This window comes from Actinoplanes teichomyceticus ATCC 31121 (genome assembly GCF_003711105.1).
In the GTDB taxonomy this organism is placed as follows: domain Bacteria; phylum Actinomycetota; class Actinomycetes; order Mycobacteriales; family Micromonosporaceae; genus Actinoplanes; species Actinoplanes teichomyceticus.
On sequence record NZ_CP023865.1, the window covers coordinates 5,650,890 to 5,708,560 of the forward strand.

The following is a 57,671-nucleotide window of genomic DNA, read 5'->3' on the forward strand; positions in this document are numbered from 1 at the left end:
CGACGTGATCACACCGTCGTCCAACACCCCCGCCACATGCACCACACCACACAGATCCGGAATCGAGGCCACCAGATCAGCCACCTGCCCCCGATCCGCCAGATCACAGGCCACCACCCGCACCTGCGCCCCCAGACCGGCCAACTCCGGCACCGACCCCCCACGCCGGCTCGCCACCACCAACCGGCGCACCCCATGCCCGGTCACCAACCGCCGCGCCACCAACCGGCCCAACGTCCCGGTCCCACCCGTGACCAGCACCGTGCCCGCACCCGCCACCTCACGCGGCAACACGAACACGTTCTTGCCCACATGCCGGCCCGCACTCATGAACCGGAACGCCGCCGGCGCCTGCCGCACATCCCACCCGGTCACCGGCAACAACCGCAGCGCACCACGCTCGAACAGACCCACCAACTCGGCCAGCATCGCCGCGATCCGATCGTTGTCCACCTGCGCCAGAACAAACGCCGTGTACCGCACCCCGACCGGCTCACGCACATCGGTACGACCCAACTCCACGAACCGGCCACCCGGCGCCAGCAACCGCAACGACGCATCCACGAACTCACCCGCCAGCGAGTTCAACACCACATCCACCGGACCGAACCGCTCCGCGAACTCCAACGACCGCGAACTGGCCAACCGCTCCGGCTCCACATCCAGCACACCCCACTTCGACGGACTCGCCGTCGCGAACACCCGCGCACCCCACAACCGCGCCAACTGCGTCGCCGCCATCCCCACACCACCCGCCGCGGCATGGATCAACACCGACTCACCCGCCACCAACCCCGCCACATCACGCAAGGCGTAATAGGCGGTGAGAAAGACCAACGGAACCGATGCCGCCTCGGCGAACGACCAGCCACAGGGGATCCGGACGACCGTACGGTGGTCGGCGACCGCCATCCGGCCGATCGCGCCGGAGAACACCCCCATCACCCGGTCGCCGACCGCCACCGTGTCGACGCCGGGCCCGACCTCGACCACCACGCCGGCGCCCTCACCGCCCGGCACGGCGTCCGGATCGGGGTACAGGCCGAGACCGATCATCACGTCCCGGAAGTTCAGCCCGGCGGCACGCACCTCGATGCGCACCTCACTCGGTCCCAGATCGGTGTGCGGCACCTCGACCAGGCGCAGACCCTCCAGCGTACGGTCGTGGCCCGCCACCAGCCGCCACGTCCCGGGCGGAACGGTGAGCTCGCCGACCGAGCCGCGCACCAGCCGGCGCACGTAGCCGACCCCGGCCCGCACCGCCACCTGCGGCTCCCCCAACGCCACCAACCCGGCGACCAACGCCTCCGACTCCGGCAACCCATCCGAATCCACCAACACGAACTGACCCGGACTCTCCGCCTGCGCCGACCGCACCAGACCACACACCGCCGCACCCACCGGATCAGCCGCCTCCCCGGCCACCACCGCCACCGCACCACACGTACGAACCACCAACACCGGACCCGACCACCCCCGCACCACCTGCAGAACCCGGCCGGTCACCTCCCGCACATCACCACCACCGACCTCCAACACCTCCCACCCGGCCGACGGCACCACCGGCGACGGCACCGCGACCCGCTCCCACACCACCCGGAAGACGCCGTCCGGGACGGCGCCGGCCGGTGGCGCCGCGGCCGCCGTGACGGGCCGGGTGGTCAGCGAGGTGACCGAGGCGACGGGCCGGCCGTCGGCGTCGGCCAGCTGGAGCCGGTAGGTGTCCGGGGCCTGCGGGGTCACGTGGACGCGCAGCCGGTCGGCGCCGGCCGCGTGCAGGCGGACGTCGTTCCACGCGAACGGCACGACCAGCGGCCGGTCGTCGCCGCCGGCGAAGATCGTGGTGTGCAGGGCGGCGTCGAACAGGGCCGGGTGCAGTCCGAACTCGGCGGCCGGGCCGGCCTCGGCCGGGAGCGTCACCTCGGCGAAAAGCTCGGCGCCCCGGGTCCACGCCGCCCGCAGGCCGCGGAAGGCGGGGCCGTAGCCGTATCCGGCGGCGTCCAGGTCCCCGTAGGCGAGCGCGGTCGCGTCCGGGATCGGCTCCGCGCCGGGCGGCGGCCAGGCGGTCAGGTCGAACGCCGCGGTGTCGTGGGTGGTGGCCAACGCGCCGCACGCGTGCCGGGTCCAGCCGGTCGCGCCGTCGGGCCGCGCGTACACCCGCAGCGGGCGCTGTCCGCTCCCGTCCGGTTCGGCCAGGTGCACCCGCACGTCGACGCCGCCCCGCTCGGGCAGGGTCAGCGGGGTCTCCAGGACGAGCTCGGCGAGCACCCCGCAGCCGGCCTCGTCGCCGGCCCGGACGGCGCATTCGACGTACGCGCTGGCGGGCACCGTGATCTGCGCGCCGATGCGGTGGTCGGACAGCCAGGGGTGGGTGTGCGCGGTCCACCGGGCGGTGAACAGCAGCCCGCCACCGTCGGGCAGGTCGGTCATCGCGGTGAGCATCGGGTGGTCGATCCGGGTCAGCCCGAGGTCGGCCGGGTCGCCGGTGCGGTGGCTGCCGGCGAGCCAGTACTCCTGCCGCTGGAATGGGTATGTCGGCAGGTCGAGTGGCCAGCCGTCGCCGTGGCCGAGCAACGCCGCCCAGTCCACGTGATGCCCGCGCACATACAACCCGGCCAGAGCACGCAGCACCGCCACCACATCATCGGTGTCACGCCGCAACGACGGCACGAAACCCGCCCCGCCCATCCCCGACAACACCGCGTCCGGACCGAGCTCCAGGAACGTGTCGATCCCCTCGTCACGCAACGCCCGCACCCCGTCGGCGAACAACACCGTCGCCCGCACATGCCGCACCCAATACTCCGGATCCGACACATCCGCGATCGCACCGGTCACATTCGACAACACCGGAATCCGCGCCGGCCGGAACGTCAACCCCCGCACCACCGCCCGGAACTGCTCCAGCATCGGCTCCATCAACACCGAATGAAACGCATGCGACACACTCAACCGGCGACTACCCACCGGCAAGCTGCCCACCACCTCATCCACCGCAGCCACCGGACCCGAAATCACCACCGCATCCGGCCCATTCACCGCAGCAACCGACACCCCCGGCGGCAACAACGGCCGCACCACATCCACACCCGCGAACACCGCCGCCATCGCCCCACCCGACGGCAACTCCTGCATCAACCGGCCCCGCGCCGCCACCAACACCGCCGCATCCGCCAGCGACAACACCCCCGCCGCGAACGCCGCCGCCACCTCACCCACCGAATGCCCACCCACCACCTCAGGCACGACACCCCACGACCGGAACAACCGCCACAACGACGACTCCACCGCGAACAACGCCACCTGCGTCACCCCGGTCCCCGCCAAAACCCCCTCATCCGCACCGAACACCACCGACGCCACATCACCCGGCAACAACCCACACACCTCATCGAACGCCTCCCTGAACACCGGAAAACGCTCATACAACCCAGCCGCCATCCCCACCCGCTGCGACCCCTGACCGGTGAACAACACCGCCAACCGAGCCCCGTCCACCGCCGACCCGGTGACCGCACCGGACGCGGGCCAGTCCCGCAGCGCCGCCAGCGCCTCCTGGCGATCGGCGGCGACGACCACCGCGCGGTCCGGCAGCGCGCCCCGGGTCCCGGTCAGCGCGCGCGCCACGTCCAGCAGCTCGCCGTCGAGCAGGTGGTCGGCCAGTTGCGCGGCCTGCGCGGCCAGACCCGCCTGGCCGCGCGCCGACAGCACCAGCGGGACGGGCCCCCCGGCGAGCAGGCCGGGGCTGCCGGCCGGGGCCTGCTGCGCCGGCGCCTGCTCCACGATCACGTGCGCGTTGGTCCCGGAGACGCCGAAGCCGGAGACCCCGGCGCGGCGCGGGTGCCCGGACTCCGGCCACGGCCGCGACTCGGTCAGCAGCCGCACCGCACCGGCCGACCAGTCCACCTGCGACGTCGGCGCGTCCACATGCAACGTCGGCGGCAGCACACCGTGCCGCATCGCCATCACCATCTTGATCACGCCACCCACCCCGGCAGCCGCCTGGGTGTGCCCGATGTTCGACTTCAGCGACCCCAGCCACAGCGGCTCGGCACGCTCCTGCCCATACGTGGCCAGCAACGCCTGCGCCTCGATCGGATCACCCAACCGGGTCCCGGTCCCGTGCGCCTCCACCGCGTCCACGTCCCGCGGCGCCAGCCCCGCGTTCGCCAGCGCGGCCCGGATCACCCGCTGCTGCGCCGGCCCGTTCGGCGCGGTCAACCCGTTCGACGCCCCGTCCTGGTTCACCGCCGAACCACGCACCACACCCAGCACCCGATGCCCGTTGCGCAGCGCGTCCGACAACCGCTCCAGCAACAGCACCCCGGCACCCTCGGCCCAGCCCGTCCCGTCCGCCGCCTCCGCGAACGACTTGCACCGCCCGTCCAGCGCCAGCCCGCGCTGCCGGGAGAACCAGACGAACGCATCCGACGCGGCCATCACGGTGACCCCGCCGGCCAGCGCCAGCGACGACTCACCCGAGCGCAGCGACTGCGCGGCCAGGTGCAGCGAGACCAGCGACGACGAGCAGGCCGTGTCCAGGGTGACCGCCGGCCCCTCCAGCCCGAGGAAGTACGCCACCCGGCCGGAGAGCACGCTGCTCGCCCCGCCGGTGAGGATGAAGCCCTCCAGCCCGTCGGGGAGTTCGTCGAGGCCGGTGCCGTAATCGTGGAAGGCGATGCCGGTGAAGACGCCGACCGGTGCGCCGCGCAGCGTCTCCGGGTCGATGCCGGCCCGCTCCAGCGCCTCCCAGGAGATCTCCAGCATCAACCGCTGCTGCGGATCCATGGCCAGCGCCTCACGCGGCGAGATCCCGAAGAACCCCGCGTCGAACTCCCCGGCATCGTGCAGGAAGCCGCCGTTGCGCACGTAGCTGGTGCCGGGATGGTCGGGGTCCGGGTGGAACAGGTTCTCCAGGTCCCAGCCCCGGTTCACCGGGAACTCGGAGATCCCGTCACCGCGGCCGGCGACCAGCTCCCACAGCTGTTCCGGCGACCGCACCCCGCCCGGGTACCGGCACGCCATCCCGACGATCGCGATCGGCTCGGAGTAGGCCGCGACGACCCGGTCGTACCTCTGCTGCAACCGGGTGTTCTCCTTCACCGCGGCGCGCAGGGCGTCGATCAGCTGTTCGTTCTGGGCGTCCATGGCGTTTCCCCTCATCTGTCTGGTCACGACCCGGTGCCGCCCATGGCGCGCCGCACGAGATCCGCCACGTCCATCTCGTCGATCAGGCCGAGTTCCCGTTCGTCGGCGTCCTGGCCGGCGGCGATGATCCGGCGGAGCCCTTCCGGGCCGGCTTCCTCGGCGGTGTCGCCGGTCTCCGGCTCGACCAGCTGGTCGCGCAGGAAGGCGGCGAGCGTGGCCGGCGTCGGGTAGTCGAAGATCATCGTGGCCGGGAGCGTCGCTCCGGTGGCGGTGGACAGCGCGTTGCGCAGGGCGACCGCGGCCAGCGAATCGAACCCCATCTCCTGGAACTGCTGGCGCGGCCGCACCTCGCCGATGCCGGTGTGCCCGAGCACGTCGGCCGACCGCTCCTGGACCAGCCGGGTCAGGATGCGCAGCCGCTCCTCGTCGCCGGCCCCGGCCAGGAGGCCGGTGAGACGCGAGCCGGCCAGGGCCTCCTCCTCGGCGCGCGCCGCGGCCACCTCGGCGGCCCGGCGCGCGGCGGGCAGGTCGGCGAGCAGCGGGCTGGGCCGCGACGAGGTGAACGCCGGCAGGAACGCCGTCCAGTCCACGTCGGCGACCGCGACGGCCGCGTCGTCGTGCCGGATCGCGGCCTCCAGCTCGCGCATCGCCCGGTCCGGGGCGAGCGCGAGCAGGCCGCGGCGGCGCAGCTGGTCCCGGGCATCCGGGTCGGCGGCGATGCCGATGCCCTCGATCACGCCCCAGGCCAGCGAGGTGCCCGGCAGCCCGCGGGCGCGGCGGCGGTGGACCAGCGCGTCGAGACGGGCGCTGACCGCGCCCGCCGCGCCCTGCCCGCCGCCGCCCCAGACCCCGGCGACCGAGGTGAACGTGACGAACAGGTCGAGCGGCCGGTCGTCCAGCAACTCGTCGAGGTGCTCCGCGGGCGCCGCCGCGCGGGACATCAGCGCGGCCAGGTCGGCGCCACCGGTGGCGGCGAGCGGGACCGCGCCGCCCAGGTCGGCGGTGTGCACGATCCCGCTGAGGGCGGGCCGGGTCGCGGCGGCGGCCAGCAGATCGGCGATGCCGTCGCGGCGGCTGAGGTCCGTCCCGACCACGGTGGCTGCGGCGCCCCGCTCGGCGAGCTCGGAGATCAGCTCGGCCACGCCCGCGGCGTCCTGCCGGTCCGGCGCGGTGGTGAGCAGCAGGTGCTCGGCGCCCCGCTCGGCCAGCCAGAGCGCGGTGTGCCGGCCGAGGCCCTCGGTGCCGTTGGTGACCAGCACGGTGCCGCGGGTCCGCCAGTTCCCGTCCGGGGTCTCGTCGCGCCGCGGGCCGGGGCGCAGGCGGCGGGCCAGCGGGCCGGCCGCCCGTACCGCGACCTGGTCCTCGGCACAGTGCCCGGTGAGCACGCTGATCAGCAGGTCGGCGGCCCGGGTGTCGCATCGTCGCGGCAGGTCGACCAGGCCGCCCCAGCGGTCCGGGTGCTCCAGCGCGGCGGCCAGGCCCAGCCCCCAGACCGGCGCCTGCTCCGGGGCGTGCGGCGGGTCGGCCGGGCCGGTGCCGACGGCGCCGCTGGTCGCGCACCAGACCGGCACGCCCGCGTCGAGCCGGCCGAGGCCGTGCAGCAGGTCGAGGGTGGCGCCGGTCGGGTCGGGTTCGCCGAGCGCCAGCAGGGACAGCACACCGGCGGGCCGGGAGCCGTCCGGGCCGGCGGTCGCCGCGAGGCCGGCGGAGCGGACCGGGATCAGGCGCATACCGCGGGCCCGCAGCGCGGCCACCACCTCGGTCTGCGCTTGCGTCGGCGTATCGGAGAGGACGACGGCCCAGGGGCGCGACCGGTCGCCGGGCCGCGGCCGCGGCATGGGGACCCAGGAGACCTGGAAGCGGGGTTGCTCGGCGCCGGTGTCGTCGGAGGTCTCCGCGAGCCAGTAGCGCCGGCGCTGGAACGGGTATGTCGGCAGGTCGAGTGGCCAGCCGTCGCCGTGGCCGAGCAACGCCGCCCAGTCCACGTGATGCCCGCGCACATACAACCCGGCCAGAGCACGCAGCACCGCCACCACATCATCGGTGTCACGCCGCAACGACGGCACGAAACCCGCCCCGCCCATCCCCGACAACACCGCGTCCGGACCGAGCTCCAGGAACGTGTCGATCCCCTCGTCACGCAACGCCCGCACCCCGTCGGCGAACAACACCGTCGCCCGCACATGCCGCACCCAATACTCCGGATCCGACACATCCGCGATCGCACCGGTCACATTCGACAACACCGGAATCCGCGCCGGCCGGAACGTCAACCCCCGCACCACCGCCCGGAACTGCTCCAGCATCGGCTCCATCAACACCGAATGAAACGCATGCGACACACTCAACCGGCGACTACCCACCGGCAAGCTGCCCACCACCTCATCCACCGCAGCCACCGGACCCGAAATCACCACCGCATCCGGCCCATTCACCGCAGCAACCGACACCCCCGGCGGCAACAACGGCCGCACCACATCCACACCCGCAAACACCGCCGCCATCGCCCCACCCGACGGCAACTCCTGCATCAACCGGCCCCGCGCCGCCACCAACACCGCCGCATCCGCCAGCGACAACACCCCCGCCGCGAACGCCGCCGCCACCTCACCCACCGAATGCCCACCCACCACCTCAGGCACGACACCCCACGACCGGAACAACCGCCACAACGACGACTCCACCGCGAACAACGCCACCTGCGTCACCCCGGTCCCCGCCAAAACCCCCTCATCCGCACCGAACACCACCGACGCCACATCACCCGGCAACAACCCACACACCTCATCGAACGCCTCCCTGAACACCGGAAAACGCTCATACAACCCAGCCGCCATCCCCACCCGCTGCGACCCCTGACCGGTGAACAACACCGCCAGACGGGGGTGTTCGGTGGCGGTGCCGGTGACCGCACCGGCGGCCGGGAACGCTGCCAGCGCGGCCACCGCCGCCTCACGATCGGCGGCGACGACCACCGCGCGGTCCGGCAGCGCGCCCCGGGTCCCGGTCAGCGCGCGGGCCACCTCGGGCAGGTCGGCGTCCTCGTGGGCGAGCAGGGTGGCCAGCTGTTCGGCCTGCACGGCGAGGGCGGCCTCGCCGCGGGCGGAGAGCACCAGCGGCACCGGCCGCACCGGCGGCGCCGCGGCGCCGCCGGTCGGGGCGACCTGGTCGGGCGCCTGCTCCACGATCACGTGCGCGTTGGTCCCGGAGACGCCGAACGCCGAGATCCCGGCCCGCCGCGGCCGGTCCGACTCCGGCCAGGGCCGGGCACCGGTCAGCAGCCGGACCGCGCCGGACGGCCAGTCCACCCGTGACGTCGGCGCGTCCACATGCAACGACCGCGGCAGCACGCCGTGCCGCATCGCCATCACCATCTTGATCACTCCGGCGACGCCCGCGGCGGCCTGGGTGTGCCCGATGTTCGACTTCAGCGACCCCAGCCACAGCGGCTCGGCACGCTCCTGCCCATACGTGGCCAGCAACGCCTGCGCCTCGATCGGATCACCCAACCGGGTCCCGGTCCCGTGCGCCTCCACCGCGTCCACGTCCCGCGGCGCCAGCCGGGCGTTCGCCAGCGCGGCCCGGATCACCCGCTGCTGCGCCGGCCCGTTCGGCGCGGTCAACCCGTTCGACGCCCCGTCCTGGTTCACCGCCGACCCACGCACCACACCCAGCACCCGATGCCCGTTGCGAACCGCGTCCGACAACCGCTCCAGCAACAGCACCCCGGCGCCCTCGGCCCAGCCCGTCCCGTCCGCCGCCTCCGCGAACGACTTGCACCGCCCGTCCGGGGACAGGCCGCGCTGGCGGGAGAAGGCCACGAACGCGTCCGGCGCGGCCATCACGGTCACGCCGCCGGCCAGCGCCAGCGACGACTCGCCGGAGCGCAGCGACTGCGCGGCCAGGTGCAGCGAGACCAGCGACGACGAGCAGGCCGTGTCGACCGTGACGGCCGGGCCCCGCAGTCCGAGGAAGTACGCGACGCGGCCGGAGACGACGCTGCCGATGCCGCCGGTCATCAGATAGCCCTCGGTGCCGTCCGGGACGGTCTTCAGCCGGGTCGAGTAATCGTGGTTGACCAGGCCGGTGAAGACGCCGACCGGCTGCTCGCGCAGCGTCGCCGGGTCGATGCCGGCCCGCTCCAGCGCCTCCCAGGAGATCTCCAGCATCAACCGCTGCTGCGGATCCATGGCCAGCGCCTCACGCGGCGAGATCCCGAAGAACCCCGCGTCGAACTCGTCCGCGTCGTGCAGGAACCCGCCGGAACGCACGTAACTGGTGCCCGGGTGGTCCGGGTCCGGATGAAACAGCCCCTCCAGGTCCCAGCCCCGGTTCACCGGGAAGTCCGAGATCCCGTCGGCCTCCGCGGCGACCAGTTCCCACAGGTCCTCCGGCGACCGGACGCCGCCCGGGAACCGGCAGGCCATGCCGACGATCGCGATCGGGTCGCCGGCGGCGGCCCGGGTGGCCGGCACGGGCGCCGGCGCCGGCGCAACGGTGCTGCCCGGGGTGAGCTGCGTGGCCAGGAAGTCGGCCACGGCGGCCGCGGTCGGGTGGTCGAAGACCAGGGTGGCCGGCAGTTCGATGCCGACGGCGGACTGCAGCTCGGCTCGCAGGCGCAGCCCGGCGAGCGAGTCGAAGCCGAGGCTGCGGAAGTCGCGGCCCGGCTCGACCGGCCGGTCATGGCCGAGGACGGCCGCGCTGCGGGCGCGGACCAGGTCCAGCAGGGCTCGCCGGGAGGCGACCGTGGCGGCGGCCGGCGCGACGTCCGGCGCGGGGACGTCCGCCGTGAAGGGGGTGGCCTCGTCCAGCCAGAAACGGCGGTGCTGGAAGGCGTACGTGGGAAGCTCCGTCGCCAGGCCCGGGCGGCCGCCCTCGTACAGCGGCGTCCAGTCCACCGGCACACCCCGCACGTCCAGGTGGGCCAGCGCGGTCAGCACGGCGACGTCCTCGGCCTCGTCCCGGTCCATCGAGGTCAGGAACGCCGATCCGGGCGGCCGGCCGGTGGAGGCGGCCTCGGCGAGCGAGGTCAGCGCCGCGCCCGGGCCCAGTTCGAGGAAGGTGGTCACCTGTTCGGCGTGCAGCGCCCGGACGCCGTCCAGGAAGCGCACCGTGCCGCGCACCTGGTCGACCCAGTAGTCCGGCGAGCAGAGCTGGTCGGCGCCGGCCGGCCCGCCGGTGCGGTTGGAGATCACCGGGAGCCGTGGCGGGCGCAGCTTCAGGCCGGCCACGACGCCGCGGAACTCGTCGAGCATCGCGTCCATGTGCGCCGAGTGGAACGCGTGGCTGACCCGCAGGCGCCGGGTGCGGTGCCCGCCGTCGGCGAGCCGTCCGGCGAGGGCCAGGACCGCGTCGGCGTCGCCGGAGAGCACGACCGCGCGGGGACCGTTGACCGCCGCGATCTCGACGCCGGCGCTCAGCAGCGGCCGTACGTCCTCCTCGGCGACGTCCACGGCCACCATCGCGCCGTCGCCGCGCATCGCCTGCATCAGCCGGCCGCGCGCGGCGACCATGGTGGCGGCGTCGGCCAGGGACAGGACGCCGGCCACGTGCGCGGCGGTGATCTCGCCGAGCGAGTGGCCGGCGAGCACGTCGGGGCGTACGCCCCAGGACTCGAAGAGCCGGTAGAGGGCCGTCTCGATGGTCAGCAGGGCGGGCTGGGCGTGGACGGTGGCGTCCAGGGAGCCGGCCGCGTCGCCGAAGAGCAGGTCACGCAACGGCAGGTCGAAGGCCGCGCAGAAGTCGTCCACGGTGGAGCGGAACACCGGGTACCGCTCGTACAGCCGGCGACCCATGCCGGGGCGCTGGCTGCCCTGGCCGGGGAAGAGCACCGCCAGCCGGCCGGGCCGGCGGCTGCCGAGCACGACGTCGCCGGGCAGGAGATCGCCGGCGGCCACCGCGTCCAGGCCGGCGAGCAGCCGGTCGCGGTCCGCGCCGACCACGACGGCGCGCTGGTCGAACCTGGTACGCGCCTGCAGGGCCCGGCCGATGTCCAGGTCGTGCAGGTCCGGCCGGTGGCGGACGAAGGCGGCCAGGCGGGCGGCCTGGGCGCGGAGCGCGTCGCGGGTGGTGGCCGACACCGGCCACGCGGTGACGCGCGGCGGCCCGGCCGGGGCGGCGGCCACCGGCGCGGGTGGCGCCTGCTCCAGGATGACGTGGGCGTTGGTGCCGCTCACCCCGAAGCCGGACACTCCGGCGCGGCGCGGGTGGCCGGACTCCGGCCACGGGCGCGCCTCGGTCAGCAGCCGGACCGCGCCGGACGGCCAGTCCACCCGCGAGGTCGGCTCGTCGATGTGCAGGCTGGGCGGCAGGATGCCGTGCCGCATCGCCATCACCATCTTGATCACTCCGGCGACGCCCGCGGCGGCCTGGGTGTGCCCGATGTTCGACTTGACCGAGCCGAGCCACAGCGGCTCGGGACGCTCCTGGCCGTAGGTGGCCAGCAACGCCTGCGCCTCGATCGGATCACCCAACCGGGTCCCGGTCCCGTGCGCCTCCACCGCGTCCACGTCCCGCGGCGCCAGCCGGGCGTTCGCCAGCGCGGCCCGGATCACCCGCTGCTGCGCCGGCCCGTTCGGCGCGGTCAACCCGTTCGACGCCCCGTCCTGGTTCACCGCCGACCCACGCACCACACCCAGCACCCGATGCCCGTTGCGAACCGCGTCCGACAACCGCTCCAGCAACAGCACCCCGGCGCCCTCGGCCCAGCCCGTCCCGTCCGCCGCCTCGGCGAACGCCTTGCACCGCCCGTCCGGGGACAGGCCGCGCTGCCGGGCGAAGTCGACGAAGGCGTCCGTGCCGGTCATCACCGTCACCCCGCCGGCCAGCGCCATCGTGCACTCGCCGGAGCGCAGCGACTGGGCGGCCAGGTGCAGCGCCACCAGCGACGACGAGCAGGCGGTGTCCAGCGTGATCGACGGTCCGTGCAGGCCGAGGAAGTACGACACCCGCCCGGACACCACGGCGTTCGAGGCGCCGGTGATCCGATGCCCCTCGACGAGCTCCGGCATCCGGTGCAGGCGCAGCGCGTAGTCCTGGGTGTTGACCCCGACGAAGACGCCGATCTGCTGGCCGCGCAGCCCGGCCGGGTCGATGCCGGCCCGCTCGAAGGTCTCCCAGGACGTCTCCAGCATCAGCCGCTGCTGCGGATCCATGGCCAGCGCCTCGCGCGGCGAGATGCCGAAGAACTCGGCGTCGAAACCGGCCGGGTCGTCCAGGAAGGCGCCGCGCCGGGCGTAGGTGGTGCCGGGGTGGTCGGGGTCCGGGTGGTGCAGGGCGTTCAGGTCCCAGCCGCGGTCGGCGGGGAAGTCGGTGATCGCGTCGACACCGCCGGCCACCAGGTCCCACAGCTGTTCCGGGCTGCCGACGCCGCCCGGGAAACGGCAGGCCATGGCGACCACCGCGATCGGCTCGTCGGCGGCGGCCCGGCCGGGTTCCGGCACGGCCGTCCCGGCCCGGGTGTCCAGCAGCTCGCCGGCCAGGTGCCGGGCCACGTCCCGGACGCTGGGGTGGTCGTAGAGCAGCGTCGGCGCGAGCCGCAACCCGGTCGCGTCGGCCAGCCGGTTGCGCAGCTCCACCGAGGTCAGCGAGTCGAAGCCCTGCTCGCGGAACGGGCGGGCGGTGTCCAGCCGGTCGGCCGCCGAGTGCCCGAGGACCTGCCCGGCGTGCCGGGACACCAGTTCCAGCAGGAGCTCCTCGCGCCCGGCCGGGTCCAGCCCGGCCAGTCGCCGGGTGAGGTCGTCCGCGGCCGGCGCGGCCCCGGCCGCGGCGCGGCGCCGCGCCGGGACCAGCCCGCGCAGGGGCGCCGGGAGCTCCGCGGTCGCGGCCAGCGCGCGCAGGGCGGTCAGGTCCCAGGCGGCCGGTACCACGGCCGCCTCGCCGGACCGCAGCGCGCTGTCGAGCAGCGCCAGCCCGGCGCTCTCGGTCAGCTCGGCCATCCCGGTGTGGCGGTGACGCTGCACGTCGGCCACGCCCAGGTGCGCGGTCATCCCGTCGGCCGTGGCCCAGCCGCCCCAGGCCAGCGACGTGCCGGGCAGGCCGGCCGCGCGGCGGCGGCGGGCGACCGCGTCCAGCACGGCGTTCGCCGCCGCGTAGTTGCCCTGGCCCGGGTTGCCGAGGATGCCGGCGGCCGAGGAGAACAGCACGAACGCCGCCCGGTCCAGGTCGCGGGTCAGCTCGTCCAGCACCAGGGCCGCGTCCGCCTTCGGGCGCGACACCCGGTCCAGGCGCTCGGCGGTGAGCGAGGTGAGCACCCCGTCGTCGAGGACGCCGGCCAGGTGCACGACCGCGGTGAGCGGGGCGTCCGGTGGCACCGAGGCCAGCACGCCGGCGACCGCGGCACGGTCGGCGGCGTCGGCGGCCACGAAGCGGACCCGGGCGCCGTACCCGGCCAGCTCGGCGGCGAGCGCGTCCGCGTCCGGCGCGGCCGGGCCGCGGCGGCTGATCACGATCAGCGACCGGAAGCCGTGTTCGCGCACCAGGTGCCGGGCGACGATCCGGCCCAGGCTGCCGGTGCCGCCGGTGAGCAGGGCGGTGCCGGCCGGGTCCCAGGCGGGCGCCGGCCCGTCCGGCACGTCGACGCGGACCAGGCGGGGAACCCGGGCCTGACCGGCGTGGAGGGCCAGTTGCGGTTCGCCGGTGGCCAGGGCCGCCGCCAGAAGCTCCGGTTCCGGTACGCCGTCGGCGTCGAGCAGGACGATCCGGCCGGGGTGCTCGGCCTGCGCCGACCGCAGCAGCCCCCAGACCGCCGCGGCGGACGGATCGGCCGGCTCGACGGCGCCCCGGGTCACGACCACCAGCCGGGAGTCCCCCGGCTCGGCGAGCCAGGCCTGGACCCGCTCCAGGACCTCCGCGGTGACCGTCCGGTGGTCGCCGGCCGGCGCTTCGAGCACCCGGACGTCGCCGTGGGCGGCCGGGGGCGGCAGCGGCACCGGCTGCCACCGCACGGTGTACAGCGGCCCGCCGGTGCCGGTCGGGGCCGGTGGCGGCGTGAGGTGGATCGCGTCGACCGAGGCGACCGGCGCGCCGGCCGGGTCGGTCAGGTAGAGCGCCACCGTGTCCGGGCCGTGCGGCGCCAGCTGGGCGCGCACCGTGGTGGCGCCCACCGCGTACAGGCGGATGCCGGTCCAGCGGGCCGGGAATCCGTCCAGGGCGGACTGGAGCAGGGTGGGGTGCAGGCCGAGTCCGTCGGCCTCGGCGACCGCGACCTCGACCGTCTCGGGACCGGCCGGCGGGAACGGGACCGGCTCGGCGTCACCGGTCAGCACCGCCCGGGCATGGCGGGTCCAGCCGCCACCGGTACGGGCGTCGATGTGCACCCGGCGGCGGCCGGTGGCGTCCGGCTCACCCACGTGGACGCGCACGTCGGCGGGGAGCGCCAGGGGGGCCTCCACGGTCAGCTCGGCGACCGTGTCGCAGCCCACCTCGTCGCCGGCCCGCAGCGCGCACTCCACGAACGCGGCGGCGCTGTGCTCGGCGAGCCACGGGTGGGTCTGCTCCGACCAGCGGGCGCTGAACAGCAGCCCACCGCCGTCCGGCAGCTCGACGGGCGTCCCGATCAGCGGGTGGGCGCCGGGGGTGCCGGACCGGCCCGCGGCGAGCCAGTACCGCTGATGCTGGAACGGGTATGTCGGCAGGTCGAGTGGCCAGCCGTCGCCGTGGCCGAGCAACGCCGCCCAGTCCACGTGATGCCCGCGCACATACAACCCGGCCAGAGCACGCAGCACCGCCACCACATCATCGGTGTCACGCCGCAACGACGGCACGAAACCCGCCCCGCCCATCCCCGACAACACCGCGTCCGGACCGAGCTCCAGGAACGTGTCGATCCCCTCGTCACGCAACGCCCGCACCCCGTCGGCGAACAACACCGTCGCCCGCACATGCCGCACCCAATACTCCGGATCCGACACATCCGCGATCGCACCGGTCACATTCGACAACACCGGAATCCGCGCCGGCCGGAACGTCAACCCCCGCACCACCGCCCGGAACTGCTCCAGCATCGGCTCCATCAACACCGAATGAAACGCATGCGACACACTCAACCGGCGACTACCCACCGGCAAGCTGCCCACCACCTCATCCACCGCAGCCACCGGACCCGAAATCACCACCGCATCCGGCCCATTCACCGCAGCAACCGACACCCCCGGCGGCAACAACGGCCGCACCACATCCACACCCGCGAACACCGCCGCCATCGCCCCACCCGACGGCAACTCCTGCATCAACCGGCCCCGCGCCGCCACCAACACCGCCGCATCCGCCAGCGACAACACCCCCGCCGCGAACGCCGCCGCCACCTCACCCACCGAATGCCCACCCACCACCTCAGGCACGACACCCCACGACCGGAACAACCGCCACAACGACGACTCCACCGCGAACAACGCCACCTGCGTCACCCCGGTCCCCGCCAAAACCCCCTCATCCGCACCGAACACCACCGACGCCACATCACCCGGCAACAACCCACACACCTCATCGAACGCCTCCCTGAACACCGGAAAACGCTCATACAACCCAGCCGCCATCCCCACCCGCTGCGACCCCTGACCGGTGAACAACACCGCCAACCGAGCCCCGTCCACCGCCGACCCGGTGATCGTGTCGGCGCCCAGGAGCACCGCCCGTTCGGGCAGGGCGCCGCGGGTACGGACCAGCGCGCGCGCCGCGTCGACCGGGTCGAGATCCGCGACCAGAGCGGCCTGCGCGGTCAGGGCGGCCCGGCTGCGCGCGCTGAGCACCAGCGGAACGGGCAGCCCGGTCAGCGCGCCGGGCATTGCGGCCGGCGGCTCCTGCGGCGGCGCCTGTTCGAGGATGACGTGGGCGTTCGTACCGCTCATCCCGAAGCCGGAGACCCCGGCGCGGCGCGGCCGATCCGCCGCCGGCCACGGCCGCGACTCGGTCAGCAGCCGCACCGCACCGGCCGACCAGTCCACCTGCGACGTCGGCGCGTCCACATGCAACGTCGGCGGCAGCACACCGTGCCGCATCGCCATCACCATCTTGATCACGCCACCCACCCCGGCAGCCGCCTGGGTGTGCCCGATGTTCGACTTCAACGACCCCAGCCACAACGGCTCGGCACGCCCCTGCCCATACGTGGCCAGCAACGCCTGCGCCTCGATCGGATCACCCAACCGGGTCCCGGTCCCGTGCGCCTCCACCGTGTCCACCTGGTCGGCCGGCACGCCGGCGTCGGCCAGCGCGGCCCGGATGACACGTTGCTGGGACGGTCCGCTCGGCGCGGTCAACCCGTTCGACGCCCCGTCCTGGTTCACCGCCGACCCACGCACCACACCCAGCACCCGATGCCCGTTGCGAACCGCGTCCGACAACCGCTCCAGCAACAGCACCCCGGCACCCTCGGCCCAGCCCGTCCCGTCCGCCGCCTCCGCGAACGACTTGCACCGCCCGTCCAGCGCCAGCCCGCGCTGCCGGGAGAACCCGACGAACGCATCCGGGGTGGCCATCACGGTCACGCCGCCGGCCAGCGCCAGCGACGACTCACCCGAGCGCAGCGACTGCGCGGCCAGGTGCAGCGCCACCAGCGACGACGAGCAGGCCGTGTCGACCGTGACGGCCGCGCCCTCGAGGCCGAGGAAGTAGGAGACCCGGCCGGAGAGCACGCTGCCGGCCCCGCCGGTGAGCATGTAGCCCTCGTCGGTCTCCCGCCCGTACGCGTAGTCCTGGTGCATGGCGCCGGTGAAGACGCCGACCGGCTGCTCGCGCAGCGTCGCCGGGTCGATGCCGGCCCGCTCCAACGCCTCCCAGGAGATCTCCAGCATCAGCCGCTGCTGCGGATCCATGGCCAGCGCCTCACGCGGCGAGATCCCGAAGAACTCGGCGTCGAACCCGGCCGCGTCGTCGAGGAATCCCCCGGCTCGGGCGTGACTGGCTCCGGGCCCGTCCGCGCCGTCGAAGAGCCTGGCCAGGTCCCAGCCACGGTCGGCGGGGAACGGCCCGACGGCGTCGGTCTGCTCGGCCACCAGCCGCCACAGGTCCTCGGGCGACCGGACGCCGCCGGGGAAGCGGCAGGCCATGCCGACGATGGCGATCGGCTCACGGGTCGCCGGAGCGAGGGGCTGGGGCGCGGCCGCGGCCGGGGGCGTGCCGGGCGCCGCCGGACCGGTCAGCGCGCCGGAGAGCGCCCGGGCGAGCGCCCGCGGCGTCGGGTGGTCGAAGGCGGCGCTGGCCGGCAGGCGCGTCCCGGTCGCCGCGGCGAGCCGGTCACGCAGCTGGACGGCGAGCGCGGAGGTCATGCCGAGGTCGGAGAACGCCGTGGCGGGCGGGACGCTGCCGACGCCGGGCAGGGCGAGCAGGTCGGCGACCTGTTCCCGGACCAGCGTGAGGAGCCGGCGCGGGCCGGTCCCGGTGACCCGGGCGGCCGGGGCGCCGGCCCGCGGGCGCGCCGCGAACACGTGCGCCAGGTCGCTGCCGAGCGCCACGTCGAGCACTTCCGGGTCGTCCGAGCCGACCGACACCGCGGGTACGCCCTCGGCTCGCAGCCGGCGGGCCAGCGCGTCGACGGCGGCCGCCGCGGCGGCCGTCTCCGGGTCCGCGTCACCGGTCGTGCCGGCGGCCGAGGACAGCAGCACGAGCGCGCCCAGCCCGGGGCGGGCGAACTGCCGCACGCTGTCGAGGTCCGGCTCGACGACCACCACGACACGCGCCGCGACGTCCGGGCCGAGCCGGTCCACCAGGCGGGCGTCGGCGCCGGCCGCGACGAGCTCGTCGCGCAGGCCGGTGGCGCGGTCGTCGCCGGCGAGCAGGACGTCGCGCGCCCCGTGCGCCCGGACCAGGCGCCGTGCGGCGGCGGCGCCCCGCGGGTGGTCCGCGCCCACCACGACGACCGGGCCGTCGACCGGGGCCGGCCGGCGTACCGCGGGCTCGACCGGCACGCGGCCGGGCAGCAGGACCGCCGCACCGCGTACCGCGAACTCGGCCACGCCCAGCCGCAGCCCGCGCTGCAGCGCGTCGGGGTCGTCGTGGCCCGCGGGATCCAGGTCGGCGAGCACGATGCGGTCCGGGTGCCGGGTCCGCAGCGACCGCACGAATCCCCACACCGCGGCCTGCGCCGGGTCCTCCTCGGCGCCGCGGGTGGTGACCAGCAGCCGGCCGCCGTCGGCGGTGGCCAGCCAGTCGGTGACCGCGGCCGGCTCCGGCGCGGCGAGCACGGTGATCCCGGACGGGTCCGCGTCGGCGTCCTCGTCGGTCGGCGTCCACTCCAGCCGGTACACGCCCGCGGCGTCGCTGTTGCCGCGGGCCAGCAACCGCGCCGGGACGCCCTCCAGCAGCCGCCGGGCGACCTTGCCGGACGCCGTACGCGGGACGGCCTCGATCTGGTAGACCGCCTCCGGGACCTTGTGGTGGGACAGCTGCCGCCGGCAGGCGGCGAGCGCGGCGGCCGGGTCGAAGCCGGCGTCCGGCACGACGTAGGCGACCGGGACCTCGCCCAGCACCGGGTGCGGCGCGGCGGCGACGGCGACGTCGCGCACGCCCGGCACGGTCCGCAGCACGGCCTCCACCTCCAGCGGGTGGATCTTCTCGCCGCCGCGGTTGATCAGCTCCCGGATCCGCCCGGTGACGGTGAGGTAGCCGGCCGGGTCGCGGCGGGCCAGGTCGCCGGTGTGGTACCAGCCGTCGCGCAGCACCTCGGCGGTGGCCTCCGGCTGGTTGTGGTAGCCGGCCATCACGTTCGGGCCGCGGACCCAGACCTCGCCCTCGTCGCCGTCGGCCACGTCGCGCCCGGTCCGCACGTCGACGAGCCGGACGGCCAGGCCCACCACGGGCAGCCCGCAGGAGCCCTCGACCCGGGCGCCGGTCGGCCAGTTGATCGCGATCGAGCCGCAGGTCTCGGTGCTGCCGTAGGCGTCGACCAGGGGCACCCCGAAGGCGTCCTCGACGGCCTGGCGCAGCTGCGCCGTGGTGATCGCGCCGCCGACCAGCCCGACCCGCAGCCCGTCCGCGGTGAAGTCCCGGGCGGCCGCCTCGCGGACCAGCTCGTGGTAGACGGCGGGCACGCCGGCGACGACCGTGGGCCGCTCCGCCGGCCAGAGGTCGAGCAGGTCGGCGCCGGACAGGCCGTCGGCGATCCGGGCGGTGGCGCCCACCGACGGGACGGACAGCACGCAGGCGATGTGCGAGAGGCTGTGGAACAGCGGCAGCGGCCACAGCACCCGGTCCGCCTCGGACAGCCCGAGCACCGGCACGTAGCTGGCCGACACCGACCACAGGCAGTTGCGCGGGGTGGAGAGCACACCCTTGGGGCTGCCGGTGGTGCCGGAGGTGTAGAGCATCCAGGCGACGTCGTCGAGGCCCAGGTTGTCGTACGCCGCGACGCCCGGCTCGCCGGTGGCCATCGCCTCGTAGCCGTGCGAACCGGCCGGCCCGTCGTCGCCGACCACCACGAGGGTGAGCCCCGGTACGCCGGCGCCGGCGAGCCGGTCCAGGTGCTGCGCCTCGGCGATGACCGCGGTGGCGCCGGAGTCGCGCAGCAGGTAGCTCAGTTCCGCCTCGGTGGAGCGGGGGTTGAGCGGCACCGCGACCGCGCCGGCCCGGGCGGCGGCGTAGTAGCTCTCCACCGTCTCCACCCGGTTGCCCAGCAGCAGCGCGACCCGGTCGCCCGGGCGTACGCCGAGCCGGGCGAGATGACCGGCCAGCCGGCGGGTCCGCGCCTCCAGATCGGCGTAGCCGACCGCGCGGCGGCCGTCCCGGAAGGCCGTCTTCGGGCCGAACCGCTCCGCCTGCCGGATCAGCATCCGGTGCGGGGGCTGCACCAGCTCGGTACGCAGCATCAGACCTCAGCTCTCGGACTCGGCGCGCGGCATCGCGGCCAGCACGGCGGCGACCGCGGACTCGGGTACGTCGGTGACCGTCTCGGCCCCGCGCGGCCCGTCGAGGACGAACGTGAGCCCGGTCGTGGCCTTCTTGTCCCGGCGCATCAGGGCGAGCAGGGCCGCCGGGTCCACACCGGACGGCAGCCGGCCGGACAGGCCGTAGTGGGCGACCACCTCGGCGTGCTCGGCGACCCGCTCCGGCGTGATCCGGCCCAGGTGCCCGGCGAGGCGTCCGGCGAAGACCGTGCCGATCGCCACCGCCTCGCCGTGCCGCAGCGTGAAGCCGGTGCCGACCTCCAGCGCGTGCCCCAGGGTGTGGCCGTAGTTGAGCAGGTGCCGCCGGCCGGAGCTCTCCCGCTCGTCGGCGGAGACCAGCTCCGCCTTGCGCCGCACACTGGCGGCGATCTGCTCGGTGTGCGAGCGCCCGCGCAGGTCACCGGCGCCGATGAAGTGGCAGCGGGCGATCTCGCCGTAGCCGCTGCGCAGCTCGGCGGCGCTCAACGTGGCCAGGTAGTCGGTGTCGCAGAGCACCGCCCGGGGCTGCCAGTAGGCGCCGACGAGGTTCTTGCCCTCCGGCAGGTTCGCCCCGGTCTTGCCGCCGACGCTCGCGTCGACCTGGGCCAGCAGCGTGGTCGGCAGGTGGATCACCGGTACGCCCCGGTGGTACAGCGCGGCGGCCAGCCCGGCCGTGTCGGTGGTCGATCCGCCGCCCACCGCGACCACCACGTCGGTGCGGGACAGCCCGAACTGCGCGAACCGGCGGCAGTAGCGCTCCACCACGCTCAGGGTCTTGCCGGCCTCGCCGTCCTCGGCCGACAGCACCAGGTGCGGCACGCCGGGATCGGGCGTCCACCCGGCCGGACGTGCCGAGACGACGACGGCCCGGCGGGCGCCGGTGCGGGCCACCTGCTCGGCCAGCCGGTGCCGTACGCCCGGGCCGATCAGCACGTCGTACGAGCGGTCGCCGAGCTCGACCCGTACCCGCTGCATCGCCGTGGTGGTCATGCCCGCGCCGCCCGGCACCAGTCGCGCAGCTCGGCCGGGCTGGCCACCACCACGTCCGGGCCCGCGGCCACCAGTTGCGCGGGGTCGCCCTCGCCCCAGACGGCGGCGATCGCGGTGACGCCGGCCGCGCGGGCGCTGGCCAGGTCGGTGACCGCGTCGCCGACCATCACGGCCTCCTGGCGGGTCACGCCGAGCAGGTCCACCGCGCGCAGCACGATGTCCGGCGCCGGTTTGGCGTTCGCCACCTCGTCGGAGCCGATGACGTGGTCGAACAGGTGGCGTACGCCGAGGCCGGCGAGCAGCGAGCGGGCGCGCGGACCGCTCTTGCCGGTGGCCACGGCGAACCGGATCCCGCTGTCGTGCAGGTCCCGCAGCATCGCGGTGACGCCGTCGAACAGCCGGACCCGGTGGGCGAGCCGGTAGCTCTCCCGGACGAACGGGCCCTCCATCTCCAGGGGCAGGCCCATCATCGACATGATGTCCGGGAAGTACCGGCCGAGGTGCTGGGTGTACTCCTCGAACGGCGGCTCCCCGGCACCGACGACCTCCCGGTAGGCGGTAGCGAACGCCTCACGCATCACGCCGAAGCTGTCCACCAGGACGCCGTCGAGGTCGAAGACGACCGCCCGCAGCCGGGTGCGGGCCGGCGCGCCGGGGTGCCGGATCGTGTCGTCGTCGCGGGTCAGTTCGGCCACGCCGGCTGCCTTTCCGTGTCGCGTTCGCGGGTGGCCGACGCGTAGGCCCGTTCGATCACCTCGAGGGTGGCCCGGGCCGCCGCGACCGCCCGGCCGCGCTGTGCCGGGTCCGCGGCGAGGGCGGGGAGGGCGTCGACCTGCCGGTCGTACTCGATGCCGACCGGCTCCGGATCCAGGGGTACGGCCTCGGTCCGCCCGAGCCGGGTGACGGTGAGGGTGGACCCGCCGTCGCGGTGCGGGCTGAACCCGAACGTGCAGCGCAGCACCGCGGTGCCGGCGGCGCCGTGCAGCTCCACCAGCGTGCTGTCGTGCTCGGCGTGCGACGCCCAGCTGGCGTGCACGGACGCCGAGGTGCCGTCCGCGGCGGCCAGGAAGACCCGGGCGGTGTCCTCCACGTCGCCGCCCGGCCCGGCGGCCGCCTCGTCGGCGCGCCAGAGCGCGCGGGCCGTGCCCCGGCTGACGAAGTCGTGGCCGACCGTGGCGATGACCTGGTCGAACCGGATGGGCCGGCCGAGCAGTCCGAGCCCGGTGTCGAGCAGATGCCAGCCGAGGTCCATCAGGGCGCCGCCGCCGGCGGTGTCGCGGTGCGTGAACCAGGCGGTGGCCGGCACGCCGCGGGCGCGTACCCAGGCCAGCCGGGTGTGCCGGATCCGGCCGAGCGACGGCGCCACGGCGGCCAGGCCGCGGATGTCGCCGCGGTAGCGGGCGGCGCTGCCGGCCAGCAGCACCGCGCCGGACGCCTCCGCCGCGGCCAGCTCGTCCACCTCGGCGGTGCTCAGGCAGACCGGCTTCTCCACGAAGACCGGTAGGCCACGCCGCAGCAGGGCGGACGCGACCGTGGCGTGGGCGTGGTTGGGCACCGCCACGACGGCGAGATCGGCGAGCCGCGGGGACAGCTCGGCGACCGAGTCGAGCAGCAGCGGCCGGGCGCCGTCGAGTTCGGCGGCGGCCGCGGCGCGGGCGGCGGGGTCGGGCTCGACCACCGCGGTGACCGTCGTCCCGGGGTGCGCGACCAGCCGGGGCAGCCAGATCCGGCGAGCCGCCCAGCCCAGGCCGACGACGGCGACGCGCAGAGCCATCACGCGGCCAGGACCTCGGCGACCACGTCCGCGACCGCCTGCATCTGCTCCTCGGTGCCGAGCAGGGTGCGGTGGTGCAACCAGATGCAGTCGCGGCTGAGCTCCTCGCTGACCGGGCACCGGGCGGCGAGGGCCTCGGCCGGCTCGTCCGGCGCGGCCATCTCCCAGAACGCCTTGGTGCGGTAGATCGCGCGGAACGCGGCGAAGGCGGGCACGCCGCCCGCGATCAGCCGGTCCACCACGGCGTTGCGGTCCTGCTCGCTGATCCCGGGGATCCGGAACATCGCCATGTAGTGCGGATTGCGGGTGCACCGGTCGTCGCTGCCCTGCGGCACCACGCCCGGGATCCGCGCGAGCAGACCGGACAGCAGCGGCCACCGCTTCTCCCGGACGTCGATCTGGCTGTCCAGGCGGGCCAGCTGGGCGCGCAGCACACCGGCGGTGAACTCGTTCATCCGGAAGTTCGAGCCGGACGTCTGGTGCAGGTACGAACGGTCGGTGCGCGGGCGCCCGCAGCTGTGCCGCAGGTACGCCAGCTCGTACTGGGCGGTGTCGGGGAAGGTCAGCGCGCCACCCTCGCCGGCGGTCATCAGCTTGCCGTTCTGGAAGCTGAACGCGGCGATCGAGCCGAGCTCGCCGACCCGCCGGCCGCGCCACTCGGCGCCGTGCGCGTGGGCGGCGTCCTGCAGCAGCGGCACGCCGGACTCCGTCGAGAGCCGGACCAGGGCGTCCATGTCGGCCAGCTGACCGGCCATGTGCACCGGCATGATCACCCGGGTCCGGTCGGTGATCGCGGCCTCGGTGGCGGCCACGTCGATGCAGTACGTCGCCGGGTCCACGTCGACCGGTACGGCCACGGCGCCGAGCCGCTGAGCGGCCTGCGACGAGGAGATGAAGGTGAACGCCGGCACGATCACCTCGGCGCCCGGCCCGACGCCCAGGATCTGCAGCGCCAGCTCCAGCGCGTGCGTCCCGCTGGTCACCGCCAGGGCGTGCGGGCTGCCGTGGTAGGCGGCGAATTCGCGTTCGAACCCTTCGACCTCCTGGCCGGTGACGCGCCACCATTGACCCTGTTCGAGAGCGCGGAGAAGACCATTCCTCTCCGCGTCGTCGAATTGCGGCCACGCTGGTAGATCAAGATTTTTCGGCAAACCGCCAGACATTGATTACCCACCTCGATAAGCCATCGATTTCCGGCGGCTTCCCAGCCTCTTCGGGTGCTGCCGACACCGACATCGTTTGCGGTGGCGGACCCGGTTCGCAACCCCCTCAGCGCACCCCCTACACGCCCCTAACGGGGCCCTTGCCGCGCATACCCGCAGGTCAATGCGATGGGCCGAGGAATTCACGGGTGGCGGCGTGAGGCGTATCAATGGCTCGTTGCACTGACCGGCGAGCCGTGGTTAGCATCGACCATCTCCGACCGACACGGAATATCCGAGGTCAATCGTGCGCGAACTCCTCCTGCTCAACGGTCCCAATCTGGGAATACTCGGCCGGCGCCAGCCGGAAATCTACGGCCATCGGACGACGGCGGATATCGAGGCTCTCGTGGCCGCCGAGGTGAAAGACGCCGGATGGACGGTCGTGGCCCGCCAGCACGACGGCGAGGGCGACATGGTCCGCACCATCCAGGACAGTTACGACACGGTCGGCGCCATCGTGAACCCGGGCGCCCTGATGATCGCCGGGTGGAGCCTGCGGGACGCCCTGGCCAACTTCCCGCGCCCGTGGATCGAGGTGCACCTGTCGAACCTGTGGGCGCGGGAACAGTTCCGCCACGAGTCGATCCTGGGCGCCCTGGCCAGCGGAGTCATCTTCGGGTTGGGCGCGGAGGGCTACCGGCTGGCCGCCCGGGCCCTGGTCGCCACGGTGACCGCCGGCGAGACCGCATGAGCCCCGTCCTGATCGTGGGGTACGGGCCGGTCGGCCAGGTGCTCGCACTGCTGCTGGCGCGCCAGGGGCATCCGGTCACCGTGGTGGAGCGGTGGGCCGCGCCGTACCCGATGCCGCGGGCCACGGTCCTCGACGGCGAGACGGCACGCACGCTGGCCGTCCTCGGCCTGGGCGACGCGCTCGGCGTGATCGGCTCACCGGTGGACGCGTACGACTGGCGCAACGCCCGCGGCGAGTCCCTGCTGCGGATGAACTTCGCCGCCCCGGGCGCGTACGGCTGGCCGGACGCGACCGCGTTCCACCAGCCCGCGCTGGAGCAGGCGCTCGCCGCGCGCGCCGCCGAGCCGGGCATCCGCGAGCTGATCACCGTGCACCGCGGCCACACGGCGGTGCGGCTGGCCGAGACGCCCGGCGCGGTCACCCTGACCGCCCGGACCGCGGACGGCGCCGAGCGTACGCTGCACGGCTCGTGGCTGATCGGCTGCGACGGCGCCAACAGCTTCGTCCGCGAGGCGATCGGCGCGTCCGTCACCGACCTCGGCTTCTCCCACGACTGGCTGCTCTGCGACGTCGTACCGAAGCGGGATGCCGCGGTCAGCGCGGCCAACACCCAGATCTGCAACCCGAGGCGGCCGACCACCACGGTCGGCAGCGGCCCCGGGCGGCGCCGCTTCGAGTTCATGCGACTGCCCGGCGAGCCGGTGGCCGACCTCGACCGCGAGGACACCGCCTGGCGGCTGCTCGAACCGTTCGACGTGACGCCGGAGAACGCCACCCTGGCCCGGCACACCGTCTACACGTTCCGGGCCGCCGTGGCCGACACCTTCCAGCGCGGGCGGGTCCTGCTGGCCGGGGACGCGGCGCACACCATGCCGCCGTTCGCCGGCGCCGGGCTGTGCTCGGGGATCCGGGACGTGCTGAACCTCTCCTGGAAGCTGGACCGGGTGCTGCGCGGCGTCTCGGACCAGCGGCTGCTGGAGACGTACCAGCCGGAGCGCCGCGCGCACGCGCTGGACACCATCGAGTTCTCGGTACGGCTGGGCCGGATCGTCTGCGTCACCGACGAGGCGGAGGCCGCCGCCCGCGACGCCGCCCTGGCCGCGGAGACGATGCCGGACCGCCCGGTGTCCCGGCCGCTGCGGGCCGGCCTGCTGCACCTGACCGTCGGCACGGTCGCCGCCGCGCCCACCGGATCGCTGATGCCGCAGGGCCGGGTCCGCGCCGACGGGGTGACCGGGCTGTTCGACGAGGTGGTCGGGGTCGGGTTCACGCTGCTGACCACCGAGGACCCGGACACCGCGCTCGGCGACGGGGTGCGCGCCGCGCTGGCGCGCATCGGCGTGCGCACCGTGCGGGTGGTGGCCGCCGGCGCCGCCGCGACCAGCGCGGAGATCGCCGACCTCGACGGGGTCTACCTGCCGTTCTTCGCCGCGAGCCGGGCCCGGTTCCTGCTCGTGCGGCCGGACTTCCACATCTTCGGGGCCGGCCGCAACGCGCGCGAGCTCGGCCTGATCGTCGAGCAGCTGCGCTCGGCCCTGGAGGTGCGCCATTCACCTGGCGATTGACATCGGCGGCACCAAGGTGGCGCTGCGCCTGGAGTCGGTGGGCGACCGGGTGTTCACCTGGCCCCGCGCCGGCACCCTGGCCGACGATCTGTCCGCGCTGGCCGGGCAGGTCCGGCAGCTGCGCGCGGCCGGGCCGCTGACCGGGGTGGGCGTGGCGATGCCGGCCACCCTGGACGCCCGCGGCCGGGTGACCGCCTGGCCGACCCGGCCGTCCTGGACCGGGCTGGACCTGGCCGGCGTCCTCACCGACCTGTTCGGCGCCACACCGGTGCGCCTGGCCGACGACGGCGACCTCGCCGCCCTGGCCGAGGCGGACGAGCTCGGCTGCGCCGACCTGGTCTACGCCGGGGTGGGCACCGGGATCGGCGGCGGCATCGTCCTGGCCGGGCGCCCGGTTCCCGGGCCCGGCCGCGGCTCCTGCGAGCTGGGCCACGTGGTGGTGGATCTGCACGGCGCCCGGTGCGACTGCGGCCGCCGCGGATGCGTGCAGGCCGAGGCGTCCGGGCCGGCGACCCTGCGCCGGGCCGCCGCCGCGGCCGGCGCCCCGGTCACCTTCGACCAGCTGCGGTCCGGCTTCCGCGACGGTACGCCGTGGGCCGTCACCGCGGTCGGTCAGGGCTGCGCCGCCCTGGCCGCCGCGCTGGCCGGCGCGGCCGAACTGGTCCGCCCCGAGGTGATCGTGATCGGCGGGGGTTTCGCCGCGGCGCTGCCCGGATATGTCGACGAGGTGGCCCGCCGGCTGGCCCGGCTGGCCCGGCCCGGGCACCCGCCCGCACCGGTACGGCCGGCCCGGCTCGGCGACCGGTCCTCGCTGCACGGCGCGATGCTGGCCGCCCGGGGCGCGCTGGACGGGTGAGCCCGGCCGGCGGTCACTCGGCGCCGGACAGCTGCATCGCGACGTCGAGCTCACGCTGTTTCGCCGGGGAGAGCACCCCGATCCGCTCGATCAGATATTCCGCGCCGACGGACGTTGTCCAGGTGCAGAAGATCTTCCCGTCCCGGGGCAGCGCGACGCGGACGACACCGTCCTCGGCGAGCCCCTCCCGCGCTCCGAAGCGGACCTCGATGCCGATCGCCCGGGCGTGCGGCCCGGCCGCCTCGATGATGCGCTCCCGCTCCGCCGCGTCGACCGCCTGCGCGCCGGAGAGCAGCAGGAACCCCTGCCGCTCGGCGGGGGTCGCCGGGGCGACGATCTGCGCCGCCCGGAACTCCGGTCCCGCGCCACCGGACAGCAGGACGACGGGGCGCTTGTCGTCGATCTGGGCCCACCACAGCTCGCCGCGTTCCATGCGCCGACCCTACCCGGCACGCTCACCGGGTCGGGGACGCCACCACGGGGCTCGCCGGCGCCACCCGGCCGGCCGCGTCGCCGCAGCCTTGCGGGGCGTACGCGCCGTCGCCGGCCACCCCGGCGACCAGCGAGAACGGGAACGGGCCGGCCGGACACGCGTCCGGAGGAAATCGCGGCGATCGGCTTGACGGCGGGGAGCGTTCGTTGTAACGGTAGAAGTAAGTTGAGTCAAGGGCACTCAACCACCGGGAGCTTCCCGGGACCGTTCAGGCTTTGGTGAGGGAGCACCGAAGGAGGGGACGACCATGCTTCTGCGTACCGACCCGTTCCGCGACATCGACCGCGTCTTCGAGCAGATGACCGGCACCACCAGCCGGCCGGCGGCGGTGCACGTCGACGCCGAGCGCGACGGTGAGACCTTCTACGTGTACTTCGACCTGCCCGGGGTCGACCCGGACTCGATCGACCTGACCGTCGAACGCAACATCCTGCAGGTGCGGGCCGAACGCCGGCGCCGGACCAGGGAGGGCGCCGAGGCGGTGATCAGCGAGCGGCCGATGGGCGTGTTCAGCCGGCAGCTGCTGCTCGGCGACACCCTGGACACCGAGAACCTCGAGGCCACCTACGACAACGGCGTGCTGACCCTGCGCATCCCGGTCTCCGCGAAGGCCAAGCCGCGCAAGATCGCCATCGGCTCGGGGGACAGCGGACCCCGGCAGATCCAGAGCTGACCGCGCCGCGGGTGACCGCACTCCCGGTCACCCGCGCTGGCCCGGCGTCCCGCCCGGGCGCCGGGCCGCGTCACGCCCGGTGGGGTCAGCTTCGCGGCCGATCGGCCGATCAGATCCGGTGGGGACCGGCTGACGGCGGGAGGCGATCGCGGTGGCCGAACGGGGTTCCGGTGCGCGTACGGTGATCGGTCTGACCACGGCCGTCGCGCTGACCGGCATCGCGTTGTCGGCCGGGGCCGCCACGGCACTGACCCGGCAGCAGGACCGGGCCGCCGAACAGCAGCTGGACCGGCAGGCGCGGCAGGCCCGGGAGGCGGTCGCCGCCGAGTGCGGCCGCTACGTCGATGCGCTGCGCACCACGGCCGCGGCCGCCGGGGCGTTCAACGAGCTGACCGCGGACAAGTTCACCGGCATCACCGCGCCACTGGCCTTGACCGGGCTGGCCGGGGTCACCTCGGTGGCGTTCATCGTGCCCACCCCGGCGTCCGGGATCCCGGCGGTGCAGGCGTCCTGGCGCGCCCGCGGCGCCACCGGCCTGGTCCTGCGCCCGGTGGGGACCGCCGCGGAGCACCTCTTCTCGGTGTTCACCACCGCACTGGACGGCTCGCCCGCCCCACGCGCCGGGATCGACCTCTCGCAGGCGCGCGCGCCGACCGCGGCGCTGAACGAGGCGCGGCGCAGCGGCCAGCCGACGGCGTCGGACGCGTACCAGCTGCTGGCCGACGCGCACCTGCCGGCGAACCGCCGGCAGATGTCGTTCGTCCTGGCCGCACCGGTGTACGGCCGGGCCGCCAGCCCCGGCGGCCGGACGTTCCGCGGGTGGGTGCTGATGGGGCTGCGCGGCCAGAGCTTCGCCGCGGCCACTCTGCAGCGGGCCTCCCAGCAGCTGATGGACATTCACCTGCTCGCCTTCAACAGCAACCAGGAGCAGGTCTCGGTGGCGACCCTCACCGCGCCGGTCGAGGGCGAGCGGGACCTGCGCCGGGACCTGAGCGTCCCGGTCGCCGAACGCCGGTGGCAGCTGCACATCACCGCACGCGCCGAGCGCCTGCCCGGCGCCGACAGCCACCTGCCGGCCACGGTGGGCGTCGGCGGGACCGCCCTGAGCCTGCTGATGGCCGCCCTGGTCGCCGTGCTGGCCACCGGCCGGCGGCGCGCCCAGGCGCAGATCGTGGCCGCGACCGCCGGGCTGGCTGCCGCCGAGACCACCGCCCGCAAGCAGGCCGATCTGCTGGACGCGGTGCTCAACAGCATCAGCGACGGCGTCAGCGTGGTCGACGAGCGCGGCGAGTTCATCCTGTACAACCCGGCCGCCAAGGCGATCCTCGGCCTCGACTCCGACCGCGGCGGCGTGGCCAACTGGCAGAAGCGCTACGGCATGTTCCGGCCCGACGGGACCAGCCCGTTCCCGGTCGCCGAGATGCCGCTGGTCCGGGCGCTGGCCGGCGAGTCCATCACCGCGGTGGAGATGGTGATCCGTAACGCCGGGCAGCCCGACGGTGTCACGATCAGCGTGTCGGCGAGGCCGCTCGACAGCGGCGGGGCCATCGGCGCCGTCGCGGTCTTCCATGACATCACCCACCACAAGGCCGCCCAGGCGCAGCTCGCGGCGAACGCCGAGGCGCTGCGCCAGGAGCTCGCCTGGCGCCAGGCCACCGAGATGGAGCTGCGCCAGACCCGCGACGACCTGGCCAGCCAGCAGGCCTACCTGACGCAGGTGCTGGACGCGCTGGAACCCACGGTGATCACCTGCGACACCGACGGGGTGATCGTGCACGCCAACCACGCCGCCCGCCTCGCCGGCGCCACCACCGACCGGCCGACGACCGTCGCCGAGCGGGCCGCCGCCCTCGACTTCCGGCACCCCGACGGCGCCCCGGTCACCCTGGCGGAGCTGCCCCTGCTGCGGTCGCTGCGCGGCGAGCAGGTCGACCGGATGGAGGTGGTGGCCCACGGCCCGGACGGCTCCGCCCACGTGACGCTGATCCACAGCCGGCCGCTGCGACACGCCGACGGACACATCACCGGCGCGGTGGCCTCCATCTACGACATCACCGAGCTGCGCGAGCGGGAGAACGAGCTGCGGGCGTTCGCCGGCGTCGTCGCGCACGACCTCAAGTCGCCGCTGAGCGCGATCGCCGGGTACGCCGAGCTCCTCGACGACGAGCTGGGCGACGAGCCGGGCCCGGCACACCTGCGGCCCATGCTGGGCCGGATCCGCGCGAGCGTGGAGCGGATGCGCACCCTCATCGAGGACCTGCTGGCCTACGCCACCGCCCGCGACGCCGCGCTGGACCCGCAGCCGGTCGACCTCAACGCGGTGGTCGCCGCCGTCCTCACCGAACGCACCGCGCACCTGCGCAGCACCAGCGGCGACACCGGCGCCCCGTTCCCCGACATCTACACCGGCCCGCTGCCCGTCGTGCAGGCCGATCCCGGGATGGTCCGGCAGCTGTTCGACAACCTCATCGGCAACGCCCTCAAGTACACCGCGCCCGGGCAGCCCGCCCGGATCGACATCTCCGCGACCCGGCGCGACGACCGGCTGTGGACCGTCCAGATCGCCGACCGCGGGATCGGCATCCCGGCCGAGGACCAGCCGCACATCTTCACGTCGTTCCACCGCGCCGCCGCGCACAAGGGCTACCAGGGCACCGGGCTGGGCCTGGCGATCTGCGAACGGATCGTCACCCGCCACGGCGGTACCATCACCGCCAGCGACAACCCCGGCGGCGGCACCCGGATCCGGTTCACCCTTCCCGGCGAGCACCCGGCGCCCGAGGCCACCCCGCCCGCCGCACCGGAGCATCCGCAGTCGCACCCGACCCGGCCCGCCGGTCGCCTCCGGGGCGAGTGACCGGCGGCCCGGATCAGGCCCAGTGACCGGCGGGCCGGGTCGCGCCGAGTGACCGGCGGGCCGGGTCGCGCCGAGCGATCGGCCGGGCCGGGTCCGGCCGTGTGAGCGGCCGTGGCGGAGTCCGGAGCACCGGCCCGGCCGCGGTGCCGGTATCAGTTCCCGCCCATAAAGGGCGTCCCGCCCGACCGGGATGCATAGGTTACGAGCGTCCGCACCCGAACGGAGGCCCACGTGCCGGCTCGTACCCCCGCCGCCGTCCTGTCCCTGCTGCTCGCCGTGGGCGCGGCAGCCGCCCCGGCCGCCGCGGCGCCGGCGCCGCCGGCCTGGGAGCATCCCGGGTACGACGCCGGGGACAGCTATCACAACCCGCACGAGTCCGCGATCACCGCGACCAGCATCGGGCGGCTGGTCCGGAAATGGTCGGTGCGACTGCGGCCGGCGACCGCGGAGACCTGCTCGAAGCCGTCGGCCCCGGTGCTGCGGGACGGCACCGCCTTCGTCACCGACCACCGCGGGGTCGCCGCCTATGCGGCCGGGACCGGCAAGGCGGTCTGGGACTTCGACTGGGACGAGCCGTCGGAGAACTTCGCTCCCCGGCTCGCCCTCTCCGATCACCTGCTCGTCGGGGTCAGCACCGACTGCCAGTCGACGAGCAACCCGCACGGCCGGGTGACCGTGTGGGCGGACGGCAAGCTGCGGTGGACCCTGCCCTTGGACGGTGTCGACCAGGCGGTCGTGGACCGCGGCGTCGTGGTGATCGCGCAGCACGACGCGGCGTCCGGCTTCGCCGACATCTCCGCCTACCGCGTCTTCGACGGGCGACGCCTGTGGTACCGGGAGCGGGCCGGGACCGCCGGGGTCTCGGCCGGCGGAACACTGCTGGTGTTCCAGCTCGGCCCGGACGACACGCCATCCGGCGAGAGCTCGGCCGTCGACGTGGAGACCGGCCGCACCCTCTGGACCCGGAAGCAGACCTGGTACGTCCAGGCCGCCGGCCCGGCCGCCGACCGCTTCTACGCCGTCGACGGCACCGGCGCGCTGGCCGCCGTCGCGCGCGCCGACGGCCGGGTCGTCTGGCGTACGCCCATCGAGGCCGGCGCCGACGTCCGGTCCGGCTGGCGCGACGATCTGCTCGCGGCCGACCGGGACCGCGTCTACCGGGCCCACGACCGTACGGTCGAGGCGCTCGACGCCGCGACCGGCAGGCGGCTCTGGAGCACCCGGCTCCCGGCCGGCGCCCGGCAGCCGGTCGTGGCCGGCGGGCTGGTGTACACCGGTGGCGCCGTGCTGAAGGCGGCCGACGGCGAACCGGTGGGGCGTTCGTTGGCCGGTGCGGTGGTGGTCACCGGCGGCCGGCTCTACCAGGTCGACCGCGACGTGCTCACCGCGTACGCGCCGGCGTAGCGGCGCGTACGCGGAGCCGGTGACCGGTCACGCCCGGGCGCAGGTCATGCCGTTGAGGGTGAAGGCGGTCGGCGGCTGGTTGGCGCCGGTGTAGGTGCCGTTGAAGCCCGCGCTCGCCGAGCCGCCGGGCGCGACCGCGCCGTTCCACGCCTGGCTGGTCGCGGTGACCTGCGCGCCGGTCTGGGTCCAGGTCGCCGACCAGCCCTGCCCGATCTTCTGGCCGCCGGGGAACGTGAAGGTCAGGTTCCACGACGTCCAGGGCGCGGTGCCGGTGTTGGCGACGGTGACCGTCCCGGTGAAGCCGCCGCCCCAGTCGCTGGTCGTGTAGCTCACCCGGCAGCCGGCGGTGGGCGTCGACGGCGACGGCGACACCGACGGCGACACCGAGGCCGACGGGGACGGGTCGGGCGACGTGCTGGGCGAGGTGGACGGCGACGGCGAGGCGGCGTCCGGCTCGCGGCCCCAGATCAGCCTGCCGGCCTCGTACAGCGGGACGTTGCGGTTGACCGCGGTCCCGGCCAGGTACGACGGGTCGTTCGACGCATCCCACGTGCCGCCGTCGGCCACGCCCACCTTGAACTGCACCTCCATCCGGTGTGCCGACTGACCGGCCGGCGCGATCCGGTGCCCGGCGCAGTTCACCTCGACATACCACAGATCGCCGGAGACCTGCCGGGCCGCCGACGGCGCCGGGCAGCCCTGCGTGTAGCCGGGCGTCACCTGGATCGCCGCGGTGCCCTCGCGGCGGAAGTAGTACCGGTAGGACGCGCTGGTCAGCGCCCGCGCCGGGTACGCCGACCTGTTGTAGATCATCACCTTGAGAGCGGTGTCCCGAGGCCCGTCCTGCATCACCGTGGTCTCCACGGTGATCTCGTCCAGGTCCGGCTTCTCCGGCTGCGGGAAACCGGCCAGCGGGCTGCCGCCGTACTCCCGGTGGAGCCGGGCGACCGCCGAGGTGAAGCCGGCGTTGTAGTCGGTGGCCACCTCGTTGCGCACGTAGTCGCTGCGCTGGTCGGTGTAGGCGTCGTCGGGCGCGGACGGGCCGCCGACCAGCGCGCCGTACAGCACGTGCCGGGTCTCGGCGGGCACGGTCATGTTGTCCCACCAGGAGCCGTGCGCCGTACGGTGATGCGGGTTCTTCGGCGCGTTGGCGCCGAAGCCGACCAGGTAGCTGGATCTGCGCGGGTTGTCGCCCAGCGCGTAGTCGATCTGCCGGACGGCGAAGTCGTGGTAGCGGGCCTTGCGCGTGGCGTCGGCGGTGTGGTCGCTGTAGACCAGCGCCACGAACGCGGTGTTGGCGGCGTAGCGCAGCGATCCCCAGCTGTCCAGCACCGCCTCGCCGCCCGGGGAGTAGCGCACCTTCTCGCCGTTGACCCCGACGGTCCACCAGTCCAGCCAGCGGTTCGCGTCGTCGATGTACTTCTGCTTGCCGGTCAGGTTGGCCAGCAGCACGTACGCGCCGAACTGCTTGTTGTCCCAGGCGATGGTCCACTTGTAGGAGCGGGTCGAGGTCTGCGGCTCGGTGCCGAGCGCGTCGTACTCGCTCTCCGCCTTGCTCAGGTACGCGGTGTCGCCGGTCGCCCGGTACAGCCAGATCGCGCCCCACACCAGCTCGTCCTGGTAGCCGCTCCAGGACTTGTAGTACGCGGCCGCGTCGGTGATGCAGTCGCTGTACGCCTTCCGCACGGTGTCGGCGAACGTGTAGAGCTGGCGCGCGTGGGTGAGTAGCTGGTCGGCGTACGCCGGATCGGTGGGCCGGAACACGATGGAGCTGGCCGCCATCGCCGCCGCCGTCTCCCCGGCCAGGTCGGAGCCGCCGCAGCTGGCGTCGATCCGGTACGCCGGGCGGGCCATCGGCATCACCTCGGCCGGACCCCACCACTTGTGGTCGTCGTCGCCCCGGCCGACCTGCCCGTAGAGCACGTTGGCCGACGGGTGCGCCTTGATGAAGTAGTCGTTGGGCACCCGGAGGTTGTTCAGCAGCGAGGTCAGCTGCCCGGACGACGCGTACGCGTCACGGTACTCGACCGCGCCCCAGGCGAGCATGGTGGTGGTGAACGCCATCGGGAAGCCGAACTTCACGTGATCGCCGGCGTCGAACCAGCCGCCGCTGAGGTCCCGCCCGACGTCGGCGCCGTCGTCGACGGCCGCGTCGCCGCGCCACGACACCTGGCTCCACGACGGCTTCACGCCGGCGATCTGCGCCTGGTAGAAGAACATCGATTTCTGCAGGGCCTCGCCGTAGTTGAAGGCGCCCGCGGCGACCGCCGGGCGTTCGGCGAGCGGCAGCCCGGCGATCGTGACGGCGAGGGCGACGGCGGCGAGCAGGAGACGGCGCATGGGGTGCCCCTTCAAGGACGTTGGGAGCGCTCCCACCGATTGAACATCATCGTTTCCGGTTTGTGAAGCAGCCTTGAACGGACCGTGACGGCGCGGTCGGCGCGGAGGGCGGAACGGATCGGGCCCGACATGTCGGCCGGGCCGGACGGAACCGGCCGGACGACCCGGACGCGACGGATCATCGGCGCGATCCGGGAGGAAACACTCGATACAGTCCCATCACGGCTATTGACCGGCAGAACACGCCGATGCACGCTCCAATAGCCCTAGTTATCCTATCGGTTCAAGGGGTCATCCATGCCTGTCCTCGCCACCGCCCGCTCGCGGGCCGGCGCCACCCTGCTCAGCGCCGTCACCATCGCGACGCTCGGCGCCGCCGCGCCGGCGGCAGCCCGGCCGGTCACCACGGACTCCGTCCTGGCCTGGTACGACACCACCGCTGCCGCCATCGCGGCCGGCGGCGCGCCCACCCAGATCACCAACAACCGCACCTGGGCCATCGCCTGGCTGGCCGCCGCCCGCGCGCAGGCCGGCGTCCCCTCGACCACCGGCCGGCGGGCCGCCCTGGCCGGCGCGGTGCACCAGACCCTCGTCACCCTGCTTCCCGGCCAGCAGACCGCGGCCGACGCCACGCTCGCCGCCGAGCTGGCGGCGCTGCCCGACCGGCCACCGGTCCGGGACGCGGTGACGGCCGGCCGCGCCGCCGCCCAGCGGCTGATCGCCGAGCGCACCGGGGACGGGCTCGACCCCGCCTCGGTGAACGTCGCCTTCCCGGTGCCGGCCGGCGCGCCCGGCATCTGGCAGCCGACACCGCCGCAGTTCGCCCCCGCCGCCCAGTACGGCAACCGGCTCGCCCGCCCGTTCGTGCTGCGGTCCGCCGACCAGTTCCGTCCGCCCGCGCCCCCGGCGCTCGACTCCGCGCGCTACGCGGCCGACCTGGCCGAGGTCAGGGCGTACGGCTCGGCGAGCAGCACGGTGCGCACCCAGGCGCAGACCGACACGGCCACCTTCTGGCTGGGCTCCTCGCTGACGCTGTACACCCCGATCCTGCGTGCCGCCGTCGAGCAGTCCCCCGGCTCGGTCCTGGACCGTACCCGGCTCGTGGCGCTGTTCCACGTCGCCGCCGTGGACACCCAGATCGCCACGTCCGACGCCAAGTACGCCTATCAGCGCTGGCGGCCGGTCACCGCGATCCTGGCCGGGGGCGACGCCACGTGGCTCCCGCTGCACACCACCCCGGCCCACCCGGACTACCCGAGCGGGCACAACACCTACTCCGGTTCGGCCGAGCGCGTACTCACCAGCCTGGTCGGGCCCCGCGCCCGCCGGCCGTACACGATCGGCAGCCCGACCGCCCCGGACGCGGAGCGCACCTACACCGACTGGCGCCAGCCCAGCCTGGAGAACGTCGACGCGCGCGTGTGGTCGGGCATCCACACCCGGGGCGCCGACCTCGCCGGCATCCGGCTCGGCGGCGACGTCGCCCGCTACGTGGTCAGCCACGCGCCGGCCGTGCTGAACTGACGGCGGCACGGACGTCGGCCGCGTCGACATCCGCCACCCGGAGGTCGGCGCCGGCCGGCACCCGGCCCGCGGTGGCGACCGGCCCGCCGGCCGGGCCCTGACCGCCCCCGTCGCGGCCCCGCCCGGACCGGTCCGGGCGGGGCCGCACGCCGTGGCCGGTGTCCACCGATCGCGGTGAAGCGGCGCGGTCCGCGGCCGTCGGCGACGAGGACCGAGCCACCGCCATCGCGGCGCGGCGATCAGCGGATCGAGCACCCCGGCCGCGGCCGGCGCGAACGCGGACACGCGGGGCTCCGGTCACATCCGCATGGCCATCGGCAGGGCGAACAGGGCCAGGTTGGCGGCCGCGAACACCACCACGACGGTCAGGAACGCGGTCGCGGTGCCCCGCGCCGCCGGGCCGGCGCCCCACCGTGCCCGGGCGATCCGGTGGACGGCGTAGGCCGAGCCGGCGATGCCCAGGGCCAGGACGGCGTACTGCAGCACCTGGATGGCGCCGGCGCCGAGCAGGGCCGCCGACCCGCCGGAACGCGGCCCGCCGAACGCGGCCACGGCGGTGTGGACCACCGACCCGCCCTCGGCCAGCAGGTGGAACAGGTTGTGCGCGATGTGCCCGGCCACGTCCAGCGGGATCAGCGCGTACCCGAACCGGGCGAAGTTTGCGGCGACGCTCTCGGCGTTGCGGCGCGCGGCGACGGCCGACGCCGCCCACAGCGCGGTGACCGGCGCGCCCACCGCGACGACGAAGGCCAGCGTGAAGACGACCGGGTAGCTGGTGATGCCGGTGGTCCGGTCGATCCAGCCCAGCACGTCCTGCCAGACCCGCAGCATGGTCAGGTTCTGGATCAGCACGATCCCCATGATCGCCATGGCCAGGAACGACGCCTCGATCTTCGGGTCGCGCACCGACCAGAGCTCCCGGCTGGGCGCGCGCGGAGTGATCCGGATGGCGTCGTTCGGGCAGTTCTTGACGCAGTTGGCGCACAGGTTGCAGTTCGCCGACGACTCCATGGCGCGGGGAAACTCGAACAGCGGGCAGGCCGGGGCCTTGTCGCCGCCGTTGAAGCACACCGCCCGGGCCGTGCAGGTCCGGCAGATGTCGGTGTTCGCCCGCAACTCCAGCGCGCCGACCTGGGCGTAGTTGCCGGACATGCCGCCGAGGAAGCACAGGTACCGGCAGAACGTGCGGCGCTGGAAGAACGCCCCGGACCCGACCACCGCGGTGATCAGCAGCAGGAGCAGCACTCCGGTGCCCCACGGGGACTCGACGATCCCCCAGATGTGGTCGGACCAGGTGATCAGGATGAACTGGGCGTCGATCAGCCAGATGCCGTACCGCTTCAAGAACCGCGGAACCGGGCGCTGCGCCCCCACCAGGCGCTGCACCACATCGGACAGCTTGCCGAACGGACAGACCGCGCACCAGAACCGGCCCACCGCGACGAAGACGATCGGGATCAGCGGCCACCACAGCACCCAGACCAGGGCGGTGCCGAAGTTGTCGTGCGCGGTCTGCGGGCCGGCCAGCAGCTGCCAGACGACGAGAGCGAAGACCGCGACGGCGATCCACTGGAACAGGCCCGGGTACCAGCGGCTGCGCAGCGCGCGGGCGACGAGCGGCCGGTCCAGCAGGTTGCGCGGCCGGGGCGGGTCCGGCTGCGGCCGGGCCGGGCGGGGCGGGGTGTCCAGGCTCATGAGGGCGCTTCCGGTTCAGGCGGCCCGGGCGGCCGGGCGGCGGGTCTCGGGGGCACGGCGGTCGCGGCGCCGCACGACGGCGGCGGCGAGAAGGATCGCGGCGTTGATCGCGGCGAAGACGGCGACCACCGCCGATCGGGTGGTGGCGGGCGTGCCCGGGCCGGCCGCGGCGGGACCGACCGGGTCGTGACCGCCGGCTCCGGACGTGTCGTGCGCGTGGCCGGCGGCGGGCACGGGACCGCTGCCTGCCGCCGGCGCGCCCGGCATGTCGTGCTCGTGCGTCCCCGGCATGTCGTGGGACGGCCCGGCGGTCGGCGCCGAAGCGCCGGCGGCCATGCCGGGCACCGCCGCCCTGTCGTGCCCGCCCGTCCCGGCCATGTCGTGACCGGCCATGTCGTGACCAGCCATGTCGTGACCGGCCATGTCGTGACCAGCCGTGTCGTGCGTGGTGGCGTGCTCGCGCGTCGCCGGGGCGGCGGCATGGTCGTGTGCGGTCGGGCCGGATCCGCCGCCGGCGCAGCCGGCCGCGGCGCCGAGCACCCCGATGACGCTCACCAGGGCCCACATCCGTACGTCGCGCCTCAAGTGATCCTCCATCGGTTACCGCGCCGGGGACTCCCTCACCCTCGGCCGCGATCCTGGAGGCCGGCTCGGCCGGATCATGAAGATTCGCTGTAGCCGGCCGCCGACGGTCCCGGCGGCACGGGCCGACCGGCTCGGCTCCCGCGCCGGCCCACCCCGGCCTCCACCACCGGCCCGCCGGACCGCGCGGCGCGTCACGACCACGGACCGGCCCACCCCTGCCCCGGCACCCGTCTCCGCCGCTGAGCCCGAGGCACCCGTCTTCGCCGCTGAGCCCGAGGCACCCGTCTTCGCCGCTGAGCCCGGGGGCACCCGTCTTCGCCGCAGAGCCCGAGGCACCCGTCTTCGCCGCTGAGCCCGAGGCGCCCGGGCGGTGCACCGCCGCCGCGGCTTCCCGGCGCTCCCGGCCGGGGTCCCGGCGTTCCCGGCCGGGGTCCCGCTCATCCGTACGTCGTGCTAGCGTCCCCATCCGAAAACGACATTCGTTTTCAATAACTGCCACTCGGAAAGGAGACGCTCGTGCAGAGGCCCCACAGACGCATCGCGTGCGCCGTCGCCGGTCTCACCCTGGCCACCGCCACCCTGGTCACCGCCTCCCCCGCACGGGCCGCGGAGGCGGTGGTGCTGTCCAAGGGCCACACCGACGCGGTCGACGTGCGTTACGAGGGCGGCGCGCTGAAGCTGAAGGTCAAGGACGACACGGTCAGCCCCTCGGTGGTACGCGACCCGGCCGACGTCACGTTCCACGTCCTGCCCGCCGCCGAGACGGCCGTGCCGGACCTGCCCGGCTTCGCGTTCCTCGGACCGGCCGGCAGCCGGATCTGGATGCTGCCCCAGGTCCAGGACCAGGCGCTGCTGTGGCCCGGGTGGAACACCACCGGCCTCGGCGCCGGCGTCCTCGCCGGGGACCGGGTGGCGATCAGCCTGGTCGGGGTGGACGGCCCCGGCGACGTGACGCTGTTCGACACCAACTCACTCGGCACGCCGAACGTCAAGTTCCGCAGCAGCGACGGCCTGCCGGACCGGCTCGACGTGCCGGTGCACACCCACGCGCACGCCGGTTGGGTGTTCTCCGCGCCGGGCGACTACACCCTCACGTTCCAGGCGGACGCCACCCTGGCCACCGGCGCCGCTGTCTCCACCGGCCCGGTGGCCTACCGGTTCGTCGTCGGCGACCGGCCGGGCGGCGGGACCGGCGTCAGCCTCGCCGTGTCCGGGATGGCCGACGGCGAGTACCAGCCCGGCGACACGGTGACGTTGCAGGCGGTGCAGACGCCGCGGGGAGCGCTGACCAGATACCAGTGGTTCGCCAAGCGGCCCGGCGACGCCGGCTACACGCCGATCGAGGGCGAGACCGGCGCGTCGTACAGCTTCACCGCGACACGTGCGCTGAACGGCACGGAATACCTGGTCAAGCTCTACGACGGCACGGCCGTGGCGGCCAGCAGCGAGCCGGTGTCGCTGTGGGTGGCGTTCCCCGAGGAGGGCAGTGGCGTGGCCAAGTCGGTGACCGCGACGATCAACGCGGCCGAGGGCGCGCTCGTGATCAGCGTGGATCCCGCCGACCGTACGGTGACGCTGCCGGCCGCCACGCTGTCCGCGACCGGTGACCGGTGGGAGAGCAACGGAACCCTCGATCCGGTCACGGTGACCGACACCCGCGCCGCCAGGCCGGGCTGGACAGCCTCCGGCCAGATCACCGGCGGGTTCCGCAGCGACGACGGCACGACCTTTTCCGGCAGCTATCTCGGCTGGACGCCCACCGTCGTCGAGCAGGGCACCGGGCAGGGCGTGGTGGCCGGGCCGGTCGCCGTCCCGTACGTCGCCGGCCGGCCGGGGACCGGGCTGGGCGACAGCGCGGCGCTGGCCTCCGCTCCGCCCGGCAAGGGACTGGGCACCGCACGGCTCGACGCGGCGCTCAAGCTCAGCGTGCCGACCGACACGCACGCCGGCACCTACACCGGCACCCTCACCCTGACCGCCATCTGATGACGTCGCGGGGCGGCGCCACCACCCCTGCCGCGCCGCCCCGCGACACCCGGCCGACGGAAGAACCCCTCATGCGTACCCGCATCGCCGCGGCCGTGCTGGCCGTCGCGGCCCTCGGGCCCGTGCCCGCGCAGGCCGCTCCCGGCAACGACTCGCTGACCTGGTCGGTCACCCCCGCGGGCCCCGAGGGCCCGAACGGCCGGCCGGCTCTGGACTACAAACTGGACCCCGGCGCGACCGTCACCGACCACGTCGCCGTCACCAACCACTCGACGCGCCCGCTGACCCTGCGCCTGTACGCCAGCGACGCGTTCACCACCCCGGCCGGCGGCTTCGACCTGCTCGCCGCGGGCACCGCGCCGACCGGCGCCGGCCGCTGGATCACCCTCGCCCGCCGCACCGTCACGCTGCCCGGGACATCCCGGGTTGTCGTCCCGTTCACCCTGGCCGTCCCGGCCGACGCCACGCCGGGCGACCACGCCGCCGGGGTGGTCGCCTCGCTGGCCGCCGGGGGCACGGGCGCCGACGGCAGTCGGGTCACCGTCGACCACCGGGTCGGCACCCGTGTCCACCTGCGGGTCACCGGGCCGCTGCGCCCGGCGCTGACCATCACGGAGGTACGGATCGGCACCGCCACGCCGTGGAACCCGCTGCGGCTGCCGCGGCTCACGGCCACCTTCACGATCCGCAACACCGGCAACGTACGCCTGGCCGGGCAGCCGTCGGCCCGGGTGCACGGCCCGCTCGGCCTCGGGAGCCGCGGCACGACCGGCCCGGCGGTGCCGGAGATCCTGCCGGGCGGCTCACTGCGTACGTCGATCCGCCTGGACGCGGTGCCGCCGCTGGTGCGTGACCGGGTGGAGCTCGCCGTGCGGCCGGTCACCGCGGACGGCCGCGCCATCGATCCGGCCCCCGTGCCCGCGCGGTGGCGCGGTCCGGTGTGGCTGGTCCCGTGGCCGCAGATCGTGGCGCTCGCCGCCGTCGCGGCGATCGTCGCGACCGTCCTGCTCGCCCGGCGCCGACGCCGGCGGTTGCTGCGCGAAGCGCTCGCCGCGGCCGAACGGCGCGGGCGCGAGCAGGCCCGGCTCACCCCCTCATCGACGGACCGGAGGATCTCATGACACGCCATCGCCGACCCGGGCTGCGCGCGACCGTCGCGACCGCCGCCGCATCGCTGATCGCCACGCTGCCCGCCGGCGCCCCGGCGTCCGCCGGCCCGCGGCGGCCGGACGTGGCCGGCGCGGACCTCATCTCGCTGACGGTGCACGCGGGCCGGCTGCGTATCGGGTTCCGCCAGTCCGGCCGGGCCGCCGGCACGGACCCGGCGGGGCTGCGGTTCACCGGTGACGCCGAGCCGGCCGGCCGGGTCCCCGACGACCCGGACTTCGCGTTCCTCGGCCCGCCCGGCACGCCGGTGTGGGCGCTGGCGGAGAGCGGGCACGGCCGGCCGGCGATCGACACGACGGCGGTGCCCGGCGGCGCGGTCACCCTGGAGCTGGTCTCGGTGGACGGTCCCGGCTCGTTCGCCGCGTACACCCTGTCGAACTGGGGGCGGCCGAGTCTGCTGCTCGACAGCGACGGCCGGACCAGCGCCCGGCTGCCGGCCGGACGCCGTACCGGCGGGCTCGCCTGGCTCTTCGACGCGGTCGGCGAGTACCGGGTGACGCTGCGGGCGACCGTGCGCGCCGGCTCACGGACGTTGCGGGACGAGGCGACGTACGTCGTCGAGGTTCCCGGGACGGCGCCGCCCGAGCCGGTTCCGGCCGCGCCGAGCCGCACGCCCGTGGCCGGCCCTTCGCCGGCGCGAGCCGCCGCGGCCCGGGCCCCGGTGGCCACCGCCACGGACATCACCGCCCCGGCGACGCCCGGGCCCGCCGCCGCGGCCCGGGCCGCCACCGGCAGGGCCGCGACCGAGCGCCGGGTGATCGCCGACGGGCACGTCGACATGGGCCCGCACCTGAGCGGCAGCGGGTTGACCATCCGGCTCAGGGACGACTCGACGACCCCGGCGACCTGGCGCGACCTCGCCGACGTGGTGCTCCGGGTGACCGACCGAGCGAAGATCCAGGTGCCGGCCGGGCCCGGGTACGCGTTTCTCGGCCGAGCCGGTGACCCGGTCTACCTGTTGCCGCAGTCGCAGCAGTCGGGCATCGTCTGGCCCGGCTGGAACACCCAGCACCCGTCGATGGTGGCCGGCACCCGGGGCGACGTCACCTGGCGGCTGCGCGCGGTGGACGGTCCGGGCGCCTTCAAGCTGTTCCTGACCGGCTCGTTCGGCACCCCCCAGGTCGTCTTCGACTCCGCGCGGAGCCTGCCGCAGCGGCTGAGCATCGCGCCGAACACCCACGCGCACGGCAACTGGGCGTTCACCCGGGCCGGCACCTACCGGCTGACCGTCGAGATGACCGCCACCACCACGGCCGGGAAGACCGTCTCGGACACCAGGACGCTGACCTTCGCCGTCGGCGACGGCACCGGCAGCGGCACCACCGGGACCGGCAGCGGCACCACCGGGACCGGCAGCGGCACCACCGGGACCGGCGGCAGCACCACCGGAACCGGCCACGGCGATGCCGTCGGCGGCGCCGGCGCCCTGGCCAGGACCGGCGCCGACGTCATGTCGGTCGGGGCCGCCGGGCTGCTGCTGCTGACCACCGGCGCGATCACGGTGGCGCTGACCCGGCGGCGCCGGAGGGAGCTGGGTCACCACTCCACATGAGATCTTCCTTATGGAAATGAAAACCATTATCGTCAGAGCGCCGGCTCCTCCGGGCCGGCTCGATCAGAAGGAGAAACCCTTGCGTACACCGCTCCGCCTGCTGCTGGGCAGCGGCGCCCTGGCCACCGCCCTGGTGGCCGGCGCCGCCCCGGCCCAGGCGTACACCGCGCCGGTGGTGCTCGGCGCCGGCCACGTCGACGTCGCCGACGTGGCGTACGAGGACGGCGCCCTCACCCTCGGCGTGCACGACGAGAGCGTCGAGCCGGACGTCGAACGCGACGCCGACGACGTGGTCTTCCTGGTGAAGAGGGCCGCCCGGACCACCGTGCCGGACAGCGCCGCGTTCCGGTTCCTGGGCGCCGCCGGATCCGCGGTCTGGATCCTCCCGGAGATCCAGAACCCGGACCTGCTGTGGCCGGGCCTGGCCGCCGAGGAGGTCGAGCCCGGGGTCTTCACCGGTGACACGGTCACCCTGAAGGTCGAGAAGGTCACCGGATCCGGCCGGGTCGCGGTCTTCACCGAGGACGCGGTCGGCGCCCCGCACGTGCTCGTCGACAGCGGCGACGCCCGGCCGGACGCGGTCACCCTCACCGCGGGCACGCACCAGCACGCCAGCTGGGCGTTCCAGCGGGCCGGCGTCTACCTGGTCCAGGCCCGGGCCACCGCCACGCTCGCCGCGACCGGCGCGACGGTGACCTCCGAGCCGGTCGTCTACCGGTTCGTGGTGCAGCCGTGAGGGCCGTCGCGGCGGTCGCCGCCGCCCTCGCGCTCACGGTGTCCGCCGCCACCCCGGCCCAGGCGGCGCCGGTCACCCTCACCAGCGGGCACGTCGACGTGCTCGACGTCGACTACACCGCCGGCGCGCTGACCCTGTCGGTCAACGACGGCACCGGCGGCGCCGAGATCGAACGGGACCCCGCCGACGTGGTCCTGCAGGTCCCGGCGACCGCGAAGGTCACCGTCCCGGGCGGCAGCGCCTGGTCCTTCCTCGGCGAGGCCGGCTCCACCGCCTGGGTGCTGCCCCAGTCCAGCACCAGCGGGTTGATCTGGGCCGGCTGGAACACCCTGGAGATCCCGAGCGGTGTGCTGCAGGGCAACACCGTCTCGTTCCGGCTGACCGGCGTCAGCGGGCCCGGCGCGGTCAGCGTCTACACCGTCTCGGCCGGCACCCCGGCGAAGCTGTTCGATTCCGGCGACGGCCTGCCGGACAGCCTCACCGTCGCCCGCAACCTGCACGCCCACGCCAACTGGGCCTTCACCCGGCCCGGGACCTACACCGCCACCTTCGCGGTGACCGGCCGGCTGGCCAGCAACGGCGCGACCGTCAGCACCGGCGCCAAGACGTACACCTTCACCGTCCTGCCGTGACCAGGGTGGGCCCGCTCCACCGGAATTGGAGCGGGCCCACGTGGGAGAGACCCTAGATGACCCGTACCCCGATCGCCGTGCTGGCCTGCCTGGCGCTGGCCGGATGCGCCACCCCGCCCGCCCTCACCGACTCCGACGACCGGATCCAGGTCGTCACCACCACCGGCATCCTCGCCGACCTGGTCCGCAACGTCGGCGGTGATCGGGTGCTGGTCGACTCGATCGTGCCGGACCGAGCCGACGCGCACGCCTACGAGCCGACCCTGCGCGACGTGCGCAACATCGTCTACGCCGACCTCGCGTTCAGCAACTACCTGCTGCTGGAGGCGCAGAGCGTGATCAAGACGCTGGACGCCAACCTGCCCCGCGGCGTCCGGCAGATCTCCCTGGCCGAGGGGGCCACCAGGTACGCCGCGGAGATCATCCCGCTGGTCGAGGACATCTCCCTCGACACCGTGTGGCTCGGCCTGCGCGCGCGGGGCGACGGCGCCCGGTACGGCGTGGACCGCTCCTCGGACATCCGCCTGTCGGCCACCGCGGTACAGGGCCCCGGCCGGCTCGCCGCCTACCTGACCGAGTCGTTCGGCGCGGCGGACATCGCCTTCGACTCCGGTGACGGGCTCCCTGCGGCGGACGGCTACCGGGACGACACCGCCGTGCTGCCCCCGGACGCGCACACCCACATGAGCTGGGCGTTCACCGAGCCGGGGGTGTACCGGCTGACCCTGCGCGCCGAGCTTGCGGTCACCTCGGGCAGCCGGCCGGTGCCGCGCGGCGAGCAGACGTTCACCTTCGCCGTCGGCGTCGACCCGCACACCGTGCCGGGCATGACCGCGGCGACCGTGCTGCGCGGCGGCCACACCGACATCACCGCCGACATCGACACCGGCGAGCTGTACCTGTACACCGACGGCGAGGACGGCGTTCACCAGGAACGCCTGGACCCGGCCCGGACCGTCATCGAGGTGCCGGCCAGGGCGCGGCACGAGGTGCCCGCCGGGCCGGGGCTGCGCTTCCTCGGCCGCCCGGGCACCCGGATCTACCAGCTGCCGCAGGCGGTGCTCGGCCGGCACGTGCACGGCGAGATCGACCCGCACCTGTGGCAGGACGTCGGCAACGCCCAGGCGTACGCCGAGCTGATCCGCGACAGCCTGATCGCCGCCGACCCGGCCGGCGCCGCCACCTACCGCGCCAACACCGACCGCTACCTGCGCGAGCTCACCGAGCTCGACACCTACGTGCAGACCGCGATCGACGCCATCCCGGTCGCCGACCGGCACCTGGTGACCACCCACGACGCGTTCGCCTACCTCGCGAAGGCGTACCGGATCCCGGTCGCCGGCTTCGTCACCCCCCATCCGGCCGTCGAGCCCAGCCTCGCCGACCGGCGGCGGCTCACCGAGACCCTGCGTACCCTGCGCATCCGGGCGGTCTTCCTGGAGCCGAACCTGCGCGCCCGGTCCTCGACCCTCGTCGAGGTGGCCGAGCAGAACGGGGTGCGGGTCTGCGACATCTACGGCGACGCCTTCGACGACCGGGTGACCAGCTACGTGGCGATGATGCGCTTCAACGCCGACTCCCTCCGACACTGCCTGACCTGACGGGGATCACCTTGCTCACGCACGTCACCGCGGCGTTGGCCGCCGCCCTCCTCGCCGTCGCCCCGACGGCTCCCACCCCGGCCGGCGGGTCCACCCGGACCCTGGACGCGGACCAGCCGCAGGCCGGCGGGCGCGCCGTCCTGGACGGCGGCCACGTCGACATCGGACCGCGCCACCGCGACGGCGAGTGGACCATCCAGATCCACGACGACCACGCGGTGCCGCCGGTCTGGCGGGAGCCGTCCGCCACCGTCCTGCGGGTCCGCGACACCGCCCGGACGCCCGTGCCCGACGACCCGGCCTACGCGTTCCTCGGCGAGAAACCCGGCAAGCAGGTGTACGTCATCCCGCAGACCGAACGCGAAGGGGTGATCTGGGTCGGCTGGAACACCCAGGACCCCGGCGTGCTGCGGGCGGCCGGCCGGGGCGTCACCATGACGCTGCGCGGCGTGCAGGGCCCCGGACCCGTCACCGTGTTCCTGCAGTCGGGCAATCTGGGCGCGCCGCAGGTGCTGCTGAGCTCGGCCCGGCCGTACCCGCAGCCGGTCTGGGTGGAGACCAACACCCACACCCACGCCAACTGGGTGTTCGGGGCGCCCGGCAGCTATCTGCTCGCCGTCGACATCACCGCCGACCTCGCCGACGGATCCACCGCCACCGCGAGCACCGTGCTGCGGCTGGCCGTCGGGGACGCCACCGACCCGGCGGAGACGCTGCGGGCCGCGTTCACCGGACCGCTGGCCGCCGCCTCCGGCACGGCCGTGGCGCGACCCGGCGGCGACGTCCCGTCCGGTACGCCGTGGTGGCCGGTGCTCGGCGGCGCCGGCGCGCTGCTCGTCGTGGTGGTCGCCGGCCCGGCCGTCCGCCAGTGGGCGGTACGCCGCCGCGCCGAGCGGGACCGGCGGGCCACCCGGTGACCGCCGCCCTGCGGATGACCGGGGTGAGCGCCGACCTCGGGGGCCGCCCGGTGTTGCGCGACATCGACCTGCGGGTCGACCGGGGTCAGTTCGTCGCGCTGCTGGGGCCGAACGGCGCCGGCAAGACCACCCTCATGCGTGCCGCCCTCGGGCTGATCCGGCCGGCGGCCGGCGAGATCAGCGTCGCCGGGCGCCCGGTACGCCGCGCCGGCAGCGCCGCCGGTTACGTCCCCCAGCGCCACGAGTTCACCTGGGACTTCCCGGCCAGCGTGCAGGACGCCGTGCTCAGCGGGCTGGTCCGCCGGATCGGCCTGTTCCGCCGGCCGGCGGCCACCCACTGGCGGGCCGTCTGGGACGCCCTGGACCAGGTACGGCTCGCCGACCTGCGCACCCGGCCGGTGGGCGAGCTCTCCGGCGGGCAGCGCCAGCGGGTGCTGGTCGCCCGGGCGCTCGTGCTGGCCCCGCCCGTGCTGCTGCTGGACGAGCCGTTCACCGGCCTGGACATGCCCGCCCAGGAGACGCTGACCGAGCTGTTCGCCGGCATCGCCCGGGAGCGCGCGGTGCTGATGGCCAGCCACGACCTGGCCGCCGCGGCGTACACCTGCGACCGGCTGGTCCTGCTCAACCGCACCGTCGTCGCCGACGGGCCGGCATCCGCCCTGAGGGACCCGGCGATCTGGATGCGGGCCTTCGGCGTCGGCCCGGGCAGCCACCTGCTCAAAGCGCTCGCGCTACCGGTACCCGATGGAGTCTGACGTGTCCCCGCTGCAGTTCCTCACCGATCTGACCAACCCCGACCTGGCGTTCCTGCCCCGAGCGCTGACCATCGCGGTGCTCTCCGCCGTCATGTGCGGCGTCGTCGGCTGCTATGTCGTACTCCGGGGGATGGCCTTCATCGGCGACGCCGTCGCCCACGCGGTCTTCCCCGGCCTGGCCATCGCGTTCCTGTTCTCCGGCAGCCTGGTCCTCGGCGGCACCGCCGCCGGCATCGTCACCGCCCTGCTGGTCACCGTCTTCGCCCAGAACCGCCGGGTGAAGGAGGACTCGGTCATCGGGATCTTCTTCGTCGCCGCGTTCGCCCTCGGCATCGTGGTCATCTCCCGGGCCCCGGGCTACGCCGGCTCGCTGCAACAGTTCCTGTTCGGCTCGATCACCGGCATCCCGGACCGGGACCTGTACGTCGTCGGCGGCGCCACCGGCGTGGTGCTGATGACCGTGCTGCTGCTGCACAAGGAGTTCGTCGCCGTCACCCTGGACCGGGAGATGGCCCGCTCGCTGGGGCTGCGTACCTTCTGGCTCGACCTGGTGCTCTACGTGCTGGTCACCCTGGCGGTCGTGATGGCCGTCCAGACGATCGGCAACATCCTGGTCCTGGCCCTGCTGGTCACACCGGCGGCGACGGCCCGGCTGCTCACCGACCGGCTGGCCGTGATGATGGCGCTCGCCCCGGCGATCGGCGCCGGCTGCGCCGTGCTCGGGCTCTACCTGTCCTGGTCGTGGGATCTGCCGGTGGGCGGGACCATCGTGCTGACCCTCACCGCGGCCTTCCTCGGCGCCCAGGCGCTGGCGCCGCGTCACGGTCTGCTCGCCCGGCTCGCGGGCTGAACGCCGTGCCGCGGCGCGCCGCCGCGGCACGGCTCTCCCACCGCGCGCCGGGGGTGACCGCCCGCCGTGGCCGGACCCGGCCGCGACCGCTGCCGGAGGCACCGCCTGCCGACGCCCGGCTCGCCTCAGCCGCTGCCGGAGGCACCGCCTGCCGACGCCGGGCCCGCCTCAGCCGCTGCCGGAGTCAGCGGTGATCGTCTGCCGCCCCCGGCCGGCGGCCAGCACGTCGCGGGTGCGCGGCTGGTGTGCGAGCCGGTCGGCCAGGGTCGCGAGCGCGACGTCCACCGGCTGCGGTGCCCGGTCGTACGCCGAGCGCAGCTCCCGCAGCCAGGCGACGAAGTCGACGAAGATCGCGCTGTCGCCGAGGTAGACCGCCGCCGCCAGATACTCCAGCAGGTAGTGCAGCTCGGCGATGGTCTCCTCGATGCGCGTGGCCCAGTCCCGGCGCTGCGCCGCCAGATGCAGCCGGAATCCCTCCAGCATGCTGTCGACGAGCCGCCAGCGGTCCCGGACGAGCAACTGGTACTCGCCGTCGTCGACGAGGTCGGCGGCCCGCGGCGGCGCGGGCGGCGGCCAGTGGCTCAGCACCGCCGCGGCCGACAGCGCGTCGGGGGCCCAGGCGTCGGCGGCCATCCGCCGGGCGTACCGGCCGTCCGGGCCGAACGCGCAGCCCCCGACGAGGCCCGGCACGCCGGCCGCGCGGGCCGTCTGGAGGGCCCGGTGCGCCTGGGGCAGGTACGCCGGCAGGGTGACGCTCAGCGCCAGCGCGTCCGGCCGGCGCAGCCGCAGGTATCCGCTCATGTCGTCCGGCGGCACGCTGGCGCCGAGGAAGTCGACATACCACCCGCGGGCCCGCAGCACCTCCGCGAGCAGCCGGGCCGGCAGCGCGTGCCACTCCCCTGCCGGACAGGCCACCACGACCGACCCGCGAGGCGGCGCCGGACGGGAGCCGGCCTGGGAGATCGTCGTGACGAGCCGGTCGGCGATGGCGGTGGCCAGGTGCTCCTGCGCCACGGAGATCCGGTGGTTGTGCCAGAGCTCGCCGATCCGCACCTGCGCCGGGGCGATCAGGTCGACGAGGATCCGCTCCGGCTCCAGGCCGGCGCCGAGCAGGGTGCGCGCGCAGCCGAGCGCGGCCACCTCGTCGCCCTGCACGAGGTGGTGGAGGAACCGCTCTCGCTCAGCACCGCTGATGGGGGACATCGTTGCCCTCTTCGCCTCGGCCAGAGAAAGCCTATCAAATCAGGGCGAAGTCGAATATGCGACCGGACCGCATCGGTACGCCACGAGCGCGCCGCGCGCCGCGGCGGCCCGGGCGGTCACCGCCGAGGCGGGGGCACACCCCGCCGGGCGGCGTGCCCGCCGGGGCGCGACTCCCCCGGTTCACCGCATGGACGACGGCGGGCCCGGTGTGCCCACCGAGCCCGCCGTCGTCATGGCACTACCGCTGCAGGGTCAGGACACCCGGCCGGTACGGCAGGAGGCCGTAGTCGCCGCCCGAGTTGGGCGAGCGGCCCTGGTAGAGCAGTTGCAGGCGGCACGGGTCGACGGTCATGGTCTGATCCGCGCTGACCCGCACCAGCTCGCCGTGGCTGATGTCGTTGGTCCACGTCGCGCCGCTGTTGGCCTTGCCGGCGAACGGGTTGCTCTCGGTCGCGGCCTGCGGCGTCCAGGTCCCGCCCAGGCTGGTGGCGGTGAACGACCGGAAGTAGCGCCCGTTCGCGCCGATCGCCTCGACGATCATCAGGTACTGGTCGCGGCCCTGGACCTTGTAGACCTGAGGCGCCTCGAACAGGTTGTTCGTCGTGTCGCTCATGACCACGGTCGAGGTCGAGCCGAAGTTGCCCGGGAAGTTCCCGATCGGCATGCTCGCCCGGTAGATCTTGCCGTTGTCCCCGGCGAAGAAGAGGTACATGTTCGTACCGTCACCGATGAGCGTCTGGTCGATCGGTCCCGTGCCGGAGCCGGAGATGCTGCCGGTGAACAGCGCCTGCGGCGCGGACCACCCGTTGGGGTTGGTGGGGTCGTTCGAGGTCCGGTAGGAGAACGCGGTCGGACCCCACTGGTAGGCGAGCACCCAGATGCTCTTCGGGGCGAAGTAGAACAGCGTCGGCGCGACGGCGGCCGAGGACATCCCGTTCTGCGCGGCCGTGGCCATGTCGGACCAGTTGGTGAACGGGCTGAAGCTCATCGAGCCCCAGGACGATCCGGTGTCGTGCGTCGTCGCGTAGACCAGGTGCCGGCCGTTGTAGGGAACGGTGGTGAAGTCCTTGAGGGAGACCCAGCCGGACTTCGGGGTGGCCAGCGGGCCGGTCGACGACCAGCGGTACGTCGACGGCAGCGCGCACGACCCGGGCGCCGACGTCGTCCCCGACGTCGGGGTGGTGGTGCCGGCCCGGACCAGCTGCCACTGCTGGTTGGCGCCGTTCCAGTCGGTGTACTGGACGATGTTCGCGCCGTCGGCGGTCGACCCGCCCTGCACCTCCACGGCCTTGCCGCTGTTGCGGTTGATCAGCTGCACGTAGCCGTCGATGTCCTGCACGCTGAACTGCTGGTTGGTGGCGTTGGCGTCGGTCCACTGCACGATCGCGCCGCCGTCGGCCGTCGAGCGGTTGGAGACGTCCAGCACCTTGCCGGAGTGCCGGGACTTCAACCGGTAGAAGCCGCTGCCGGAGTCGACGAACTGCCACTGCTGCTGGGCCTGGTCGTTGCGGGTCCACTGGGTGATCCGCGCGCCGTCGCTGGTGGCCAGGTTGTACACGTCCAGGGCCTTGCCGCTGGTGCGGTTGACCAGCACGTAGTAGGCGCTCGTGTCGATCGTCGCCGCCGATGCGGCGGACGCGGTGACCGCGACGACGCCGCCGCCGGCCAGCAGGACCGCCGCGGCCAGCGCGGTGCGCCATCGGCTGCGGCGGTTCCCGCCGGGTCGGTCGGCTGTTTGCGGGGGTACGGGTGAGCTGGCACCCATGGTCATGTCGTGCTCCTCGGGGACGGCGGGATGGGTGGGCTCAGCTGATCCGGACGAGCTGCCACTGCTGGTTGGCGCCGTTCCAGTCGGTGTACTGGACGATGGCGGCGCCGTCGGTCGTGGCAGCCCCCTGCACCTCCAGGGCCTTGCCGCTGTTGCGGTTGATCAGCTGGACGTATCCGTCGATGGTCTGGACGCTGAACTGCTGGTTGGTGGCGTTGGCGTCGGTCCACTGCACGATCGCGCCGCCGTCGGCCGTCGAGCGGTTGGAGACGTCCAGCACCTTGCCGGAGTGCCGGGACTTCAACCGGTAGAAGCCGCTGCCGGAGCCGACGAACTGCCACTGCTGCTGGGCCTGGTCGTTGCGGGTCCACTGGGTGATCCGCGCGCCGTCGCCGGTGGCCAGGTTGTACACGTCCAGGGCCTTGCCGCTGGTGCGGTTGACCAGCGTGTACCACGCGCTCGTGTCGATGCCGGCGGGCGGGGGCGTCGTCGCGCCGGAGCCGGAACCCGCGTTGAGGGCGTCGAGCACCGACGTGTAGGCGGCCTTCTTGGCGCCGCCCGCGTCGAACAGCAGCGGGTTGGTTCCGGTACGCCAGGAGTCGCTGTCGCGGATGCCCCACACCGTGATGCCGGTGCAGCGCGACACCGCGAGGCAGGCCCGGGTGACGGTGGCGTACGCGGCGGCCTGGCCGCTGCCGGCGATGTCCAGTTCGGTGATCTGCACGTCGACGCCGAGGTTCGCGAAGCGCTGCAGGTTGGCCTGGTAGTCACTGGGCGCGTTGTTGGTCAGGTGGGACTGGAAGCCGACGCAGTCGATCGGCACGCCCCGGGCCTTGAAGTCGGCGACCATGTTGTAGACGGCGGTGCTCTTCGCGTTCACGCCGTCGGTGCTGTAGTCGTTGTAGCAGAGCTTCGCGGCCGGGTCGGCGGCCCGGGCGGCGCGGAACGCGGCCTCGATCCAGTCGTTGCCGGTCTGCTGCAGGCTGGAGTTGCGCCGGGAGCCGCGGCCGTCGTCGGCGAAGGCCTCGTTCACCACGTCCCAGGCGTAGATCTTGCCCTTGTAGTGGGTGGCGACCTGGGTGACGTGGTTGAGCATCGCCGAGCGCAGCGCGCTGCCGGACAGCGCCTGCGCCCAGGCCGGCATCTGGGAGTGCCAGGCCAGCGTGTGGCCGCGCACCTTCTGGCCGTTGGCCTGGGCCTGCGCGACGATCCGGTCACCGGCGGTGTAGTTGAACGTGCCGCGGGACGGCTCGGTGGCGTCCCACTTCATCTCGTTCTCCGGGGTGACCGAGGTGAATTCGCGCTTCAGGATGGCGCTGTAGGTGGTGTCGCCGAGTTTCGGCGCGGCGATCGCGGCGCCGAAGTAGCGGCCCTTCTCGGCCGCCGACGCGCCCAGTGTGGTGGCGGCGTCGGCGAAGGTGCCGAAGGCGACCGCCGCGCTCGCGGCGAGCACGCCGGTCAGCACGACCGGCACGATCCTGCGGAGCCGGCGGTGCGGGGTTCGGGGATTTGCCATGACTTGACCTTCCGGGGATTGGCGTGGGCGGCACGATCCGCCCGGGCTGACGCATGGGGGAATACGTCATAGGCACCCGGTGTGGAATCGCTCCCAACGCGTTAGGGGATATTGCCAGAACATTTCCTACGACTCAAGCTCGGTCCCGAAACGCAAAGAGGGATCACGCCAGAAGCCACGTTTCCGCAGCTCAATAACGTTGGGCCGGGACACGACCAGCCAACCGGCCCACACGTAACAACTTTCTGGAAATTACCTGTCCGCATTTCTTCAATTGCGCCGCGCGACCGTGCGAGCGGCTCGTTCGTAACACTTCTCGCCGTATCGCGAGCCCTGCCTTCGCGCCGGAGAGGGCGCCTCGGCGCATCTTGCGGATCCGGTCATACCGCCCGTCCTGGCGGCGCGGTGGACAGCCTGGCCCGCAGACGCGGAACGCGGCGGAAAACGCCGAGGAAAAAACGTTATGCCGCAACCGGCCGGATGGTCGCACCCGGGCGATTCCCGGCCGGCTTCTCCGGCCGGGCCCGACAGGGTGCGCGGTCGCCGCCGGGACAGGCATAAAGTGACCCAGCTATGAGAGCAGTGGATGCGGACGTCGCCGCCTTGGTCACCGCGGCGCAGGGCGGCGACCGGCGGGCCCTCGCCGAACTCGTCGCCATCCACCTGCCGCTGGTCTACAACATCGTGGGACGCGCGCTGGACAGCCCGGCCGACACCGACGACGTCGTGCAGGACACCATGGTCCGCGCGGTGCGGGACCTGGCGGCGCTGCGCACCCCCGAGAGCTTCCGCACCTGGCTGGCCGCCATCGCCGTCCGCCAGGTCGGCACCCACCGCCAGCAGAAGCAGGCCGCCTCGGCGCGGACCGCCCCGCTGGAGGAGACCGCCGGCCGGGCCGACCCGGACGCGCCGGTCGAGGACGTCACGGCGCTGCGGGCCGACCTGTCCGCACAGCGGCGGGAGGTGGCCGAGGCCGGCCGGTGGCTGGACCCGGACGACCGTACGCTGCTCGCCTTCTGGTGGCAGGAGGTCGCCGGCCTGATGAGCCGGGGCGAGATCGCCGAGGCGCTGGATCTCGGCGTCGCGCACACCGGCGTGCGCATCCAGCGGATGCGTGAGCAGCTGGACCTGTCCCGGACGATCGTCGCCGCCCTGCACGCCCGCCCGATGTGCCCGCAGTTGACGGCGCTGGCCGCGACCTGGGACGGCCGGCCCGGTCCGCTGTGGCGCAAGCGGCTGGCCCGGCACGTACGCCCCTGCCCGGTCTGCTCGGCGACCACCCGTGACCGGGTCCGCGTCGAACGGCTGCTGGCCGCCGTCGCCGTTCTCACCGTCCCCGCCGGGCTGGCCCAGGCGGTCCTCGCCAAGAGCACCGCGGCCGTCGCCGGCACGCTGCCGGCCACCGCCGCGGTCGTCGGCACGAAGATCACCCTCACCGGCCTGATCGCCGGTCACCCGGTCGCCGCCGCGGTGGCCGGCACCGCCGCCGTCGCGGCGCTCACCGTTCCCGTCGTCTACCGCGTCGATCCGCACCAGCGCGCGCCGGAGGCCATCACCACACCGGCGGCCCGGGCCACGAGCGGATCGCCGCGGCCCACCCCGCGGCCGACCGGCGCCCCGTCGTCCGCCGCGGTCACGCCGTCCGCGCCCGGCGCCACGCCGTCCGCCGGCGTCCTGACCGCCGGCCGCCTGTCCCTGGAGTGGAGCGGGGGCGGCTACGTCACCGGCACCGCCGCCACCGGCGTCGCCACCGTCACCGGGATCGCCGCCACGAGCGACCCGGCGACCCGGCAACGCGCGACCTTCACCGCCGTCGCCGGCCTGGCCGACGCCACCTGCTTCTCGTTCCGCACGGACGACGGCCGCTACCTGCGCCACTACGAGCTGCTCGCCTACACCCATCCGGCGAACAACACCCCGATCTTCCGTGAGGACGCCACCTGGTGCCCGCAGCCCGGCGTGCCGGCCGGTTCGGTCCGGCTGCGATCGCACAACTACCCGCAGTTCTACCTGCGCTGGACCGGCACCGAGTTGCGCATCAACTACGTCAAGGAGACCGCGGAGTTCCAGCGCACCACCTCGTTCCGGATCCGGTCCCCGCTCGCGCCCTGACGGCCGGCGCCGGCCACCGCCGGGCCGCCCGCGCGGGCGGCCCGGTGAACACCCGGCCGCCTACCGCTGACGGCCGGTCACGTACCGGTCCCCCGCCGCGGCCCGGTCGGACAACCGCTCGCGCAGCCAGTGGTAGCTGGCGCGCGGGGTGCGCGTCCCGGTCGGGTAGTCGACGTGGGCCAGGCCGAAGCGGGGGCCGTACCCGCGGGCCCACTCGAAGTTGTCGATGAGCGACCAGTAGAAGTATCCGCGCAGGTCGAGGGGGGCGTCGGCGGCCGCCCGGGCGGCGGCGGCCAGGTGCTCGGCGATGAAGTGGATGCGCTCCGGGTCCGCGCCCGGGTCCTCGCGCAACTGGGCGACGCCGTTCTCGGTCACGTAGACCGGCGGCAGGCCGGGGTACCGGCCGACCAGCCCGGTCAGCGTCTCGTACAGGCCGTGCGGCTCGATCGGCCAGCCCAGGTCGGTGACCGGCACGCCGTCACGGGGCACGGACCGCACCCCGATGTCGTAGGCGCTGCGCAGCGCCGGGTCGGGCTGCTCGTACGGCGCGTCGGCGGCGTGGATCCGGTAGTAGTAGTTGACGCCGAGGAAGTCCAGCGGGGCGCCGATCAGCTCCAGGTCGCCGGCGCGCCGGAAGGACAGGTCGCTGACGCCGGCGTAGAGCCGGTCGAAGCCCTCCGGGTACGCCCCGCCGAGCACCGGATCGGTGAACTGCCGGTTGACCATCAGGTCCATCCGCTTCGCCGCGGCCCGGTCCGCCGCGGTGTCGCTCGCCGGCACGGCCGGGGACAGGTTGAGCGTGATGCCGACCCGCGTGCCCGGGCGGGTGGCCCGCAGCGCGGCCACCGCCCGGCCGTGCCCGACCAGCAGGTGGTGGGCGGCGGCCAGCGCGCCGTGCCCCTCGGTGACGCCCGGCGCGTGCCGGCCCTCGGCGTAGCCGACGATCGACGAGCAGTACGGCTCGTTGAGCGTGATCCAGTCGCGCACCCGGTCGCCGAGCCGGCTGGCGACCACGCCGGCGTAATCGGCGAAGTGCTCGGCGGTGTCGCGTACCCGCCAGCCGCCCGCGTCCTCCAGCGCCTGGGGCAGGTCCCAGTGGTAGAGGGTGACGAACGGGCGGATGCCGCGCTCGCACAGGGCGTCGACGAGCCGGTCGTAGTAGTCCAGGCCGGCCCGGTTGACCGTGCCGCGCCCGGCCGGCATGACCCGGGGCCAGGCCACCGAGAACCGGTAGGCGTCCAGGCCCAGATCGTCCAGCAGCCGCACGTCGTCGCGCCAGCGGTGGTAGCTGTCGCACGCCACCGCGCCGGAGGTGGCGTCGGCGACGGCGCCCGGCCGGCGGCAGAACGTGTCCCAGATCGACTCGCCGCGGCCGTCCTCGGCCACCGCCCCCTCGATCTGGTACGCCGCCGTCGCGGCTCCCCAGATGAACCCGGCCGGCATCCGCGGCAGTTCCCAAGGCGTCGTCATCGAACTCCTTCTGATAGTCACCCCGCCGCCCACGTGCGGAGGAGGTCGTCGGGCCGTCGTCAGCCCTTGATCGCGCCCTGCATGATGCCGCCGACGATCTGCCGCCCCAGGACCATGAAGATCACCAGGATCGGCAGGGTGGCCAGTAGCGTGCCGGTCAGGGTCAGCGTGTAGTCGGTGGTGTAGCCGCTGGCGAGCGAGGAGAGGGCGACCTGGACGGTGGCGTTGTTCTGCAGCACCACCAGCGGCCAGAAGAAGTCGTTCCACGCCTGCATGAACGTGAACAGGCCGAGGACCGCGGCCGCCGGGCGGGCGGCGGGCAGCACCACGTGCCAGTACAGGCCGAACGTGCTGCACCCGTCCATCCGACCGGCCTCCAGCAGCTCGTCGGGGACGGCGCGGCCGAGATACTGGGTCATGAAGAAGACCCCGAACGCGGTGACCAGGCCGGGCACGATCACGGCGGCCAGCCGGTCGGTCCAGCCGATCTCCGACATCAGCATGTAGAGCGGGATGATGCCGAGCTGCTGCGGCACCATCGACGTGGCGATGGCCAGCACGAGCAGCACCTTACGGCCCCGGAAGCGCAGCTTGGCGAAGGCGAATCCGGCCAGCGTGGAGAAGAACACCACGGAGAGCGTGATCGAGCCGCTGACGATGAACGAGTTCAGCAGCGCCTTGGCGAAGTCGGTGGAGTCGAACACCCGGGCGATGTTGTCGAACAGGTGACCGCCGGGGATCAGGACCG

The 57,671-nt window shown here is 74.4% G+C and carries 31 protein-coding genes and 1 pseudogene (2 of these 32 cut by a window edge); 17 read left to right on the forward strand and 15 right to left on the reverse strand.

Annotated features, from left to right (window positions below; translation table 11 throughout):
* The 6 genes and pseudogenes from ACTEI_RS37645 to ACTEI_RS24875 all read right to left on the reverse strand — a co-directional run.
* Positions 1-5,148: the 5' portion of a type I polyketide synthase gene (locus tag ACTEI_RS37645; RefSeq protein ID WP_122979867.1), read on the reverse strand. It extends 1,014 nt beyond the left edge of the window; the window shows 5,148 of its 6,162 coding nt (coding positions 1-5,148); its start codon is at positions 5,146-5,148; its stop codon lies off the left edge, out of view.
* 257 nt (positions 5,149-5,405) lie between these two features.
* Positions 5,406-19,949: pseudogene (locus ACTEI_RS24855) on the reverse strand (SDR family NAD(P)-dependent oxidoreductase); the annotation flags it as partial.
* A 6-nt stretch (positions 19,950-19,955) separates the two neighbouring features.
* Positions 19,956-20,996 carry a 3-dehydroquinate synthase family protein gene (locus tag ACTEI_RS24860; protein ID WP_372443317.1) on the reverse strand — a complete coding sequence of 347 codons (1,041 nt, stop codon included), beginning with the start codon at positions 20,994-20,996 and terminating at the stop codon, positions 19,956-19,958.
* On the reverse strand, positions 20,993-21,682 hold the full coding sequence (locus ACTEI_RS24865) for an HAD-IA family hydrolase (RefSeq protein WP_239082745.1): 690 nt from the start codon (positions 21,680-21,682) through the stop codon (positions 20,993-20,995). Before ACTEI_RS24865 ends, ACTEI_RS24860 begins: the two co-directional genes overlap by 4 nt.
* The gene (locus tag ACTEI_RS24870; protein ID WP_122979869.1) at positions 21,679-22,770 is read right to left on the reverse strand and encodes a Gfo/Idh/MocA family protein; all 1,092 of its coding nucleotides are present in this window, start codon (positions 22,768-22,770) and stop codon (positions 21,679-21,681) included. The genes ACTEI_RS24865 and ACTEI_RS24870 overlap by 4 nt, the downstream gene beginning before the upstream one ends.
* Positions 22,770-23,933 carry a DegT/DnrJ/EryC1/StrS family aminotransferase gene (locus ACTEI_RS24875; protein WP_122979870.1) on the reverse strand — a complete coding sequence of 388 codons (1,164 nt, stop codon included), beginning with the start codon at positions 23,931-23,933 and terminating at the stop codon, positions 22,770-22,772. The genes ACTEI_RS24870 and ACTEI_RS24875 overlap by 1 nt, the downstream gene beginning before the upstream one ends.
* A gap of 286 nt (positions 23,934-24,219) precedes the next feature.
* Here ACTEI_RS24875 and ACTEI_RS24880 point away from each other — a divergent pair, with 286 nt between their 5' ends.
* The 3 genes from ACTEI_RS24880 to ACTEI_RS24890 are packed head-to-tail and all read left to right on the forward strand — an operon-like array spanning position 24,220 to position 27,087.
* Positions 24,220-24,666: a type II 3-dehydroquinate dehydratase gene (locus ACTEI_RS24880; protein ID WP_122979871.1), complete on the forward strand. Its 447-nt coding sequence runs from the start codon at positions 24,220-24,222 to the stop codon at positions 24,664-24,666.
* Positions 24,663-26,231, forward strand: coding sequence for a bifunctional 3-(3-hydroxy-phenyl)propionate/3-hydroxycinnamic acid hydroxylase MhpA (gene mhpA, locus ACTEI_RS24885; protein WP_122979872.1), 1,569 nt, complete (start codon positions 24,663-24,665; stop codon positions 26,229-26,231). The genes ACTEI_RS24880 and mhpA overlap by 4 nt, the downstream gene beginning before the upstream one ends.
* A 16-nt stretch (positions 26,232-26,247) precedes the next feature.
* Positions 26,248-27,087 carry an ROK family protein gene (locus ACTEI_RS24890; RefSeq protein WP_239082742.1) on the forward strand — a complete coding sequence of 280 codons (840 nt, stop codon included), beginning with the start codon at positions 26,248-26,250 and terminating at the stop codon, positions 27,085-27,087.
* A gap of 13 nt (positions 27,088-27,100) precedes the next feature.
* Here ACTEI_RS24890 and ACTEI_RS24895 read toward each other — a convergent pair whose 3' ends face one another.
* Positions 27,101-27,520, reverse strand: a complete 420-nt coding sequence (locus ACTEI_RS24895; protein ID WP_122979874.1) for a hypothetical protein — start codon at positions 27,518-27,520, stop codon at positions 27,101-27,103.
* Between the two features lie 307 nt (positions 27,521-27,827).
* On the opposite strand from ACTEI_RS24895, the gene ACTEI_RS24900 reads away from it, so the two are divergent.
* The 3 genes from ACTEI_RS24900 (at position 27,828) to ACTEI_RS24910 (ending at position 32,514) form a co-directional block, all read left to right on the forward strand.
* The gene (locus ACTEI_RS24900) at positions 27,828-28,253 is read left to right on the forward strand and encodes an Hsp20/alpha crystallin family protein (RefSeq protein ID WP_122979875.1); all 426 of its coding nucleotides are present in this window, start codon (positions 27,828-27,830) and stop codon (positions 28,251-28,253) included.
* 151 nt (positions 28,254-28,404) lie between these two features.
* Entirely contained in the window at positions 28,405-31,110 is a 2,706-nt protein-coding gene (locus ACTEI_RS24905) for an ATP-binding protein (protein ID WP_122979876.1), read from the forward strand.
* Positions 31,111-31,341: 231 nt separating this feature from the next.
* Positions 31,342-32,514 (forward strand): outer membrane protein assembly factor BamB family protein, encoded by a 1,173-nt coding sequence (locus tag ACTEI_RS24910; RefSeq protein ID WP_122979877.1) that lies wholly within the window; start codon positions 31,342-31,344, stop codon positions 32,512-32,514.
* A 27-nt stretch (positions 32,515-32,541) separates the two neighbouring features.
* On the opposite strand, the gene ACTEI_RS24915 is transcribed toward ACTEI_RS24910, so the two are convergent.
* Positions 32,542-34,854, reverse strand: coding sequence for a glycoside hydrolase family 9 protein (locus ACTEI_RS24915; RefSeq protein WP_122979878.1), 2,313 nt, complete (start codon positions 34,852-34,854; stop codon positions 32,542-32,544).
* A gap of 297 nt (positions 34,855-35,151) precedes the next feature.
* On the opposite strand from ACTEI_RS24915, the gene ACTEI_RS39045 reads away from it, so the two are divergent.
* Positions 35,152-36,378: a vanadium-dependent haloperoxidase gene (locus ACTEI_RS39045; protein ID WP_122979879.1), complete on the forward strand. Its 1,227-nt coding sequence runs from the start codon at positions 35,152-35,154 to the stop codon at positions 36,376-36,378.
* 297 nt (positions 36,379-36,675) lie between these two features.
* Here ACTEI_RS39045 and ACTEI_RS24930 read toward each other — a convergent pair whose 3' ends face one another.
* Both ACTEI_RS24930 and ACTEI_RS24935 read right to left on the reverse strand, forming a co-directional pair.
* Positions 36,676-38,073, reverse strand: a complete 1,398-nt coding sequence (locus ACTEI_RS24930) for a 4Fe-4S binding protein (RefSeq protein ID WP_122979881.1) — start codon at positions 38,071-38,073, stop codon at positions 36,676-36,678.
* Between the two features lie 15 nt (positions 38,074-38,088).
* The gene (locus ACTEI_RS24935; RefSeq protein ID WP_145830932.1) at positions 38,089-38,658 is read right to left on the reverse strand and encodes a hypothetical protein; all 570 of its coding nucleotides are present in this window, start codon (positions 38,656-38,658) and stop codon (positions 38,089-38,091) included.
* Positions 38,659-39,174: 516 nt separating this feature from the next.
* Between ACTEI_RS24935 and ACTEI_RS24940 the strand changes: the two genes are divergently transcribed.
* From ACTEI_RS24940 to ACTEI_RS24980, 9 genes are all read left to right on the forward strand, one after another.
* Positions 39,175-40,644, forward strand: a complete 1,470-nt coding sequence (locus ACTEI_RS24940) for a choice-of-anchor M domain-containing protein (RefSeq protein WP_122979883.1) — start codon at positions 39,175-39,177, stop codon at positions 40,642-40,644.
* A 71-nt stretch (positions 40,645-40,715) separates the two neighbouring features.
* Positions 40,716-41,765 carry a WxL protein peptidoglycan domain-containing protein gene (locus ACTEI_RS24945; RefSeq protein WP_122979884.1) on the forward strand — a complete coding sequence of 350 codons (1,050 nt, stop codon included), beginning with the start codon at positions 40,716-40,718 and terminating at the stop codon, positions 41,763-41,765.
* Positions 41,762-43,363, forward strand: coding sequence for a TIGR03773 family transporter-associated surface protein (locus ACTEI_RS24950; RefSeq protein ID WP_122979885.1), 1,602 nt, complete (start codon positions 41,762-41,764; stop codon positions 43,361-43,363). Before ACTEI_RS24945 ends, ACTEI_RS24950 begins: the two co-directional genes overlap by 4 nt.
* A 79-nt stretch (positions 43,364-43,442) precedes the next feature.
* Positions 43,443-44,099, forward strand: coding sequence for a choice-of-anchor M domain-containing protein (locus ACTEI_RS24955; RefSeq protein WP_122979886.1), 657 nt, complete (start codon positions 43,443-43,445; stop codon positions 44,097-44,099).
* Complete coding sequence (locus tag ACTEI_RS24960; protein WP_122979887.1) at positions 44,096-44,731, forward strand: choice-of-anchor M domain-containing protein; 636 nt, start codon at positions 44,096-44,098, stop codon at positions 44,729-44,731. The genes ACTEI_RS24955 and ACTEI_RS24960 overlap by 4 nt, the downstream gene beginning before the upstream one ends.
* A 56-nt stretch (positions 44,732-44,787) precedes the next feature.
* On the forward strand, positions 44,788-46,332 hold the full coding sequence (locus tag ACTEI_RS24965; protein WP_122979888.1) for an anchored repeat ABC transporter, substrate-binding protein: 1,545 nt from the start codon (positions 44,788-44,790) through the stop codon (positions 46,330-46,332).
* 11 nt (positions 46,333-46,343) lie between these two features.
* On the forward strand, positions 46,344-47,249 hold the full coding sequence (locus ACTEI_RS24970) for a choice-of-anchor M domain-containing protein (protein WP_239082741.1): 906 nt from the start codon (positions 46,344-46,346) through the stop codon (positions 47,247-47,249).
* Between the two features lie 14 nt (positions 47,250-47,263).
* Positions 47,264-48,004 carry an anchored repeat-type ABC transporter ATP-binding subunit gene (locus ACTEI_RS24975; protein ID WP_122982391.1) on the forward strand — a complete coding sequence of 247 codons (741 nt, stop codon included), beginning with the start codon at positions 47,264-47,266 and terminating at the stop codon, positions 48,002-48,004.
* 1 nt (position 48,005) lies between these two features.
* Positions 48,006-48,854 (forward strand): anchored repeat-type ABC transporter permease subunit, encoded by an 849-nt coding sequence (locus ACTEI_RS24980; RefSeq protein ID WP_122979889.1) that lies wholly within the window; start codon positions 48,006-48,008, stop codon positions 48,852-48,854.
* A gap of 168 nt (positions 48,855-49,022) precedes the next feature.
* Here the strand turns inward: ACTEI_RS24980 and ACTEI_RS24985 are convergent, their stop codons facing one another.
* From ACTEI_RS24985 to ACTEI_RS24995, 3 genes are all read right to left on the reverse strand, one after another.
* Positions 49,023-50,057, reverse strand: coding sequence for a cobalamin B12-binding domain-containing protein (locus tag ACTEI_RS24985; RefSeq protein WP_122979890.1), 1,035 nt, complete (start codon positions 50,055-50,057; stop codon positions 49,023-49,025).
* A gap of 238 nt (positions 50,058-50,295) precedes the next feature.
* Complete coding sequence (locus ACTEI_RS24990) at positions 50,296-51,822, reverse strand: non-reducing end alpha-L-arabinofuranosidase family hydrolase (RefSeq protein ID WP_211344360.1); 1,527 nt, start codon at positions 51,820-51,822, stop codon at positions 50,296-50,298.
* A 40-nt stretch (positions 51,823-51,862) separates the two neighbouring features.
* Positions 51,863-53,341: a glycoside hydrolase family 10 protein gene (locus ACTEI_RS24995; RefSeq protein ID WP_122979892.1), complete on the reverse strand. Its 1,479-nt coding sequence runs from the start codon at positions 53,339-53,341 to the stop codon at positions 51,863-51,865.
* Positions 53,342-53,914: 573 nt separating this feature from the next.
* Between ACTEI_RS24995 and ACTEI_RS25000 the strand changes: the two genes are divergently transcribed.
* The gene (locus ACTEI_RS25000; RefSeq protein ID WP_122979893.1) at positions 53,915-55,453 is read left to right on the forward strand and encodes a sigma-70 family RNA polymerase sigma factor; all 1,539 of its coding nucleotides are present in this window, start codon (positions 53,915-53,917) and stop codon (positions 55,451-55,453) included.
* A 60-nt stretch (positions 55,454-55,513) separates the two neighbouring features.
* Here ACTEI_RS25000 and ACTEI_RS25005 read toward each other — a convergent pair whose 3' ends face one another.
* Positions 55,514-56,923 carry a GH1 family beta-glucosidase gene (locus ACTEI_RS25005; RefSeq protein WP_122979894.1) on the reverse strand — a complete coding sequence of 470 codons (1,410 nt, stop codon included), beginning with the start codon at positions 56,921-56,923 and terminating at the stop codon, positions 55,514-55,516.
* A gap of 59 nt (positions 56,924-56,982) precedes the next feature.
* Positions 56,983-57,671, reverse strand: the 3' portion of a protein-coding gene (locus tag ACTEI_RS25010) for a carbohydrate ABC transporter permease (protein WP_122979895.1). Its footprint extends 208 nt past the window's final position; 689 of the gene's 897 nt are visible here — the last part of the coding sequence; its start codon lies beyond the right edge, outside the window — the gene reads right to left on this strand; the stop codon is at positions 56,983-56,985.

What these genes read in the sequence shown, in the direction of transcription:
- ACTEI_RS24875 (WP_122979870.1), bottom strand. Translation starts at nt 23,933, where the DNA reads ATGTCTGGCGGTTTGCCGAAAAATCTTGATCTACCAGCGTGGCCGCAA.
- mhpA (WP_122979872.1), top strand. Translation starts at nt 24,663, where the DNA reads ATGAGCCCCGTCCTGATCGTGGGGTACGGGCCGGTCGGCCAGGTGCTC.
- ACTEI_RS24870 (WP_122979869.1), bottom strand. Translation starts at nt 22,770, where the DNA reads ATGGCTCTGCGCGTCGCCGTCGTCGGCCTGGGCTGGGCGGCTCGCCGG.
- ACTEI_RS25005 (WP_122979894.1), bottom strand. Translation starts at nt 56,923, where the DNA reads ATGACGACGCCTTGGGAACTGCCGCGGATGCCGGCCGGGTTCATCTGG.
- ACTEI_RS24930 (WP_122979881.1), bottom strand. Translation starts at nt 38,073, where the DNA reads ATGAGCCTGGACACCCCGCCCCGCCCGGCCCGGCCGCAGCCGGACCCG.
- ACTEI_RS24945 (WP_122979884.1), top strand. Translation starts at nt 40,716, where the DNA reads ATGCGTACCCGCATCGCCGCGGCCGTGCTGGCCGTCGCGGCCCTCGGG.
- ACTEI_RS24995 (WP_122979892.1), bottom strand. Translation starts at nt 53,341, where the DNA reads ATGGCAAATCCCCGAACCCCGCACCGCCGGCTCCGCAGGATCGTGCCG.
- ACTEI_RS24900 (WP_122979875.1), top strand. Translation starts at nt 27,828, where the DNA reads ATGCTTCTGCGTACCGACCCGTTCCGCGACATCGACCGCGTCTTCGAG.
- ACTEI_RS24975 (WP_122982391.1), top strand. Translation starts at nt 47,264, where the DNA reads ATGACCGGGGTGAGCGCCGACCTCGGGGGCCGCCCGGTGTTGCGCGAC.
- ACTEI_RS39045 (WP_122979879.1), top strand. Translation starts at nt 35,152, where the DNA reads ATGCCTGTCCTCGCCACCGCCCGCTCGCGGGCCGGCGCCACCCTGCTC.
- ACTEI_RS24860 (WP_372443317.1), bottom strand. Translation starts at nt 20,996, where the DNA reads ATGACCACCACGGCGATGCAGCGGGTACGGGTCGAGCTCGGCGACCGC.
- ACTEI_RS24965 (WP_122979888.1), top strand. Translation starts at nt 44,788, where the DNA reads ATGACCCGTACCCCGATCGCCGTGCTGGCCTGCCTGGCGCTGGCCGGA.
- ACTEI_RS24915 (WP_122979878.1), bottom strand. Translation starts at nt 34,854, where the DNA reads ATGCGCCGTCTCCTGCTCGCCGCCGTCGCCCTCGCCGTCACGATCGCC.
- ACTEI_RS24990 (WP_211344360.1), bottom strand. Translation starts at nt 51,822, where the DNA reads ATGGGTGCCAGCTCACCCGTACCCCCGCAAACAGCCGACCGACCCGGC.
- ACTEI_RS24895 (WP_122979874.1), bottom strand. Translation starts at nt 27,520, where the DNA reads ATGGAACGCGGCGAGCTGTGGTGGGCCCAGATCGACGACAAGCGCCCC.
- ACTEI_RS24950 (WP_122979885.1), top strand. Translation starts at nt 41,762, where the DNA reads ATGACACGCCATCGCCGACCCGGGCTGCGCGCGACCGTCGCGACCGCC.
- ACTEI_RS24985 (WP_122979890.1), bottom strand. Translation starts at nt 50,057, where the DNA reads ATGTCCCCCATCAGCGGTGCTGAGCGAGAGCGGTTCCTCCACCACCTC.
- ACTEI_RS25000 (WP_122979893.1), top strand. Translation starts at nt 53,915, where the DNA reads ATGAGAGCAGTGGATGCGGACGTCGCCGCCTTGGTCACCGCGGCGCAG.